Here is a 56,516-nt window from a genome sequence, read left to right as displayed (position 1 = left end):
AGCGCATTCTTACGCGCGTTCAGCGCTTCCTGCACCGCCTGCTTTGCCTGGTTGATCACCGCTCCGGCCGCCGGGCGATCTTCTGCCGGCACGTCACGCAGCGATTGCATCTGTAAGGTAAAATGGCCTTTCTTGCCTAAATATTCGACGCGTACCAAATCTAACGCGGCAACATCCTGGGCATCTTCTACGGCTGCCTTGGCATTGGCAACCAGCTCTGCGAGATGTGGCATTGCTTTCCTCTTCCTCTGGCCGGTATGGCCCTAAGTAATGACTGATAATTTATGTTATCTGGCCTGACTCATACCCACAGAATTTCAAGCTACAGCAGGCGGCAAGTGAGTGAGTCCCCGGGAGCTTAGATAACTAAGTGACCGGGATGAACACACGCGGCCAACACCGCTGTAGTTTGAAAGGCAAAGGGTATGACTGAAAACAAAAAAGCCTCCACAGGGGAGGCTTAGGCGCTACTTTTCGTTTCTTCTCTTACGCGCAAAGCCTCCTGAAATCAGGCGCTAAAGTAAAAAAAGAAACGAAAAATAACAGAATTCATGATTGCGTTACCTTGTCGGTGATTGTCCACCAGAGATATGGCGCTGGTCAATAAAAGTCAGTATTTGTAGCTGAAAAACAAAGATTAAAGAGGGAGCAAGCTCCCTCTTTAATAACTGACTTACGCCAGTGCTGCTTTCGCTTTCTCGACCAGTGCGCCAAAGGCCACTTTGTCGAAGACTGCGATGTCAGCCAGAATCTTACGGTCAATTTCAATAGAAGCTTTTTTCAAGCCGTTAATGAATTTGCTGTAAGACAGACCGTTCACACGAGCAGCTGCGTTGATACGTGCAATCCACAGCTGACGGAACTGACGCTTACGTTGGCGACGGTCACGGTAAGCATACTGACCTGCTTTGATTACTGCCTGGAAGGCAACACGGTAAACGCGCGAACGGGCACCGTAGTAACCTTTCGCTTGTTTTAAAATTTTCTTGTGACGTGCGCGTGCAATTACACCACGTTTTACGCGAGCCATATGCTCTCTCCTAAAGTCTTATTCTAGATTCAAAAAAAATGGCTTATGCGTACGGCAGGCACGCGGTAACCAGGACCAGATCGTTTTTAGACACCATGCCTTTCGGACGCAGGTGACGTTTACGCTTGGTTGCTTTTTTGGTCAGAATATGACGCAGGTTAGCGTGCTTGCGCTTAAAACCACCGCTGCCGGTTTTTTTGAAGCGCTTGGCTGCACCACGTACAGTTTTAATCTTTGGCATTTTAATTAAATCCACTTCGCATTGTTAAACAACGAATCAGTTAGGCGAATAAAACCCACACCACGCAAGCGCTGCGTGAGTTTTATTACTTGGAGGCCTTACTGCCTCTTCTTCGGTGCGAGCACCATGATCATCTGACGGCCTTCGATCCTCGTAGGGAAGGATTCGACAATGGCCAAATCAGAATCTTCACACAGGTCTTTACGGACGCGGTTAAGCACTTCCATACCGATCTGTTGGTGCGCCATCTCACGCCCACGGAAACGCAGGGTGATTTTGGCTTTATCGCCATCTTCAAGAAAGCGAATCAGGTTGCGTAGTTTTACCTGATAGTCGCCATCATCGGTACCAGGACGGAATTTGATTTCCTTGACCTGAATAACTTTTTGCTTCTTCTTCTGTTCTTTTGTCGACTTGCTCTTCTCGTAGAGGAATTTGCCGTAATCCATGATTCGACAAACTGGCGGTTCGGCATTTGGGCTGATTTCTACTAAATCAACGCCCGCTTCCTCAGCTTTTTCAAGAGCTTCATTCAGACTGACTATACCAATCTGCTCGCCATCGACGCCGGTTAGGCGAACTTCTTGCGCGCGAATTTCTCTGTTAATGCGATTAGGACGCGCCGGTTGAACTCGTTTTCCGCCTTTAATACTTTATTCCTCCAGTTGATGAAGACTACGGCTGCGAATCTCTTTTAGCAGCTTGTCTACGACTTCATTTACGTCCAGGCTTCCCAGGTCTTTGCCACGGCGGGTACGAACGGCAACTTTGCCTGATTCGACCTCTTTATCACCGCACACCAACATGTAAGGAACCCGTCGTAAAGTATGTTCGCGAATTTTAAAGCCAATCTTCTCATTTCTCAAGTCTGCTTTAACGCGAATACCTGCGTCCTGCAATTTTTTGGTCAATTGCTGGACATAATCAGACTGGCTGTCGGTGATATTCATCACCACCACCTGTACCGGAGCAATCCAGGTTGGGTAGAACCCTGCGTATTCTTCGGTAAGGATACCGATGAAACGCTCCATGGAGCCCAAAATAGCACGGTGAATCATTACCGGGACCACGCGATCGTTGTTTTCGCCAACATACGATGCGCCTAAACGGCCCGGTAAGAAGAAATCGAGCTGCACGGTACCACATTGCCATGCACGATCCAAACAATCATGCAGAGTAAATTCAATTTTAGGTCCGTAGAAGGCACCCTCACCCGGCTGATATTCAAACGGAATCCCGTTTTCAGTCAGCGCAGCGGCCAGATCCTCTTCCGCACGGGTCCACATATCGTCAGTACCAATGCGCTTCTCAGGACGGGTAGAAAGTTTTACCGCAATCTTCTCGAAGCCAAAAGTACCGTACACATCATAGACCATTCTGATGCATTCGTTCACCTCGGCACGCACCTGCTCTTCAGTACAGAAGATATGGGCGTCATCCTGGGTGAACCCGCGTACGCGCATCAGGCCATGCAGAGAACCCGAAGGCTCGTTACGATGGCAACTGCCGAACTCCCCCATACGCAGCGGCAAATCACGGTAGGATTTCAGGCCCTGGTTGAAGATCTGCACGTGACCCGGGCAGTTCATCGGCTTGATGCAATACTCGCGGTTTTCCGACGAGGTGGTGAACATGGCGTCTTTATAGTTTTCCCAGTGGCCGGTTTTTTCCCACAGCACACGGTCCATCATAAATGGCCCTTTCACTTCCTGATACTGGTACTCCTTGAGCTTCATGCGCACAAAGGCTTCCAGCTCGCGGAAAATTGTCCAGCCATCGTTGTGCCAGAACACCATACCCGGCGCTTCTTCCTGCATATGGTACAGGTCAAGCTGCTTGCCGATCTTGCGGTGGTCACGTTTGGCGGCTTCTTCCAGACGCTGCAGATAGGCATTCAGCTGTTTCTTGTCTGCCCATGCGGTGCCGTAGATACGCTGCAGCATTTTATTTTTGCTGTCGCCACGCCAGTAGGCGCCAGACGTTTTCTGCAGTTTAAAGTGATGGCAGAAACGCATGTTCGGCACGTGCGGACCGCGGCACATGTCGACATATTCTTCGTGGTGATACAGGCCAGGACGGTCGTCATGGCTGATGTTCTCATCCAGAATCGCCACTTTGTAGTTTTCACCACGCGCGGCAAAGGTGTCACGGGCTTCTTGCCAGCTAACCTTCTTCTTGATGACGTCATAATCTTTGTCGGCCAACTCATGCATCCGCTTTTCCAGCAGATCCAGGTCTTCCTGCGTCAGGGTACGGTCGATATCAACGTCATAATAGAAACCGTTGTCGATCACTGGGCCGATCGCCATTTTGGTGTCTGGCCACAGCTGCTTGATGGCATGACCCAACAGGTGCGCGCAGGAGTGGCGCATGATTTCCAGGCCTTCGGCATCCTTGATGGTGATGATAGCCAACTGCGCGTCTGATTCGATCAGATCGCCGGCATCAACCAGTTCACCGTTCACACGACCGGCAATACAGGCTTTCGCCAGGCCAGGACCGATATCAAGGGCAACATCCAGGGGGGAAACAGGGTTTGCAAAATGACGCTGACTGCCGTCAGGAAGAGTAATAACAGGCATTAATAATTCCTTATCTACAGTGGTGACCCACACGACAGATCACTTGCAGTACGAAAATTGGGTTGGGTTTTAGTCAGTTAGGTTTCAGATCTCGCCCACAATTGCCAGATTGATACCTAACCGGGTACACAGAATGGAAAGCATACCTTCACAGCCATATTTGGCTAAGTGGATACTATCACTAAAATTGTTTCGGATAAATAAACTGCAATTCAGATCCAGTCAGCGAATAGCTGCAGTTCGCGGCGATAAATAGCCTTTCAGGTAACTCAGGGTGGCAATCAGGCACAGGGAATACCCCAGGACTTCACAGCCCTCTTCTACCATATTCTTCACCACCCGGTTGTAACCATCGAGCATCAATGTCTGCCACAGTGAACTTATGCCGAACAGCCGTGAAAACACCAAGATACACAGCAGGCCAGCACACATCATGCCGTAGCTCGGATGCGTCACAAAATGCACCAGCCCCTGCAATGTGGCTGCAATATGACGAGACGCATACCCCAAACAAATCAGTGCAACCGCCAGAGCAAACCAGAACCAGGATCCATGCAAAAGCATATCAAAGGCAAAATCCATCTCTCGAATCAGCATGCACAGAAAGAAACCACCGATCAGCATCCACGCTGGCCGATAAACAGCATCCCTGCATGCCGCAATGAAAAAACAGGATGCTATGGCGGCAAGAATCAACTCCTGAGCTATTTCAGTTAGCGAGGTTTCATAAACAAAATTATGCAACCAATGCACGTCGATAAAAATCAGGCCCACCAAGCCAGCCAGTAGCAGGCTGCAAAGCAGAAAATGGCATACTTTCCCCAGTAAAATTTGCAGATCATGTCTCATAGTCACTCTCGTTATTATTTAAAGCACGCCTATAGTATTAGTCTGTAGCTGGGGATCGTGGCAATTAATGCGAAATAGAACCAACTCGGGACCAACTCGCGGTGAAATGGCCATAAAAAACAAAAACAACCAACAAAACACCCTATGACAGGCAGAGTTGAGACAGCATCCCGCATCATGAACCGATTATTGAAGTTACTCGTTGGCGTTTGCATCATGCTGGTGGCTATTTTTGCGGTATTACACCTGGGGGCAGACCGCCACCCGAGAGCCATTGCGGTTAACGAACCGCCCATCGAGTGTGAAGATGCGCAGGAGATAACCAGTGCTTGTGTGAATGACGATGACGCCGACACTGACGCGCTTCCTGAGCTAACCCCCTCCAGCACTCAGGGATAATGAGCTGCAAACGCGATTCCTCTATATTTAGAGGTCGCTTCCCTATTGTTGCCGCTGAACACGCGGCAACAATAGGGTAGGACTTTTAAACTGCGTCACAACATTTACTGAAAACAGGAAGTCTGCCCCATGACGAGTATTCTGTAGTTATTCCAGGCCATTGACTGGGTTTGGTGCTACTGCTGCCGCTGGCCAACCCACTCACCACAGTCGCACTGTTGCTCGGGCTTTCGGCAATATGACGCGCGAAGAGCGCAACCAGCAATCGCTGATGGCCTCGGTCTATGTGTTCTTTATCATGACGGTAGCGTTCTATGCCGGCCAGTTGGTCATGAACACCTTCGGTATCTCTATTCCCGGCTTGCGGATCGCCGGTGGGCTGATTGTGGCGTTTATTGGCTTTCGCATGTTGTTCCCGCAGCAAAGTACGGATGAAGCTCCAGAGGTTGAAAGCAAAAGCAATGAGCTGCGCAAAAAAACCTCGGCCAATATCGCCTTTGTGCCATTGGCGATGCCCAGCACCGCCGGTCCGGGAACCATTGCGATGATTATCAGTTCCGCATCGAGCGTCAAAGAGAACACTCTGGGATTTGCGCACTGGGTGCTGCTAGTCGCGCCAGTGGCCATCTTTCTGACGGTGGCCCTGATTTTATGGGCTTGCCTGCGCAGCTCTGGCGCTATCATGCGACTGGTTGGGCAAAGTGGCATTGAGGCGATCTCACGCCTGATGGGTTTCCTGCTGGTGTGTATGGGCGTGCAATTTATTATCAACGGCATTTTGGAGCTCATCGCCACCTATACCCCAGCCGTTGCCTGAGCCATAAATACGGGCGCTAAGCGCCCGTCAGACTGATGACAAACCTCATTCCTGCCCAGAGCGAGTAGAGGCCGATAAATAAAAATCAGGAAAATCAATTTATTGATTTTCGGCTGCTCACCACAAAGCAGGAAAAACCACGCTTTTCCCTGCTTTGTCAGCAACCTAACGGGCGCAAACCGCGCCCGTTTCACTTACTTACCTGCAGGTGCCTGCGCGCCTAAAATACCCTGACCTTCCGGCACTTCAGTAAAACGACTGAGGATCTCGCTGTAGGTTTTCGCCGGATCCAAATCCTGGAACTGGTTCGGATAGATAAACTTCGCCAAATACTCCAGCCCAACGATATTGTACGGGTGGTTATAGAAATTGTGATAAATGCCATAGAAGCGGCCCTCTTTTACCGCCGAAAGCTGGGCAAAGCCTGGGCGCTGTTTCATTGCGTTGAACGCAGCATCCACCTGCGGTTGCGTCACACCATAGCCAAAAGGTACCGCAGCGTTGGTTTTACTGGCCCACTGGGAACCGGAGATAATATACGCATCTGGCTTCATGCTGATCACTTTCTCAAGCGATACGTCGCCCGTCGCGCCCGGTAACAGTTCCGAACCCACATTGCGCGCGCCTACCGCCTCAATCATCCCACCCCATCCGACATGAGCATGGGTGAAACAGCAAGACTCCAGCCCGTTCAGGCCGGCTTTGGCCTCAATAAACACCAGCGGCTTTGGCTCTACCTTTTTGGTTTTATCGAGGATGCTCTGATAGTGCTGCTGATAAAAGTCCGTGTACTGTTTCGCTTCACTTTCACGGTTTAGAGTTTCCCCCAGCAAGGTAATGCTTTTCGGGGTGTTCTCCATCGGTTTCAGCATGGTATCGATAAACAACACCGGAATATTCAGCGCTTGCAGCTTGTCGAGTACGCCAGTCTGGCTCAGAGAAGGTTTCGAGCGTAGCTGCGCCACCATCAGATCAGGGTCTTTGGCGATAACGCTTTCCAGGTTAATCTCTCCCTTGTCGCTAAACCCCATATCGATAATGTTCTTGGCTTCTGGCCACTTGCTTTGCAGAATTTTCCAGGTTTCACCATCGCTCTTCTTCAGCAGGTTGTTCCACGCCACCAGCCGGGTAAAGGGATCGGCACGGTCCAGCAAGGCCAGCGTCAGAATATCGCGCCCATCCTGCACCACAATGCGTTTCGGCTCTTGTTTAATCGTCAGGGTTTGACCGGCGGTATCGGTCAGGGTGAGCGGATAAGTGGTCGCCATCACCTGAGTAGAAAAGGCGCAGGCGAAAGCCAGCAGGGTCATTCGACGGTACACGTAACACTCCTTAGCGTGAGAAGTTAATCCAGAAATAATAATGAGAATTGCTCACATTATCAAAGAGAACGCCGGGCGAGTTTTCGATTAATTGAAAAGAGATGTGAACCGCAACAAGGTGGTGCGCCGGAACCGGCGCACCAGTCAGGTTAAATCAGGCCGTAAATCAGCGCCGACAGCGCAATCAGCCCCATCACCAGCACAAATACATTGCTCAGCGCGCGGTAACGACGCATAGCGGGTACCGTACGCACCGCATACATCGGCAAAATAAACAGGATCGCCGCGATCAGCGGTCCGCTGATGGTTTCAATAATGTGCAACGCACTCGGGTTCCAAACCGTCGCCGCCCAGGTCAACAGGAACAGCAACACGGCAGAAATACGGTGCGTAATACGCGAGCTTAGCGGTTTTCCGACTGCACGCGTCAGGCCGTCAATCAGACTGGTCGCCCCTTCGGTCACCCCCAGTGAGGTACCCAGATAGGACTTGGCCATCGCCAGCATCGCCATCATCGGCCCCAAATAGGCGATCAACGGGTTGGAGAATTTGTTCGCCAGCGTGGTCAGCACGGTAATGTTTTGATCTTTCGCCTGCTGCATATCCTCGTGGGACAGACTCAGCACGCAGCTGAAGACAAAGAACAACACGGTGACGCAGATCAGCACGTAGCTGTAGCGCATGATCCGCGCGCAACGGCGTTCAGCCAGTTCGCCATACAGGCTCTTTTGGGTCGAGGCAAAGGACGAAATAATCGGCGCATGGCTGAATGAAAACACCATGACCGGCACCGCCAGCCACAGCGAATGCCACAAATCTGGGCTACTGAACTGAGTGTTCGCCAGGCCACTGACAAAGTTGGCGGTTTGCCAGGTCGGCATCAGGTACAGCGAAATACCCATCAAAAATACCAGTAATGGAAATACCAGTATGCCCATCGCCGATACGATGCCGTCTTTACCGCGCAGCAGCACCAGATTCAGCACCACTACCACCGCCAGGCTCAGCCAGATACGGGGTGGCGACGTTAGGTGAAACTGATGAGTCAGGAAGCTGTCCAGCGCGTTGGTGATCGAAATGCTGTACACCAGCACTATCGGGAAGAACGCCATCAGGTACAGCACCATGATGATTTTACCGGCCAGCACGCCAAAGTGCTCGACCACCACATCATGAATATTGCCGTTACGGCTAGAGCCGGAAAGCACAAAGCGGCTCAGTGCGCGATGCGGTAAATAAGTCAGTGGGAAGGCAAACACGGCCATCAGCAACAGCACCAGTGGACCGTTTAAGCCAGCGTTGATCGGCAGAAACAACGTACCTGCCCCCACCGCAGTGGCGTAGAGGCCAAACATCCAGACGGTGTCCGTCTTGTTCCATTTGCCCGGCTGGGCGGGAGCCAGCGTGCCGGAATCGGGAGAAATCGTACTCATAGGAAAGCTTACCTTAATCTGCAGCGACAACGGTTGCGCCTAACGGGATATCCTTCTCCGCGAATTTTTTAATAGTAATCAGTTAATTAACTCAGAATTTCATTCTTATGCCTAGTAAAAGGACGGCAAAGGATAATTAAAAACCTTGTCCAGGTCTATCTTTCACAGGTTGAGTGGCTATTTCGCGAACAATCATCGCTGTAAAAATCGGCTGCGGAGCACAAAAAACTAGGGCCTCGAATGAGGCCCTGGAGGATGACTTACTTGTTGGCGTCCGGATGTTCCGGTACGGCGGCGCTGCCCATATCCTTCTGGTCTTTACGTACGCTGGCCACGTCTGAGGCGCTAACCGGCTTGGCGCTGTTACCCCAGCTTGAGCGAATGAAGTTAACCACTTCCGCTACCTGCAGGTCGTTCAACCGCCAGCCAAACGGTGGCATGGTGATGTTGGATACCGCCCCTTTCACCGCCGGCGTGGTGTTACCGGTCAGCACGATGTGGATCAACGAGGTCGCATCTTCGGTCTGCACCACCGGGTTGCCCTTCAGCGCCGGGAAAGCACGTTTGTAACCCACGCCATCGGTACGGTGGCAGGCAGCACAGTTATCGACGTACAACGCCGCTCCGGGCTTGCTGTCGTCACCGCGCCACAGATCCTTGGCTACGCTGTCTTCTACCGGTGTGGCCTGCTGCTTGCCGTCTTTCGGCGGCAGCGTTTTCAGGTAACGCGAAATTGCCGTCAGATCCTCATCGCTGAGATACTGCAGGCTATGCTCAACCACGTCGCTCATACCGCCAAACACGATGGACTTATCGTTACGGCCGGTTTTCAGGAACTCGGTCAGTTCGGCCTCGCTCCAGGTTCCCAGCCCATCCTTGTTATCACCGCGCAGGCTGGATGCCACCCAACCGTCGATCGGCGCATTGCTGCCGGACAGGTAGTTGTCACCGTCATTATTGCTCAGCGCTTTTTCCTGCATGGTAATGCTGCGTGGCGTATGGCAGGCACCGCAGTGGCCCAACCCTTCCACCAGATAACGACCCCGCTCAATCACCGGATCGGCCTTGGTGTCCACCACAAAGTCCGCCGGTGATGGCGCAAACATGCCGCGCCAGATACTCAGCGGCCAGCGCATTGACAGCGGCCAGGGGATATCGGAATCCTTGTTGGCCTGTTCCACCGCCGGTACGCCGTGCATGAAGTAGGCATACATGGCGCGCATGTCATCCTCTTTCACCAGCGCAAACGACGGATACGGCATCGCCGGGTACAGGGTGCTGCCGTTTTTGGCGACGCCCTTGCGTACCGCGTTGTCGAAGTCTTCGAAGCTGTAATCACCGATGCCGGTTTTCTTGTCCGGTGAGATATTGGTGGAGTAAATGGTGCCGATCGGCGTTTCCATCGCCAGCCCCCCGGCAAACTCTTTACCGCTTTTGCCGTTGGTGTGGCAGGCCACGCAGTCACCGGCACGCGCCAGATACTCACCGCGCTTGATCAACTCGCTGCTGACCGTGGCGTCCTGCGCCCAGACAGAGAAACTCAGTGCACTGAGAACCAGTGCGGGAACAAATGCTTTCATCAGTCGCCGTCCTTATGCCTGCACCAAAGGGCCTGGGTTTTTCAGATACTGCTCGCGAATAGCGCGTGCAGACCAGTAAGCCAACGCGGCCACGGTGCCGGTCGGGTTGTAACCCAGACCCTGCGGGAAAGCTGACGCGCCGATCGAGAACACGTTATGGACGTCCCAGCTTTGCAAATAGCGGTTCACCGCACTGGTCTTCGGATCTTCGCCCATCACCGCACCGCCGTTCATATGAGTGGTTTGGTAGCTGGTGGTATCGAAATGACTGTTGGCGTTTTTCGGGCTGCCAGAAATCAGTTTCGGGTTCATGGCCTTGGCGATAGGGGCCATTTTGTCGTACATAAATTGCGCCATCTTGATGTCGTTTTCCTGCCAGTCGAACGTCATGCGCAGCAGAGGCTGGCCGAACACGTTTTTGTAGGTAGGGTCGAGATCCAGATAGTTGCTGCGATACGACTGGTGCGCACCGTGGGCATCCATCGAGACATGATGGGTATAGGCATCGGCCACCGCCGCTTTCCACTTACTGCCCCAGGCCGGGGTGCCCGGAGGGGTTGGCAAGCCGGAGATCGGTTTGGTGCCCGCCTGGTTGACCCAGAACGGCGAACCGCCAACGAAGCCTGCTTCGGCATGGTCAAAGTTGTCGGCGTTGAAGTCGTCCACACCCACACCATTACCACCAGCGCCGATGAACGGGTTGGTAAACACGTCCTTGTCGAAAAACGCCTTGATAGTGGTCAGGTTTTGGTAAGCGAAGTTACGCCCAACCACACCTTCGCCGGTCACCGGATCGTAAGGTTTGCCGATACCGGACAGCAGCATCAGGTGAACGTTGTGGAACTGGAAAGCACCCAGGATCACCAGCTCGGCCGGCTGTTCGACTTCACGGCCTTGCGCGTCGATATAATTGACACCGGTTGCGCGAGATTTATCGTCGGTCAGGTTCACCTTCAACACATTGGCGTTGGTGCGCAGTTCGAAGCGTTTCTCCATGCGCAATGCCGGCAAAATATTGACGTTCGGTGAAGCCTTGGAATACATATAACAGGCGTAACCACTGCAGAAACCACAGAAGTTGCACGGCCCCATCTGCGCGCCATACGGATTGGTGTAGGAATCCGAAGTGTTGGCAGAAGGCAGGTTATAAGGGTGATAGCCCACGTCTCGCGCCGCTTTCTCGAACATTTGCGCAGAGAAAGTATTCTTCTGCGCCGGCAACGGGAAGTTGTCGGAACGGTCAGCCGCGAAGGGGTTACCGCCCTTCGGTGCCATTTTTTGGCCCTTGACGGTCCAGGCGGTGCCGGAGGTGCCGAACACTTTCTCCGCTTTGTCGAAGAAGGGCTCCAGCTCGTCATAGGTGACACCGAAGTCCTGGATGGTCATGTCTTTCGGGATGAAGTTTTTGCCATAACGTTCTTCGTAGTGGCTACGCATGCGCAGCTCGATAGGATCGATGCGGAAATGTACGCCAGACCAGTGCAGGCCTGCGCCACCCACGCCGGTACCCGGCAGGAACGCCGCTAACTGACGGTAAGGCACTGCCGTCTGGCTGGTATTGTGACGAATGGTCACGGTGCTTTTTGACAAATCCTGGAACAGCTTGCGGCGAATGTTATAGGTCAGTTCGTCGATCACCTGCGGGTAGGAACCGTCCGGATAGGTATCGCGCATCGGGCCGCGTTCCAGCGCCACCACGTTGAGGCCAGCCTCGGTGAGTTCTTTGGCCATAATGGCGCCCACCCAACCGAAGCCGACGATCACCGCGTCTACTTTTTTCATTACCGTTGCCATTGTTACCCTCTCTCCCCACGAATTGATACCGGGGGTAAGGGATAACGTTCCCCTCGTTCAACCCAGTCCATAAAGTCGGCGCGCGCGCCAGGAAAATTAATCAGCTTCCAACCGACCATGTCTTTATTGCCACCATGGATTGGATCGCTAAAGAAACCTTCGCGGGTGTTTTGCAACAAGTAGGAGAAGAACAGTTTGGCAGGCAACTGCGAAAACTCAGCGTCGCCGGACTCAAATTTCTGCAACAACGCGTCCTGCTGTGCGGCGTCCAGGTCGGCAAAAACTTTACCGGCGGTTTTCTTGCTGTAGGCATCGGCATCAGCGATACCCAGGTTGTAGATCTGTTTCGGCACCAGCGGCAGTTGATAACCCATTTCCTTCGGAACATCCGGGTTAAACGGCCCCTGCATATACCAGATGGATCCGGTCGCGTACGGGGTATTCATCTGACGATCGATAAATTCCGGCACGCCAGCTTCCAGCGCCCCAGGACCACGATCGTCGGCCGGGATCAGACGTGCCACAGCCGCCTTGACGAAGGCCCACTCTTCCGGGGTAAAGAAGGTAGGCTGATAGTCGCTTGTTTTTGGGGTGTCTGTTGCCGCGACCGCCGGTATTGAGGCTGTCAGCGCACTAACGCCACTGCCGCCAATCACCGCTGCGGGGATTAAAGTCATCGATTTCAGCAAGAAATCGCGCCGTGAATTGTTAGTTTTATCGTCCGACATATCACATTCCATCCAAAGATAATCACAACTATTTAACCTCAACCTTGCGGTCGATGCGGGTTTCAAACATAAATTGTTACTTATTTGTATATTTATTGAAGGCCACAATGTGGCCAAACGCCAAAATGTTACCGGTAACTTATTGAATGAACGTAAAGATTTGCTGGTTAATGTAAAATTAACTATTCGTGCGGTTTTTCAGGTAACAGGATGGGAAATAACGAAAAATGAGAAGTGCATCGCGATTTTACCGCGCGCCAATAAAAAATCCGGCCCCAGTAAGAGGCCGGTTTAGCAAAGAAATTTGAACTAGGGCGACATTGCCTGGTAGGCGGTGGTCACCTTCCATAAATAGCGCGGCGCCTGCGGGGCCGGATGCTTTTTCTGGATATGCTGATAAAACTCATCCGGGCTCATCTGATTGATACGATTTACCGCGACGCGCTTGTCTGATGAGAAGGTCCGCAACATGGCACCCGCCCCATTCACATAAGACACAATGGTGGCGTAACGTAACGTCTGTGGATCGTTGATCCCGGCTAGCTGCTGGCTTTGAAGAATATTGATATAGGCCGTTCCCAGATCAATATTAACCGCCGGATCCTTCAACTCACGCGAGCTTGGCTGCCCGCTTCTTCCTTTCAGACGATAGGCGTCACGCCCGGCGGTTGAAGGTTTCAGCTGCATTAATCCCACGGCGTTCGAGGTACTGACTGCATTCGGGTTAAACCCGGATTCCACCTGAATAATCGCTTTAATCAGCGTTTCGTCAACGCCATAGCTGTTAGCGGCCTGACGAATGTAATCGTTATAGGCTATCGGTGTCCCTGTTCGGTTAACCGGAGCCTGTGGAGGGGTCTTTAACCAACCGCCACGTAATGTGCCACTGCCTGAAATATTGGTTGCTGTTTGCGGGTCTTTGGCACAACCCGACAAAAGCAAAATTGCCGTCAGGCAACCTATTTTTGTTTTCACAGAATCCCTCACTCCTTTCAATGAGTTGCGTAGCATATACAACTTGTAAGGACGCCTGTACGCTTTTTTTGGTCTAATCTCAAGCTACTCGTATACCAAGAGGTGATTTATGAGTCAATCTGCAACAACGTGTTTTGTGGTGACTTTTCGCTATCAGGAAGAAGGATTAGCTGATTTGGCCAAGCTGACAGGACAATTAACCCTTCATGGATTTGTCACGTCGGTGGCAGACGAAAATGGCATTCCGCATGAGCTGGGCAGCAACAGTTTTGCGTTGATAACCCCACTGGATCAACAGGATGTGCAGCTACTAGCACAGAAACTTGGGCAGGTGGCGTTGGGTAAGGTCCCTGATGTCGATATTGTCACCTACGATGGCTATATTAAGCGGTTACATACTGATACATAAAATGCTATAACTCACTGGGCGGTATTATTTTTCCAATTGAGTAAATAACCGGCAATCAGCCGGCAGGTGATGCTTGACTTTGCCTCAATTGATATTGACAATCATTTTCATTTGAGACAGGAGATGTCACCATGTTTATGAAACAACGCGCTTTTCCCCGCCTATTCATGACTAAACCCAGTGGCTTTTCCCGCCCTATCGCCCTGCTGTGCCTGTTATTGACTGCCAGCCTCGCCAGCCAGGCCGCATTGGCAGAGAAAAAACTGCGGGTGGTAACCACCTTTACCATCATTCAGGATATCGCCCAGAATGTGGCCGGTGATGCCGCCGTGGTGGAGTCAATCACCAAACCGGGCGCGGAAATCCATGATTATCAGCCAACACCGCGCGATATTGTTAAGGCGCAGCACGCCGACCTGATCCTGTGGAACGGTATGAATCTGGAACGCTGGTTCCAGCGTTTTTTTGAGAACATCAAACAGGTGCCTGCCGCGGTAGTCACCGAAGGCATCACCCCACTGCCGATCCGTGAAGGACCCTATAACGGTAACCCGAATCCGCACGCCTGGATGTCCGCCAGCAACGCACTGGTGTATATCGAAAACATCCGTAAGGCACTGGTACAACACGACCCGGGCAATGCCGAAACCTATAACCGCAATGCCAAAACCTATGCCGCCAAAATTGCCGCGTTGGACGCACCGCTGCGCGAACGCCTGGCACGCATCCCTGCAGCTCAGCGTTGGTTAGTGACCAGTGAAGGTGCCTTCAGCTATTTGGCGAAAGACTATCAGTTGAAAGAAGTGTATCTGTGGCCAATCAACGCCGATGAGCAAGGCTCGCCGCAGCAGGTTCGCCGGGTGATTGACGCCGTGCGCGCCAACCACATCCCGGTGGTATTTAGCGAAAGTACCATTTCCGACAAACCTGCCAAACAGGTCGCCAAAGAGACAGGCGCAAAATACGGCGGCGTACTCTATGTCGATTCACTGTCTGCTCAGGGTGGCCCGGTGCCGACTTATATCGACCTGCTCAATGCCACCGTACAAACCATTGCCAAAGGATTTGATCAATGACCACCGAGGTTTTTGTCCGCCCTGAATTGAGCGTGGACGACGTTACCGTGACCTACAACAACGGCCATACCGCGATCCACAACGCCAGTTTCACCCTGAGTGGCGGCGCCATTTGCGCGCTGGTTGGCGTCAACGGCAGCGGTAAATCGACCCTGTTCAAAAGTATTATGGGGCTGGTCCGGCCCACCAGCGGCCGCGTACAACTCAACGAGCAACCAGTCGCGCAGGCGCTGAAGAAAAACGTGATTGCCTACGTCCCGCAAACCGAAGAGGTTGACTGGAATTTCCCGGTATTGGTAGAAGACGTGGTGATGATGGGCCGCTATGGCAAGATGAACTTCCTGCGCATCCCTTCAAAGGAGGACAGATTGCGGGTCGATAAGGCGCTGGAGCGCGTTGGCCTGAGCGAACTGCGCACCCGCCAGATCGGCGAACTTTCCGGCGGGCAAAAAAAACGCGTCTTTCTGGCGCGGGCGCTGGCTCAACAAGGGACGGTTCTGCTACTGGACGAGCCCTTTACCGGCGTCGACGTCAAAACCGAGAATGCCATTATTGATCTGCTGCGCGCGTTGCGCGATGAAGGCCACCTAATCCTGGTTTCCACCCATAACCTGGGAAGCGTGCCGGAGTTTTGCGATCGGGTGATCCTGATTAATCGTACGGTGCTGGCCGCAGGGCCGACTGAAACCACCTTTACCCAGAACAACCTGGAACAGGCATTTGGCGGCGTACTGCGGCATATCAACCTGTCCGGCCCGGACCTGCACGACGACAACGATCCGCGCACCCTGACGGTGCTGACCGATGACGAGCGCCCGGCGGTGTTCTACGGCCATAGCAAAAGTGACCCGCCGGCGCAAAGCCAGCCAAAGGAGAAACAACCCTGATGCTGGAACTTCTGCTGCAACCCTTCAGTTACAACTATATGGTCAAAGCCATCTGGGTCAGCGCCATCGTCGGTGCCGCCTGCGCGTTCCTGTCGGCCTACCTGATGCTGAAAGGCTGGTCGCTGATGGGTGATGCCCTGTCGCACTCGGTGGTGCCTGGTGTCGCGGGTGCCTATGCGCTGGGCCTGCCCTACGCCGCAGGTGCCTTCTTTACCGGCATGCTGGCCGCACTGGCCATGACGCTGGTGCGCCACATCACTCGCCTGCGTGAAGACGCGATTATCGGCTTTATCTTTTCCACCTTCTTCGCCGTCGGCCTGCTGATCGTTTCGCTCAACCCCACCTCGGTAAATGTGCAGTCGATTATCTTCGGCAATATTCTCGGAATTGCCGATGAAGACGTGTTGCAGGTCGAGATTATCATCGGCGTATCGCTGCTGATCCTGTGTCTGGTGTGGAAAGATCTGCTGGCGGTGTTCTTTGACGAAAACCACGCGGTGTCGATTGGCCTGTCGCCGCTGCGGCTGAAGATCCTGTTCTTCACCCTGCTCAGCGCCTGCACCGTGGCGGCATTACAAACCGTCGGCGCGATTTTGGTGATAGCCATGGTCATCACGCCAGGCGCCACTGCCTATCTGCTGACCGACCGTTTCAGTCGGCTGGTGATCATCGCCATCGTGATCGGCGCATTGACCAGCGGCTTCGGGGCTTACCTGAGCTTCTTCCTCGACGGCGCGACCGGTGGGGTGATCGTGACCCTGCAGACGCTGGTGTTCCTGGCCGCCTTTTTCTTTGCCCCCAAGCACGGCCTGCTGGCATCCAAACACCGCGTAGCGCGTGAACAGACCGGAGGCCACTGATGGAAACCTTGTATCAACTGCTCAGCGAGCCGTTCGCCTATCCGTTTATGCAGCGGGCGATCCTGGCCGCTATCGTCACCGGCGTAGTCTGTGCGGTGCTGTCCTGTTATCTGGTGCTCAAGGGCTGGTCACTGATGGGCGATGCCATTTCGCATGCGGTGCTGCCCGGCATCGTGCTGGCATTTGTGCTCGGCATCCCGGTGGTGATCGGTGCGTTTTTCTCCGGTATTTTCTGCGCAGTCGCCACCGGTTACCTGAAAGAAAACAGCCGGGTGAAAGAGGATACGGTGATGGGCATCGTGTTCTCTGGCATGTTCGCCTTTGGGCTGGTGTTGTTTTCACGCGTCGATACCGATCAGCATCTGAGCCACATTCTGTTCGGCAACATGCTGGGTATTACCGATGTCGAACTGAAACAGACGCTGCTGATGGCCGGTATTACCCTGTTGGTGGTGTTGCTCAAACGCAAGGATCTGATGCTTTACTGTTTCGATCCCAACCATGCCAGGGTGATTGGCCTGCCGGTGAAGCTGTTGCACTACGGGTTACTGTGCCTGCTGGCGCTGACCATTGTCGCTTCGCTGCAGGCGGTGGGGGTGATTCTGGTGATTGCGATGTTAATCGCACCTGGGATTATTGCCTTTATGCTGTGCCGCAGCTTCGATCGCATGTTGATGGTCGCCACGGTAGTTTCGGTGTTCTCCTGCGTGCTCGGCACCTTGATCAGTTTTCACATTGACGGGGCCACCGGCCCCTGCATTGTGATCGTTCAGGCGATTCTGTTTGTGGTCGCTCTGCTCTACAGCAAGTTCAGACCGTTACAACGTCACGAAGAAAGCTTAATCAACGTCAAACCTTGAAACAGGCGGCGGTGCCCAATCGCACCGCCGCCTGATGTTACTCCTGCTGGTAGATATCCGGCCGGACAATCTGCCAGACAAAATCCTCACGATTCACCGCTTCATAACCCGCTTTCTGGTACAGCCACGGCGCAGTACCTGTCACCAGCATAATTCGTCGCAGCCGTTGCAGCACAGGGTGTTTCAACGTGCAATCCATCAACCAACGCGCTAACCCCTGCCCCTGATAATCCGGAGAGACAAACACATCGCACAGCTAACCGAAAGTGGCGTAATCCGTAACCAGACGGGCAAAGCCAATCTGTTGTTGCTGATGATACAAACCAAAACACAGGCTGTTGTCGATGGACAACTGCACCGTCGCCAGCGAAATGCCACTCGCCCAGGTCGAGGTGGTCAAAAAAGCGTGGATAAAGGCGATATTTAATTCACTCTTATCACTGTTAATCCGGTATTCACCGCTCTGCCACTGCTGGTTTTGCTCCATTAATTTCTCATCTCATTGATAGTAAAGGCCATCTTAAGATTCTACTGTCGCGACATGTGCAATCAGCCTGATAAACATCGCTCTCACGCCGGCAAGTTGCAACATGCGCCGTACTTAAATTAATCAATAGCGTATATACTTTGAGCAAACGCGAGTGGCGAGAAAATCGCCTGTTGTTGGTGCCAGCTGTGCGCCAGGTCGTGTTTTCTTCAGGCTAAAGACGCTAACCTAATGAATTCGCAGGCAACACAGAGGGGGTGTACCATGTGGCAAGCCGTTAGCCGTCTGTTAAGTGAACATCTTGGCAGCGCAGAAATCCGCGCAAAAACCGAACTGCCAGGGGGCGATATTCACCCGGCATGGTGTGTTAGTTACGGTGACCACCAGGTGTTTGTCAAATGCGATGCCCGGGAACTGTTGCCCATCTTTACCGCCGAGGCCGACCAGTTGGAGTTACTTGCACGCAGTAAAACGGTGCGGGTCCCGCAGGTATACGGCGTCGGCAGCGATCGCGACTACAGTTTCCTGCTGCTGGAGTATCACCCCCTGAAACCCTTTGATGCCCACGGCGCCTACTGTCTTGGCCAACAACTGGCTCATCTGCACAAATGGAGCGAACAGCCGCAGTTCGGTCTCGACTTCGACAACGATTTGTCTACCACTCCGCAACCCAATGCCTGGCAGCGCCGCTGGTCAGAGTTTTTTGCCGAGCAGCGTATTGGCTGGCAGTTGCAAATGGCGGCAGAGAAAGGCATGACCTTCGGGGATATTGATGAGATTGTTGACGCGGTGTATCTCCGCCTGCAGCACCATCAGCCGCAGCCTTCACTGTTGCATGGCGATTTATGGCCTGCCAACTGCGCTTTAACTGCCAACGGCCCCTTGCTGTTTGATCCAGCCTGCTATTGGGGCGACAGAGAGTGCGATTTGGCGATGCTGCCACTGTATCCGGAGCTGCCGCCGCAGATTTATGACGGTTACCAAAGCATCTGGCCTTTGGAGAATGGATTTATCGAACGTCAGCCGTTGTATCAGCTGTATTACCTGCTCAACCGCAGCAATCTGTTTGGTGGCCAGCATCTGGTCAAGGCCCAGCGTGCGGTGGAAACACTGCTGCATTCCTAGCCGCGATAAAAATCAAGGCGCTGAACCCAGCGCCTCAACTTTATCTCACCTTAAACCGCGCTGGCCAGTTGGCCGAGCAGCTTGATAACAAACCAGGCGATCACCGCAATCACCACCGGTAAAATGTACAGCGGGAAGTATTGCAGAAAAATGGTGTGGTGCGGCAGGGTAATACGTTCTTCCAACTGCGCACGGGTGTGCCCCTCGCCGCCCTTGGCCTGCTCGAGGATCATCTGGTCTTCCAGGCCTTCGCGAATAAATTTCACTTGGCGTGACATGCGCGCACCTGAAGCCTGCAGCGCCAGCCCGACAAAAATCAGAATATAAATCACGATAAACATGAAATTAGCGGCACTGAACAGGCTTTTTTCGACGTCCGGGACCGGCGAGTTATACCAGAAGATATTCAGGAACGGCGTATTGAAGCGCACCATATCGACCATCACGTGGACAAAATCCAGCATTACCGCATTGATGCCTTTAGTCTTTTCGCTGTGCTGATAAACAAACATCAACATTGAGATCAGCGTTGAAAGCAACGCCGGGATAAAAACCACCCAGCCAAGAATACGTTTGATAATGGCGATGCGCCCAGCCTGTTGATACGTCATGTGTTCCCCTTGTAAGCGACGTAACCGTAATTGACTAAGTCTACCTGTAGTTACTGAAACTCGCCCACCGTTTTCTTCACCGTTATTGTGCTACAAGCGTAGCCGGGATTATCCGAAATCAACAGCTTAACGACATCCGCGCGTTACCATTAAATAGTTATATAGTTAAATCAATCCGTTTAGACAGGGGCCACCATGATCCGGCTGATTATCTTATTGTTGGGCACACAGGCGCTGCACGGGCAGCGCCGCCTGCTGATGCTGTTCGGCTGGTTGTGGATCTGCGTGGGCATGCTGATGCTGTTCGACATTCTGCAGGATGGTCGTTCGGTGCTGGCGTTAGATGCCTTGGCAGTCATATTGGCGCTGGAGGGGCTGGTGGCGATTTCCGCCGCGTTGGTGATAGGTTCTTCCGCCAGCCGACCGGTGCTGCTGAAAGGCCTGGGCTTTATCTTTATGGCCTTTACGATTTTTGACGTACCTGCAGACGGTAACATTGTCGCCACGTTGGTATTTGGCAGTGCGCTGTTACTTGACGGCGCGGTACGTATCGCCTCCTCCACGGTGATCCAGCACAGCCGCTGGAAGCCGGTAGCGCTCGCTGGCAGCGGTGAAATTCTGCTTTCATTGATGATCTTTTTCGGCTGGCCGGCACCACACCGCATGACGGTGCCCTTTTGCCTCGGCGTAATGATCCTGCTTTCCGGTTGGGCGCTGCTGCGCATTGCACGCCGGCTGGAAAGCTTTTCTCTGAATCAAAATCAGGATCAGTCGGGACTACAATGGGCGCATGACTCCAGCCTACTCAACCTGTACGTCTGGACGCCAATAGGTTCGGCAAAAGACGCTCGCCGACGTTACATCGTCGACCGCTACATAGCCGCAGTAGACGGCGACGGTAACATCTCCACCGGGCATGCTGCCGTGGCACTCGATCCGGATCTGTATATTAGCCACTATCCGCTTAACAATATCAGCCACTCCGCACAGGATTTCCGCCAGTTGCTACATTCCGGCGAGCAAAACAACGTCGACGGGCGTTTTCTGCCGAGCCTGCAGCAAGAGGTGGCGGCCTGGTGCCCACCGGATAAAAAAATCCAGTTTCATCGCTATAACCCGACGGCGCTGCGCGCTTTTTGGCAACGCTATCGGCAGGACACCACCTACAATCTGACCCGTCGCAACTGTTCCACCACAGTGATTCGGGCACTCGACAGCGCGCTGGAAGGCGTACTGGGCGATAAGCATCTGTGGCGACGTTTTCTGTTGCTGGTGCTCGATCCCAACCTGTGGATGCTGGCGGTGCTGCGCAGCCGTGGCGAAAGCATGACCTGGACGCCAGGATTGGTGCTGGACTATGCGCGCATGCTACAGCAGGTCACCGAGCGCCAACATCAGCGCTGGTGGTTAAAGCTGCGGGAAGTGTGGCGTATCCTGCGCTTTGGCCGGGGTCAGCCCGGTAGGCAAAAGTTTTAGTCTCGCCGTCAGCGATGATAAAGTGTTTGCCACATTCATCGGCGCCGGCAAGGAGTTAACCGTTAATGACCTATTCGCAACGCATTGAAACCGCTATTTTTGATATGGATGGTTTATTGATCGATTCAGAACCCCTGTGGCTACAGGCGGAACTGGATATCTTTGGCGCACTGGGGCTGGATTTGTCCGACCGCCACAAGCTACCGGATACCCTGGGTCTGCGCATCGATCTGGTGGTGAAAATGTGGTACCAAGTCATGCCGTGGCAAGGGGTTTCGCAAGAGGAAGTTTCAGCGCGGATCATCGAACGCGCCATAGAACTGGTACGTGAAAAACAACCGCTGTTGCCAGGCGTGCAGCAGGCGCTGGAACTGTGCCGCAGTCTGGATCTGAATATCGGCCTGGCTTCCGCTTCGCCGTTGCACATGCAACAGCAGGTGCTGCAGATGTTTGGCCTTGAAGGCTACTTTGACCAATTGGTTTCCGCCGAGTATCTGCCATATAGCAAGCCGCACCCCGAAGTGTATCTGATCGCCGCCGAGCGCCTCGGCAGTGATCCACTGCGCTGCATCACTCTGGAAGACTCATTCAACGGCATGATTGCCACCAAGGCCGCCAGAATGCGTTCGATTGTTATCCCGGCGCACGAATATCGCGACGATCCGCGCTGGGCATTGGCCGACCATAAGCTCGAAACGCTGGAACAGCTGACACCGGATCACCTAGCGTAATTTTCGCGGCATCGGTCTGATCCCGGTGCCATGACTATCCCCTTCAAGCCCCATCAGCGCTTAATTTCAAAATAGCGCATTGTGTCATAAAATAAACAATTGGTTACAGGGTAACTGCTTCCACTACTGGGAATTTTCCCATATACTGGATAAATTAACAGTTTATCAGCTGGAACGGCAGTATGACCGCGGAAGGACATCTTATTTTCTCTGTCGCTTGCGCGATTTTCGCCAAAAAGGCCGAGGTGACACCATCGCTTGCTACCGGCGACTGGTGGCATATTATCCCCGCTGCTCTGCTGACTTCGTTGCTGCCCGATATCGATCACCCAAAATCGGTGTTAGGCCAGCGTCTGCGCTGGATCGCCATTCCAATCTCTCGTGCCTTCGGCCATCGTGGTTTTACTCATAGCCTGCTGGCGATCGCCGGTGGCATGGCACTGTTCCAGCTTGACGCCCCACGCAGTTGGCCGATCCCGCCGGATGTGCTGCATGCGATGATTATCGGTTACTTCAGTCACCTGTTGGCAGATATGCTCACCCCCGCCGGCGTGCCCTTGCTTTGGCCTTGCCGCTGGCGTTTTCGCCTGCCGCTGCTAAATTCTCAGAAAGGCAACCAACTCGAGCGCGCTCTGTGCCTGTGTCTGGTCGCTTTCGCTGTCTACTGGCAAGGCGGTTGCACCATTCCTGTGCAGTCCTATTTCGAACAAATAAAAAATATCAGACTGTGATCACAAAAAAACGGCCATTTAATATCCGAAAAGATTATTAATCAAACAAATTCACCCACAAAGTTATATCAAATTCCATTTGGATATAAGTGAGCCGTTACGCAAACTGTTACGATATTTAGTATCGCTACGCCTTGGTGCATAGCCATTTTTATATAAGAAAAAATAATTGGAGACATTGGGGATGAATCTTCCGCTGGTTATTAACGTGGTGATTTTTGTCGCCCTCCTTTTGCTGTTGGCGCAAACCCGCCATAAGCAATGGAGCCTGGCGAAAAAGGTATTGGTCGGCCTGGTAATGGGCGTGGTGTTCGGTCTGGCACTGCAACTGGTTTACGGTTCCGATAACCCGGTACTGAAAGAATCCATCAGTTGGTTCAACATTGTCGGCAACGGCTATGTGCAACTGCTACAAATGATTGTTATGCCATTGGTGTTCGCCTCAATTTTGAGCGCGGTCGCCAAGCTGCATAACGCCTCTTCATTGGGAAAAATCAGCTTCCTGACGATTGGCACCCTGCTGTTCACCACGCTGATCGCCGCACTGGTGGGCGTGCTGGTCACCAACCTGTTCGGTTTGACCGCAGAAGGCCTGGTGCAGGGCACGCAGGAAAGCGCGCGCATGGCGGCTATTCAGAGCAACTACGTCGGTAAAGTAGCCGACCTGACCGTACCGCAACTGGTGCTGTCGTTCGTGCCGAAAAATCCGTTTGCCGATCTGACCGGTGCCAGCCCAACCTCGATCATTAGCGTGGTGATCTTCGCCGCCTTCCTGGGTGTGGCTTCGCTGCAGTTGCTGAAAGACGATAAAGAGAAAGGCCAACGCGTACTGGCCGCTATCGACACCCTGCAAGCCTGGGTCATGAAGCTGGTGCGTCTGGTCATGAAACTGACCCCGTACGGCGTCCTGGCGTTAATGACCAAAGTGGTGGCCGGTTCCAACATCCACGACATCGTCAAACTCGGCAGCTTCGTGGTGGCCTCTTACCTCGGTCTGGCCATCATGTTTGGCGTGCATGCGGTGCTGCTGGCCTTCACCGGCGTTAACCCGGCAAAGTTTTTCCGCAAAGTCTGGCCGGTGATCACCTTTGCCTTCACCAGCCGCTCCAGCGCCGCCAGCATTCCGCTGAATGTGGAAGCACAAACCCGTCGCCTGGGTATACCTGAATCGATTGCCAGTTTCTCGGCGTCGTTCGGCGCGACTATCGGCCAGAACGGTTGTGCCGGTCTCTACCCGGCCATGCTGGCGGTGATGGTTGCCCCTACCGTCGGTATCAACCCGCTTGATCCGCTGTGGATCGCCACGCTGGTGGGTATCGTCACCATCAGCTCCGCCGGTGTTGCCGGTGTGGGTGGCGGCGCAACCTTCGCCGCGCTGATTGTGCTGCCTGCACTGGGCCTGCCGGTCACGCTGGTCGCCCTACTGATTTCGGTTGAACCACTGATCGACATGGGCCGTACCGCGCTGAACGTTAGCGGTTCCATGACCGCCGGTACCGTCACCAGCCAACTGATGAAACAGACTGACAAGTCCATTATGGACAGCGAAGACGAAGTGGAACTGGCTCACCAGTAAATTTCATCGAAATTAAAAAACCGGGGCTGAAGCAGGTCCCGGTTTTTTTACGTCTGAAAACCGCTAAATCTAAAATAAAAAAAGCGTTGCCAGTGAATGGGACGCCTTGATGGTAACCGGCGGAATTAGAATGGGTAGTCGTGGTAGCCCATTTGCTCGGAAATGTTGCGGGCGGCGCTATGCAGCCGTTTGACGTAATCGGCTTTGGCCTCTTCCGAGTAACGAATGGACGGGAACGAGATGCTCAAGCCGGCGGTGACCACACCAAAACGGTCAAACACCGGCACCGCAATGCAGCGCAACCCTTCTTCCTGTTCTTCGATGTCTTCACCCACCCCCTGCTCACGCACCTGATCCAGCTGTGACATCAAGACCGCGGCATCGGTCAGGGTGTTCGGGGTGCTGCGGGTAAACTCAATTTTTGACAGGATTTGCGCCACTTCAGCCCGGTCACGCCAGGCCAACAGCACTTTACCGATCGCCGTGCTGTGCAGCGGGTTGCGACGACCAATACGTGAATACATACGCAGGTTATACATGGCGTCGATTTTATGGATATAGACAATACTGTCCTCATCCAGCGCCCCGAGGTGAATAGCTTCACGGGTGTGGTTCGACAGTTCGCGCATCTGGATATCGGCGCTGCGGATCAGATCGACACTTTGTAGCGACTTGGCTCCCAGTTCAAACAGCTTGAGCGTGAGCGCGTATTTTTCCGACTCCCCCTCCTGCGAAACATAGCCCAATGACTTCATGGTCTGCAGAAAACGGTAGACGGTGCTCTTGGACATCATCACCCGCTGGGAAAGCTCGGTTATGCCAATCTCACGTTCTTCGCCCAGCGCCTGCAAGATACCAAATACCTTCAGCACGGATGAAACCGCATCCGGTTGTTTATCTGAGTCTGCGTTAACCATAGTCAATATCAATATCCTACCCGGCATTTTCTGTTTTAAGAAATTTGAACACGAGTTTCAGTATATGCGGTACCGTGGAAAGCACGCAATCTGCCCTGGGGATAAATGCCTGAGAAGGAACGAATTGAGCGCTCAACTCTCATCGGTTATTACAATTGAGCGGGAATCTGTGGATGCAATCGCAGACTAATATGATTAGCATGGTAATACTCCCCCGAATTAATACCTTCGAGATCAACATGCGTTCTTGTACTGACGGCCTGCCCGTCCCACAACGCTATGGGGCTATTCTCGCCATTGCCCTGGGCATCACCGTCTCGGTGCTCGATGGCGCGATTGCCAACGTGGCACTGCCGACCATCGCGCGCGATCTGAATGCCAGCCCGGCCAGCTCCATCTGGGTGGTTAACGCCTACCAGTTGGCGATCACCATTTCGCTACTGTCGCTGGCCTCGCTCGGTGACCTGATCGGTTATCGTCGCATCTATCAGGCCGGTCTGTTGGTATTCAGCATTACCTCGCTGTTCTGCGCCCTGTCCGACTCGCTGACGACGCTGACCATTGCTCGTGTGCTGCAAGGCTTTGGCGCCGCCGCTATCATGAGTGTCAACACCGCGTTAATACGCATTATCTATCCACAGCGGTTTCTCGGCCGCGGTATGGGTATCAATTCACTGATTGTCGCCTTTTCCTCAGCAGCCGGGCCGACGGTAGCGGCGGCTATCCTGTCGCTGGCCTCCTGGCAATGGCTGTTCGCGATTAACCTGCCGATTGGTATCGTCGCGTTGTTGCTGGGGATGAAGTACCTGCCCGGCAACAGCCAAAAAAGCACGAATCAGCGTTTTGATCCGGCCAGTGCGGTGATGAACGCCCTGACCTTCGGGTTGCTGATCACCGCCATCAGCGGCTTTGCCCAGGGCCAAAGCCTGGCGCTGATATTCAGCGAAATCGCCGCGCTGCTGGTGATTGGCTTCTTCTTTGTTCGCCGCCAGCTGCGTCAGCAATTCCCACTGCTCCCGGTGGACTTGCTGCGCATTCCGATTTTCGCGCTGTCGATGGGTACTTCGATTTGTTCCTTCGCCGCCCAGATGCTGGCGATGGTCTCGTTGCCGTTCTTCCTGCAAAGCACGCTGGGCCGCGACGAGGTCGCCACCGGGTTGCTGCTGACACCCTGGCCTTTGGCGATTATCGTCATGGCACCGCTTGCAGGACGTCTGGTTGAGCGCATTCATGCTGGGTTGTTAGGCTGTATCGGTCTCGCGGTGTTTGCTCTGGGTTTGTTCTTGTTGGCGCTGCTGCCGCAAAACCCTTCAGACCTGGATATCATCTGGCGCATGGTGCTATGCGGTGCCGGTTTTGGGTTGTTTCAGTCACCGAATAACCACACCATTATTTCCGCCGCCCCACGCAACCGCAGTGGGGGTGCCAGCGGCATGCTGGGCACCGCCCGGCTGTTGGGACAGACCTCGGGAGCCGCGCTGGTGGCGTTAATGTTCAACCTGTTCCCCACCTCCGGCACTCATGCCTCGTTGATCCTGGCCGGAACTTTTGCCACATTGGCGGCGGCGGTCAGCAGCCTGCGCATTACCCAGCCGCGCTCACAAGCGGAGCCAAGCAGTCAGCAAGCCAAATAACGAACATAAAAAAACCCCGGCGAGCCGGGGTTTTAAGTTGCTGACAAAGCAGGAAAAAGCGTGGTTTTTCCTGCTTTGTGGTGAGCAGCCGAAAATCAATAAATTGATTTTCCTGATTTTTATTTATCGGCCTCTACTCGATCTGGGCTGGAATGAGGTTTGTCATCAGTCTGAAACCCCGGCGAGCCGGGGTTTTTTACTTTCTGAAAGTTACTTCAGATACTGACCTGAACGCAGTGCTTCGATACGTTTATCGAGCGGCGGGTGCGACATGAACAGTTCGCTGAACGACTTGGACTTGCCGTTGATGCAGAACGCCATCATATTGCCCGCTTCCTGTGGCTCATAGCTGGTTTTAAGCCGTTGCAGTGCGGCGATCATCTTCTCGCGGCCCACCAGTTTGGCGGAGCCTGCGTCGGCATAGAACTCACGATGACGTGAGAACCACATGGTGATAATGCTGGCCAGGATGCCGAATACCAGCTCCAGAACCATCGACACGCCGAAATAGATCATCGGGTTGCCGTTGCCTTCCCCTTCGCCGTCACGGTTGCCCAGGAAGCCGGCGGCGGCCTGTGCGATCAGACGAGAGATGAAGATCACGAAGGTGTTCACGATACCCTGAATCAGCGTCATGGTGACCATATCGCCATTGGCAACGTGGCTGATTTCGTGGGCAATAACCGCTTCTGCTTCATCACGGCTCATGCTTTGCAGCAGGCCGGTGCTGACGGCAACCAGTGACGCATTACGGCGCGCACCGGTGGCGAAGGCGTTGATGTCTGGTGCGTGATAAATAGCCACCTGCGGCATGGCAATGCCTGCCTGCTGCGACTGACGCCGTACCGTTTCCAGCAGCCAGTTTTCGGTCTCGTTACGCGGTTGTTCAATCACTTCCCCGCCGACGGAGCGCAACGCCATCCATTTGGACATCAGCAGTGAGACAAACGAGCCGCCGAAACCAAACAGACCGGCCATGATCATCAGGCCCTGAACGCTACTGGATTGGATTCCTGTCAGGCTGAGCACCAGCCCGAAAACCAACATCACCGCCAGGTTGGTGAGCAGGAACAGAGCTATACGCATCATAAAATGTTTACTTCCTCATAAATGTTAACAAAACGCTGCCTCGGTTACCCTAGATGGTATGGGCATTCGTCACAGTTTCAAGAGTTGCACGCCATTAACCTACTAAAAATACGAAACTTTACAAAATCGGCGTTCCAGCATGGCTTTTCAAATTGTAAACGATTGTTGCGTAATGCGGTGGTTTTTCTGCGGCAAATCAGCGGTGTTTGTTGTTCAAACGCCCAAGGTGGGTATAGGCAAAACCTTGGGTATATTTCAATCCGTAGCCCAAGGTGCGGTCAAAGCCGATGTGGGCACACCAAATCAGCGCCGTCATCAGCCAGAACGGCTGCGAGAAAAGAAAAAACAGTAACGCGCATCGGGGGAGTTAGCTCGCTCATCAATGTCTCACAAGATGTTTGACGCCTCGATGCGCTTTCAGCGGCCTTAACAAAAAACGCATATAAAGATGTCGTTAAATGGTTACTAGTTTATTGAAATACATGCATTTATTTATCCCAGCATCTATCAATTAACCACACCGACAATTAAAACCCCGTCACAGGTTTTCCTATATGATAGGTATTCATACAGAAACGGGAAGAGGCGTCACTTCACGAAACACAATTTGCGGTGGATGCATTAGTTTGTGATGCGGGTCTTTTGCTTAACTCAGCGCTCACCTCGTATATAGGCCAGTCCGAGTGTCAGTAAATACCCCAATACCAGAGAAGCTACAAAACCTGCAACTTTCATCCATCCGCTATCTGGGATAATGAGGCACAAGAAGGCTAGGATGGATGCCACACCCGTAATGATTGCCGACATAGCATGCAATACCCCCTTACCTAAAATCTTACCAATTTTTTCCAATGACGATTTTATTGAGCTCATTGTCAATTCTCTTGCATTGCGCTGGGGTGCTATTAATATATTTGATATACGGCTCTAAATAATTTCCGAGTGACTTAATCAAACGAAGGAATCTTTCCGTTTCAACCTGGTTTCTGTATTTCAGTTTGTCACCTGACAATCCGCTCCCTTCCCATGTCTTCACTACACCGAGATACATTCCATGTGGTATTGAGGAGATACCATCAGCAATACCTCTTGCGATATGCTTTACGTCCATATATCACATCCGCATAAGTTGAGTTTTTCTTAGGTAAAATTCCATTGTTAAGCCGACGCTACCATAACACAGAATCAGAAAACAAAATCCAACCAGAGGGTGATCTCCGCCCTGAAAACCGTGCCAGTCTAAACTGAAGTATCCGGTCTTTCTTTCATCTCACAGAGAGGCACATCAGCCATGAAAAAGACCCGTTATACCGAAGGGCATATCAACTTGCGGCTTCGGAGAATAAAAGATAAGACAACTACGCTAGTTGATGGCAAGTTCGTCAGAAGAAATCAATTGATAGACAAGCATCAGCGTAGCAGCATCTTCTCTAGTTAAAATGCGTTTACTGTGACGGACATTATGCCAAAGAGCGCGTCGTAGAAATTCATAACCCCATTACTTTGAGGCACGAAACAGTGAGTATGGGTAAATCATGGACATACAAAATAAAAATAAAACAAAATCCATATGTTTATCGAAAAAAAACGCACCCGAAGGTGCGCTTTTCATTTACTGGTACTCGGCTGCGTTATTTCGCTGCCGCCGGCTGCGCCTGATCAAGGTGCGCCAGAGCCAGTGCGATATGCACTGTTTCGTCCAGATATGGGTCAGGTTCCTGGTAATCCTTCGGCAAGTCTTCCAGGGCCTTCAGCGGCTTTTTACCGGCACGCTGCAGGCGATCATTAACACGTTGCAGACGGGTAGCGTCATCATCGTGGTTCTCTTTCTCGCGCTGAGCCAGGTTGAGTGAGACGATGTTACGTTTGTCCTTCAACGCCTTGTAATGAGCGATATCCTGCGCGATGTACTGGAACTCAGGATCCTTGGCGATACGCTGCTCATGATCCTTCAGCAGTTCAGGCTCAAACGGCTTCATATCACCGGTTTTGGTGTAGGTCGCCGCATTGATGCTGTCCCACGGCATGGCGTTATCTTCAAACGCTTCACCGGTTTCCGCCGGATCGACGCCGCTTGGCATCAGGATATCCGGGGTAACACCCTTACGTTGGGTACTGCCGCCGTTAACGCGGTAGAACTTCTGAATGGTGTATTGCACCGAACCTAATGCCGGCCATTCCGGACGCAGCATCTGATCGTAAATGCGGTTCAGCGAGCGATACTGTTGCACGGTACCTTTACCGAAGGTCGGTTCACCGACAATCAGCGCGCGACCGTAATCCTGCATTGCCGCGGCAAAGATCTCGGAAGCCGAGGCGCTGAAACGGTCAACCAGTACCACCAGCGGCCCCTTATAATAGGTCACGCCGTCGGTGTCCGCGTCTTCACGCACTTTACCGTTATTGTCACGCACCTGGACTACCGGGCCGCTCGGAATGAACAGACCGGACAGCGATACCGCTTCGGTCAGTGCGCCGCCGCCGTTGGTGCGCAGGTCGATGATCAGGCTCTTGACGTTCTGCTTGGCCATCTTCTGCAACTGAACTTTCACATCATCGGTCAGGCCCACGTAAAAGCCCGGGATATCCATCACCGCGACTTTCTCTTTACCGACGGTCTTGATGGTCATTTTCACCGCGCGGTCTTCCAGACGGATACGCTCACGGGTCAAGGTGACCACTCGGGTTTTGGTACCCTTGCCGGCCGGCAGGATCTCCAGGCGTACCTTGCTGCCCTTCGGCCCTTTAATCAGGGAAACCACGTCGTCCAGACGCCAGCCGATCACATCGACCATAGGTTTGCCCGACTGGCCAACGCCGACAATACGGTCACCCACGGTGATCGCCTTGCTCTTCGCCGCCGGGCCACCCGGTACCATAGAGTTGATCAGGGTGTAATCGTCATCCATCTGCAACACCGCACCGATACCTTCAAGGGACAGGCTCATCTCGGTGTTGAACTGTTCGGTATTACGTGGGGAGAGATAGTTGGTATGCGGGTCGATTTCATGCGCAAAGGCATTCATCGCCAGTTGGAAAACGTCTTCGCTGTTGCTTTGCGTCAGGCGCTTGATGGCAAACTGATAGCGCTTGGCCAGCGTTTCACGAATTTCCTTGTCGGTCTTGCCGGTCAGTTTGAGGTTCAGCTCGTCATATTTGACTTTCGCATTCCACAGGCTGTCCAGTTCGGCCTTGTCTTTCGGCCACGGCGCTTTGCTGCGGTCGAGATCAATAGTGTCGTTGCCGGTGAAGCTCATTGGCTTTTCCAGCAGCGACAATGCATAGGTGTAACGCTCAAAACGGCGTTTCTGCGCCAGATTGTACAGCGCGTATGGCGTATCCAGCTTACCGCTTTTCAGTTCTTCGCCCAGTTGATTACGCTTGCTGGCGAATTGCGCCACGTCGGAGGCCAGCAACACGTTATGGCTGTAGTCCAGCATATTCAGGTAACGATCGAAGATCTTGCCTGAAAAGTCAGCGTCGAGGGTAAACTGACGGTAATGAGAGCGAGTGAAGCGCGAAGTTACGCGCTCACTCACCGTTGCATGTTGCGGCTCCTGCTGCAGCTGAGGCAGTTGATCGATGCGGATGTTGGCTGGTTCCGCTCCGTAACTGACACCCGCCCACAACAGACCCGCGACTGCTGTTAATCTGACAAATTTGTTCATGCCTTGGTTGGCCTCCGTATCAGAACTGCAAGTGTTCTGCGCGCACAATCATCGCCAGACCGGAAGAGAGCTGCACACGTACGCCATCTTTGGCGATTTCAAGCACGGTTGCATCCATCGCACTCTGGCCTGCTCTGACTTTGATTTCCTGGCCAATTTGCAGTTTAGAGATATCCGTGACTGGCACACGACGCTGCTGGCTTTCCTCTTTGACTACACGAGGTTGGCGAGCGGGCTGTGGGCGAGTTTGTGGGCGCGGCTTGCGGTTCTCCGGAGCGGCTCCGCCTTCGCGACGCGCAGCAGGTTTTTTACCAGCTGGACGTGGACGACGAGGTTCCGCAGCGGCTGATTCACCGGCAGCTTCACGTTTTTTGGCGTTTTGCTCGGTACGCTGTGCCTGAACTCGCGCTTTTGCTTCTTCAAGCTGTTGACGGGCATGATCGACATGCTGCTGTTCCAGCTCACCGCACGGGTTGCCGTCCAAATCAACGCGCTGAGCGCCAACTTTGACGCCATACAGGTAACGCCAGCTTGAGGTGTACAGGCGCAGTGCAGAACGCAATTGCGTTTTGCTTAGGTTTTCTTCCCCCTGAACACGCTCGACCAGATCCTGAAAAATACCGATTTTCAACGGGCGAGCTTCGCCCTCGGCGCTAAAGCAGAGCGGAAAACGCTCGGCAAGAAAAGCAATGACTTCTTTACTAGAGTTCAACTTAGGTTGATTTTCCATGAAATTTCCTGATTACAACGGGTTTGCCAACCAGCGCAGGCATGAACAGGCGTCATTATAATGACGCCATCGGTAAATGCCACGTTAACCGTAGATCAACTTGCCGTTACAGTGACATATTTCGCACTATCACACTGTTCCAACTGCGCGCAAAGCCCCGCCACCACTGATTCCAGGCCCCTTTCGTCCTGTTCGTCGAAACGTTGATAAACTGTGCTGTCGATATCGAGAACGCCGATAATCTGACCGCAAACGTTGAGCGGCAGCACAATTTCTGCATTACTGGCTGCGTCACAGGCGATATGACCAGGGAATTCATGAACATCGCCAACGCGCTGCACGCGATTTTCCGCCACTGCGCTGCCACACACACCTTTGCCAACCGGAATACGCACACAGGCTATTTTCCCCTGGAATGGCCCCAGCACCAGTTGAGCGCTGTCCATCAGGTAAAAGCCGACCCAGTTAACGTCGTCAAGGCGCTCGTTGATCAGCGCACTGGCGTTGGACAACGCGGCGATAAAGTGGGTTTCCCCGTCGAGCAGAGCGCCCAAATCACGTTTTAATTCCGCGTAGAATTGTTCTTTTGTCATGTGTTAACCATTAATACAGTGAAGAAGGCCACTAGCCCAAGTCTTAAGCCCTATAAAATAAGCATTAAATGCGTATAGCCACAAGGTTAATCATCTGTTGCTTCACAAAACCCTACCGGGCAAGGTATGTTTGCCGCTCAGAAACCCTGTTTTGCCGCCCGGTGCTTGGCCCTATAAGGCACGGACAGATTTATTTTTCAGCTACGCTAACTGATACGGCGAGCTCTGGGGCAGTTTTTTGTCATGATGAAAATACACGCGATCACCGGCCCGCTATCCAAAGCACGCCACCAGCGCTGTTGCGAATGCGACCTGCTGTTTGTGTTACCGCCACTAAGCAACAAACAGGCGGCCTACTGCCCGCGCTGCGATGCCAAGGTGGTCAGTGGCCGTGACTGGTCGATGACCCGGCTGACCGCCATTGCGGTCACTATGCTGCTGTTGATGCCCTTCGCTTTCAGCCAGCCGCTGATCAGCATCCGCCTGCTGGGGGTGCGCATTGACGCCAGCCTGCTCGAAGGCATCTGGCAGATGAGCCACCAGGGGGATCCTCTCACCGCTAGCATGGTAGCGTTTTGCACTATTGGCGCCCCACTGACGCTGGCGTTGTCGCTGCTGTATCTGCGTTTCGGCCACGCACTGGGCATGAACCTGCGCCCGGTGCTGCTAATGCTCGATCGCTTGAAAGAGTGGGTGATGCTCGATATTTACCTGATCGGCATGGCGGTGGCGACCATCAAAGTGAAAGAATATGCCGATATCCAGGCCGGCAGTGCGCTGATCGCTTACCTAGTGCTCACCCTGCTCAGCATCCTGACGCTGATCCACGTCAACCTGGAGCAGCTATGGGAACGCTATTATCCGCAGGAACAACCGAAAGGCCTGCCAACGGCACTGCATATCTGTCTGTCCTGCCATTTCACCGGCTATCCAAACCAACGTGGGCGTTGTCCGCGCTGCCATATTCCGATGTGTCACCGGCAGCCCTATAGTCTGCAAAAAACCTGGGCGGCACTGATTGCGGCGATGATTTTACTGATCCCCGCCAACCTGATGCCGATCTCCATCATTTATGCCAATGGCGCACGAATGGAAGACACCATCTTCTCCGGAGTGGTTTCGTTGGCAACTTCCGGCAATGTGCCGATCGCCGCCATCGTGTTCATTGCCAGCGTACTGGTGCCCTTTACCAAGGTCATTGTGCTGATCACCTTGCTGCTGAGTATTCATTTCAAGACCTCGCACAGCCTAAGAACGCGTATTCGCCTGCTGCGCCTGGTCACCTGGATCGGCCGTTGGTCAATGCTCGATCTGTTTGTTATTTCGTTAATGATGTCGCTGGTGAATCGCGACCAATTGTTATCTTTTACTATGGGGCCGGCAGCCTTTTATTTTGGGTCTGCGGTTATTTTAACTATTCTTGCCGTAGAGTGGCTGGATAGCCGATTGATTTGGGATGCACATGCAACAGGAAACGCCGAATACACCGACTGAAGCGCGGGTCAAAAACAAGCGCCGTATTTCGCCATTCTGGTTACTGCCGTTTATCGCCCTGCTGATCGCGGGGTGGCTGGTTTATAACAATCTCCAGGAACGCGGTACCACGGTGACCATTGATTTCCAGTCCGCGGCGGGCATTGTCGCCGGGCGTACCCCGGTACGTTATCAAGGGGTGGAAGTGGGCACCGTACAGAGCATCAGCCTGAGCAAAGACCTACGCAGCATTGTGGTCGAAGTCAGCATCAAGAGCGACCTGGAAGACTCCCTGCGCGACGGCACCCAGTTTTGGCTGGTCACGCCCAAGGCCTCGCTGGCAGGCGTGTCTGGCCTGGATGCGCTGGTGGGCGGCAACTATATCGGCATGATGCCGGGCAGCGGGCAGCCGAAGACCCACTTCACCGCACTCGATACCCAACCCAAGTATCGGCTGAACACCGGTGAACTGATGATTCATCTGCACGCTGACGATCTCGGCTCGCTCAACACCGGTTCGCTGGTGTATTACCGCAAGATCCCCGTTGGCAAGGTGTATGACTACACCATCGCCGAAGGCAATAAAGGCGTCACTATCGACGTACTGATTGACCGCCGCTTTGCCAATCTGGTGAAGGGCAGCAGCCGTTTTTGGAACGTCTCGGGCTTCAAGGGTGATTTCAGCCTGGGGGGTGCCTCGGTGCAGATGGAAAGCCTGGCCGCTCTGGTCAACGGCGCCATTGCCTTTGACTCACCGCCTGACGGCCAGCAGGCCAAGGCTGACCAAAGCTATACCCTGTATCCGGATCTTGCACACAGCCAGCGCGGCGTGAACATTACTCTGGACCTGCCGAGCGGCAATAACCTGAGTGAAAACCGCACACCGCTGATTTATCAGGGATTACAGGTGGGTACCCTGACCAAGCTGACCCTGCAACAGGACAGTAAGGTCACCGGTGAACTGACCATCGACCCGTCGGTGGTGGATTTAATGCGCAGCGGCACGAGGATTGTAATGCGCAGCCCACGCCTGAGCCTTAACGACGCCAAATTCAGCCAGTTGCTGACCGGCAATACGCTGGAACTGGTACCGGGCGAGGGCGAACCGCAACAGCATTTCAACGTGCTGGACAGCAGTGAAACCCTGCTGCAACAACCGGGCGTGCTGACCGTAACGCTGAACGCACCGCAAAGCTACGGAATCGACGTTGGCCAACCACTGGTGGTGCATGGCGTTAAGGTCGGTCAGGTGATGAGTCGCGCCCTGACGGACAACGGCGTGGTATTTACGGCTGCCGTCGACGCCCAATATCGCCGCCTGCTGCACAAAGACAGCAAGTTCGTGGTCAACAGCCGCGTCGACGTCAAACTGGGCCTGGACGGCATGGAAGTGCTGGGGGCCAGCGCACAAGAATGGCTGGACGGCGGCGTGCGTATCATCCCCGGCAGCAAGGGCGAGCCTGTCGGGCAGTATCCGCTGTATGGCAATAGTGAAAAGGCCGAGGCCGGTATCATCGGCAACAGCCCTGCGCCAACCCTGACGCTGACCGCCGTCAGCCTGCCGGACGTACAGGCCGGATCGGTAGTGCTGTACCGTAAATTCCAGGTGGGCGAGATTGTTAACGTGCGTCCAAAGGCCAACGAATTTGAAGTTGATGTTTATATCAGCCCGGAATACCGCAAGCTGCTGACCAGTGAAAGCATCTTCTGGGCCGAAGGCGGTGCCAAGGTACAACTGAACGGTAGCGGTCTGACCGTGCAGGCTTCACCACTCAACCGTGCGCTGAAAGGGGCTATCAGTTTCGATAATCTGCAAGGCGTTACGCTGAGCAAAGGTGCCAAACGCCTGCTGTACGCCACAGAAACCGCCGCCCGCGCTGTGGGCAGCCAGATTATCCTGAAGACCTATGACGCCAGCAAGCTGTCGCCAGGCATGCCACTGCGTTACCTCGGCATCGATATCGGCCAGGTAGATTCGCTAAAATTGGCACCAGAGCGTAATGAAGTCCTGGTCAAGGCAGTGCTGTATCCAGAATACGTGCAGACCTTCGCCCGTTTTGGCAGCCGGTTCTCCATAGTATCGCCGGAGATTTCTGCCGCTGGGGTCAGCAATCTCGACACCCTGTTGCAGCCCTACATTAACGTGGAGCCAGGCCGTGGGCGCGAGCTGCGCAGCTTTGAACTGCAAGAGGCTACGATTACCGACTCGCGCTACCAGGACGGCCTGAGCGTGATCCTCGACGCAGCCGAAACCGGCTCGTTGCAAATTGGGACTCCGGTTCTGTTCCGTGGAGTCGAAGTGGGCATCGTGACAGGCTTCTATCTGGGTGCCATGTCCGATCGTATCCACGTCGCGCTGCGCATCAGCAAGAAGTACCAATATCTGGTGCGTAACAACAGCGTGTTCTGGCTGGCCTCCGGCTACAACCTGCAGTTCGGTCTGACCGGTGGGGTAATCAAGAGCGGAACCTTCCAGCAGTTTATTCGCGGTGGCATTGCTTTTGCCACTCCACCGAGTATTCCGTTGGCACCGAAAGCGACGCCACACAAGCACTTTATGCTGAATGCGGAAGAGCCCAAAGACTGGCGTGAATGGGGTACCGCCATCCCTAAAGAGTAAATTCCTCACTCTCTAAGGGGCCCGGCAATGCCGGGCCCCTGCTGTTGATGACAAACACCCGAAAAACGTGGTTTTCGGATGTTTGGGAAAAATCAGAAGACATCATCCTTTGTTTTATTCCCCCCCGGTCAAAGCTTTTAACCGTAAAGGTCTATGTCAGCAATCTGAGGGGCCCGCAATGCTTGGCCCCTACTGTTTCCAGCTTTGTGGTAAACTCTCGCCCTTATTTTGATTGCTGCCAGAGAGCTCACCCCGTGGCCAAACCTACCTGCGTTTTTTTACCGCCCGCCTTTCTCGAAGCGACGCGCGCCATCATGCCCGCCAATCTGTCGATGGACGATTTCATTGCCGCCTGCCAACGCCCACTGCGCCGCAGCCTGCGGGTTAATACCCTGAAGATCAGCGTTGCCGATTTTCAAACGCTGGTGCAGGACTATGACTGGCAGCTGGAGCCCATTCCCTGGTGTGCGGAAGGCTTTTGGATCGAACGCAAGGACGAAGAGCTGCGGCTGGGCAGCGCGGCGGAACACCTGAGCGGCCTGTTTTATATTCAGGAAGCCAGTTCAATGCTGCCGGTCAGTGCGCTGTTCGCCGGCGGCGACGCGCCACGCCGGGTGCTGGACGTTGCCGCAGCACCGGGTTCCAAAACCACCCAGATTGCGGCATTGATGAACAACCGGGGAGGGATTGTCGCCAATGAATACTCCGCCAGTCGGGTCAAGGTGTTGCACGCCAACATCAGCCGCTGCGGCGTGAAGAATGTGGCCCTGACCCACTTTGACGGCCGGGTATTCGGTGCGGCGTTGCCGGAAAGCTTCGACGCCATTTTGCTCGATGCCCCCTGCTCCGGTGAAGGCGTGGTACGTAAAGATCCGGACGCCATGAGCAACTGGTCGCCGACAAGCGTTACCGCCATCGCCGACACCCAGCGTGAACTGATCGACAGTGCCTTCCATGCTCTGGCTCCAGGCGGCGTATTGGTCTACTCCACCTGCACGCTCAATGCACAGGAAAACCAGCAAATCGTCAACGAACTGCTGGCAACCTACGGCGATGCGGTCAGCATTGAACCGCTGGGTGACCTGTTCCCCGGCGCTAAACAGGCGTTAACGGCCGAAGGCTTTTTGCACGTGTTCCCGCAAATCTACGACAGCGAAGGCTTCTTCGTGGCACGCTTGCGCAAGCACCATTCCGTCACCCCACTGGCGAAACCGAACTATAAGCTGGGCAAATTCCCGTTCACCCCGCTATCCGGCAAGGACTCGGCTGAGATAACTCAGGCCGCAGCGGCTTCCGGCCTGGCCTGGGATGAAACCAGCCGTCTGTGGGCTCGTGATAAAGAAATCTGGCTGTTCCCTGCCGAACTGGAAGCGCTGGCTAATAAAATTCGCTTCTCCCGTATCGGGCTGAAACTGGCCGAGCGTTTCACCAAAGGCTACCGCTGGCAGCACGAGGCGGTTATCGCACTGGCAGTCGCCGATGGCAAACAGCGTTTTGAACTGGATGCCACGCTGGCGCAAGAGTGGTTCCACGGCCGGGATTTGTACCCGGAGCCGCCACCGCAAACCGATGAATGTATTGTCACTTACCAGCAACAACCGCTGGGCATCGCCAAACGCATCGGTAACCGGATCAAAAACAACCTGCCGCGCGAATTGGTTCGTGACGGCGCGTTGGATTTCCATCAGTAATCTCCTGTCACTGGCCGGAACATCCCGGCCAGTTAATACCGCTAATAATATTCCGACAGGAGAATATTATTATTCTAATCATTTTCCCCTCAGGGTATTCTCGTCATTTCCATTGAGAAGATAACGACACCTTTCAAAATAAAGAAATTTTTCAGCCTTTCACCAAGACAATTCCGAATTCTTATTCTATTAATTAAACTGTAAATAAATTAATGCGTTTATCCTTTTCTGGATGGCGTCTTTTGGGGCTCATCTTTAACACGGCAAGGAAAAAGACATGAAAAAAATACTGATGGCATTGACCTCGGCAGCCACCTTGCTGTGCGCAAGTGGCGCAGCCAACGCAGCGGGCACTATTCAGGGTAACCTCGGGGTAACCTTAACCATCGGCGCCGGTTGCGTGGTCGGTGGCGGGAACAGTGCGGGGAGCGCCAACGACTTTGGCGCCATTAGCTTCGGTACCTATTCTTCCCTGTCCAACATTATCGACGCCAGCGCAACCGGTTCCGGCGGTGCAGGTACCCTGTCACTGACCTGTACCACAGGTACCGCCTACACCGTGGCATTAAACGACGGTTTGCATGTAGGTGCCGGTAACCAGCGCCAAATGGCCAGTACGGCGGGTGCCTTGATCAAGTACAACCTCTACCAGGATCAGGCCCGCTCTACCGCCTGGGCCAGCGGTGCCAACGCCCTGACCGGCACTGGCACCGGCGCAGCGGTTCCATTGATTGTCTACGGACGTGTCCCGGCAGCGGCCACCACGCCCGACCCTGATACCTACAACGATACGGTGACCATGACGGTAACTTGGTAACAGTGCGGCAGGTTGTTTTGGGCTGTGGATTGCTGGCGTTAAGCCTGGCGGTAAATGCCGATAGCAAAACCGCCACTATTGGCGTCAGCGCCACCTTGTTGAAGGCATGCGAAGCCGGCAGCAGTTCGGGCGGCAATGTCAGCTTTGGCTCACTGGACTTCGGTACGGTCTATTTCCTCACGACCAGTGTCAGCGTGGCTGGCCAGCAAAACGCCGGGGCCATTCGCGTCAAATGCAATAACGGCACCAGCTACAATGTCCTGCTTAACGGTGGCCAAAGCGGCAACACCGCTGCCCGCTATCTGAAAAGTGCCGCTGGCCAGCAAGTGAACTACAACCTGTATACCAACAGTTCGCACAGCATCATCTGGGATAACCTGACCGGGGTGTCGCAAACCGCCAACGGTCAGGATAACTGGTTACCGGTGTACGGCATGATCCCGGTGCAATCCACTCCGCGGATCGGCAGCTACACCGATACCGTGCAGGTCACCATCAATTGGTAATGGCTATGCGTATTTTAAGCGCTGGTTTGCTGCTCTGGATGATAACGCCGCCAGTCATGGGCGACACCGGCGTCAACGATCAGCAAAAGACCCAGGCAATGACCGTCAATGCGACGGTGGTTAAAGGCTGCATCCTGGGTAACAGCAGCAGCGACGTCACCACTTTCGGCAACCTCAGTTTTGGTCAGGTCTCTTCGTTAGCCAACAACATCAGCATTGTTTCCAGCTACGGGGCCGGTTCCGTGCTATTTCGCTGTAATCCTGGTCTGAGCGTCACGCTGGCGCTTGGTATCGGCAACAACGTTACCGGCTCCATCTCAGCCGGACGCAAATTAAAAAACACCCTGACCCCAGAAACCCTGATGTATCAACTCTATCAGGACAGTAACTATTCCACCATTTGGGGTGATGGTACCAACGGCGGCAGCTCTGAGATTGTTGCTGCGACCGGTAGCACCCAGGAAATAAAAGTTTATGCCCGTTTGTTCTCGACCAGTACCCTGCCCAGCAGTGGCACTTACAGCGATACGGTCTTACTGACGGTCACTTATTAGCATTTTAAAATAAGGATTTAGCCATGCGTATACCCTTCCGACTGCCATTGACGGCAGCGCTGCTGATTGTAGGCCAACAACAGGCGCTTGCCGCCGCCTCGATTCTGATTTGGCCCATTGACCCGGTAATTGAAGATCAACAGCCCGCAACGGCGCTGTGGCTGGAAAACCGCGACACTAAACCCGTCTACATGCAAGTTCGCGTACTCGGCTGGAAACAAACCGCCGGCAAAGATGATTACAGCAACCAGAGCGAAGTGATCGCCAGCCCGCCCGTTGCCTCTATTGCCCCAGGCAAACGCCAATTGATTCGGCTGGTTAAGCAAACCCCGCCGCCTGCCGGCCAGGAACATGCCTACCGTATTCTGATTGATGAAGTCCCGGTGAAAGATCCAGGTAACCCATCCGCACCAGATGGCGCACAAATGGGATTGAAATTCCAGATGCGCTATTCGGTACCGCTGTTTGTCAGCGGCAAGGGTGTCTGGACCAAGCAGGATTCAGAGAAGCCGCGCGATTATGCCACCGCCAGCCAACCGCAACTCAGCTATCGGCTGTTGCAGCAAAGCAGCCAGCGCTGGCTGGAGGTACGTAACCAAGGCACGGTACACGCGCGCATATCCAAAGTATCGATGCAGGGGAAAACGCTCAATGCCGGCCTGATGGGTTACGTGTTGCCCGGTTCGCAGATGCGTTTTGCCGTACCGGCCTCTGGCAGCTTCAGCAGCGGTCAACTGCGAGCCACGGTCAACGACAATAAACAGCCAATAGCCCTGCCTGCTTACTGAGTGTCAGGTGCAAACCAGGATACCGTCACCCAGGCGTAACGGGTTCGGGCTCAAACCGTTAGCCTTCGCCGTACTCTGCGCAGTGGCCACGCCGTGGTCACCGTACGCCTGCGCCGATGATTTACCGCCCCCACCTAGCGCCATCAGCATGCCGGATACCACCTTGTATCTGGAGCCGGTGGTTAATGGTCGCCAGACCGGAAAAGTGGTACCGGTCAACTACCGAGGCGGCCACTATTACCTTACGCCGCAGCAATTGCTCGATGCCGGCCTGCCGGTGGTGGATAAACAGGCGAAAGAAATTGCGGTCGACCAATTGGAAAAAGTTGACGTCACCTACAGCGGCGACACCCAGCAGTTGATGATCAACGTCCCCAACGACTGGTTACCCAATCAGAAATTCAACGCTCAAAACCCGCTGGATCGTCTGCCGGCACAAAGCAGCCTCGGTCTGCTGTTCAATTATGATATTTATGCCAGCCAAAGCAGCGCCAACGGCCAGCCAGGCTATCTTTCTGCCTGGAGTGAGCAGCGGCTGTTCGACGGCTTTGGGGTGGTGTCCAACACCGGTATTTTCCGCGGCAGCTTTAACAACGGTGCCAACAACAGTGACCCGGGCAACCGCTATATCCGCTACGACAGCCAGTGGCGCTATAACGATGATGAACGCCTGCTCAGCTATACCGCCGGCGATCTCGCCACCGGCGCCCTGACCTGGGGCAGCTCGGTGCGCATCGGTGGCGTCCAGTTGGCACGTAACTTTGCCTCGCGCCCGGATCTTATCACCTATCCGCTACCGCAGTTTTCCGGCCAGGCGGCGCTGCCCAGCAGCGTCGATCTGTATATCAACAGCTATAAAAACAGCAGCACCAGCGTTAACCCCGGCCCTTTCACACTCAATACCGTGCCCTACATTAACGGCGCCGGACAGGCCACGGTGGTGACTACCGACGCGTTGGGCCGCCAGGTCAGCACCGTGGTGCCGTTTTATGTTGCCAGTAATCTGTTGCAGGCCGGCATGAGCGATTTCAGCCTTTCCAGTGGGGCATTACGGCGAAACTATGGTATTAATTCAGCCGATTATGGGCAGTGGGTGGCCAGTGGTAGTGGGCGTTACGGTGTCACTGACTGGTTAACCCTGGAAGGCCGAGCCGAAGGAGCCGCAGAGTTGGCAGTAGGCGGCGCAGGTGCCAATATTCGTGTTGGCCAGTGGGGCGTATTCAATGCTTCTTACAGCTACAGTCAGGCCGGCGACAATGCTTTTAACGATTATCAACCTTCGCAACAACGCAACGACTACGATCCGCTGACGGGTCAACCCATCCCTCAGCCCGACACGCAGCCGGTCTATCAATACAGCACCAACCATGGCGATCAGAGCAGCATCGGTTACACCTACAGCAATCGCTATTACAGCCTGAATGCCCAGCGCATTCTGCGCAGTGCGGGCTTTGGCGATATTTCGGTGTATAAAAGCGACTATCGCCTGAGCCGCCGTACCGATCAACTGACCGGCAGTATTGGTCTGAACCGATTTGGTAGCATCGGTGCCGGCTATTTCGATGTACGCGATGCCATTGGCCTGCGCACTCGACTGGTTAACTTCTCTTACAGCATTTCACTGTGGCGCAATACCAGCCTGTATGCGTCAGTAAACCGTGAAATCGGCAGCAGCGGCTACAGCGCCCAACTGCAACTGTCTATCCCTTTTGACAGTTGGGGTACCGCCAGCGTCAGCGCCTCACGTGACAATGAAAACCGCTGGAGCCAGCGCGTCAGCTACAGCCGCGCCGCACCGACCGACGGCGGTTTGGGCTGGAACCTGGCCTATGCCGACGGGCAAAGCAGCGAAAGCTATACCCAGGCCGATATCACCTGGCGCACCCACCTGCTCGAAGCCCGCGGCGGGATGTATGGCAACAGCGATGATTACACCCGTTGGGGCGAAGTGAGTGGTTCGCTGGTGGCGATGCAAGGCGATCTGTACGCCACCAACACCATCAACGATGCCTTTGCTCTGATCTCTACCGACGGCTACCCGGACATTCCGGTGCGCTATGAAAATCAGTTAATCGGCGTGACCAACGCCAAAGGCTATCTGCTGGTGCCGACCGTCACCTCCTATTACCACGCCAAATTCCAAATCGATCCGCTCAATCTGCCGGCAGACGTGGCGGTTCCCAGCGTGGAAAAAACCGTGGCAATTCGCGATCACAGCGGTTTCCTGGTCGATTTTCCGGTCCAGCAGATCTCCGCCGCCGACGTCAAATTGGTGGATGCGCAGGGGAAACCGCTGGCCAACGGCAGCGAAGTCGCAGTTATCGGTAGCAAGCAGCAAAGCTATGTCGGCTGGGATGGCATGGTCTATGTGGACCCGGTACAACGGCAAAACCGTCTGAGCGTCATTCCGGCCAACGGCAGCGCCCCCTGCCAGGCGCAATTTGGCCTGACCAAAACCCAGGGGATCCAAAGCATCGGCCCCATTGTCTGCCAGTAATTCATGATGGAGAAAAATATGATTAGTGGATCCAAAGCGTTATTACTGGCGCTGCTGCTCATCGGCCAACAAGCGCTGGCCGACTGCGTTACCACCAACGGCAGCGTCACCTTGCCAGGCAGCAGTACTTTTGCGGTTTATAATGGCTCGCTCAGCGCACAGGGCACTGCCGGACTCAACTGCAGCGGTCTTGGCCTGTCATTGCTGACGCAAAATACCGTGACGGTAAAAATAAACTCCACCACACACAATATGGCGCTGGCAAATACCGACGGTTCCGGCGATACCATTCCCTACCTGATTTACCCCGATGCGAATTACCAATATCCCTATAGCGTCGGGCAAACCATCGATTACAGTTCGTTGAACCTGCTGACGCTGATCCTTATCTCCCCAAACGTCAACTTTCCGCTGTATATCAAGACCACCGCCGGGGCCAACGTCCGTTCCGGCACCTATACCGATACCGTCAATCTGGTATGGAACTACCATATTTGCGGCCTGGGTCTAATTGGGTTGTGTATTTGGTGGGATGGCACCAATAAACCCAGTACCGTAACAATTAGCCTGACGCTCACCAAAGACTGTCTGTTTGGCACCGCGCAAAACGTCAACTTTGGCAGCATGGCGCTGGTCGGGCAGTATAACCCGGTGAACCAGAGCATCACCCTCACCTGCACCAAAACTGAGGGCTACAACACTTACTTTACCGACGGCAATAACCCGGTGACCGGCTGGCGACGCATGAAAAGCGGCACCAGCAACTATATGCAGTACCAAATTTACCTGCCCAACAGCACCACGGTATGGAACAGCACCAACAAACAAGCCGGGGCGGGTACCGGGCTTGCACAAAGCATTCCTTACCTGGCGCGAATCAACCCGGCGCAAACCGAAGTCCCGGTAGGTACCTATCAGGACAACATCAGTTTTGTGGTGGAGTATTAAGCGCAGCCGCTAGCCACGGCTCGCCAATGTTGCCAGTTTGTATTTTTTATGTGGCATTTTTTGCTCATTTGACTATGCTGATGATGACGGCCTCAACTGGTCACACCTCATACCAGAAGATCATGCAAGGAGTTCCAATGGGCAAAACCGTGGTAAAAATAGGCAGTTTCGAGGTTGATGATGCGCATTTGTCCTCCTCGCCCGAGCAGGACAGCACGCTAGCGATCCCTTGCAAGTCAGATCCCGATCTGTGCATGCAGCTGGACGGTTGGGATGAGCACACCAGCATCCCGGCCATACTCGATGGCAAACAGTCGCTGCTGTATAAGCAACATTACGATCGGCAAAGCGATGCCTGGGTGATGCGTTTAGAATGAAAGATGAAAAACTGAAGAACGCGCTGTGCCCCCTCAGGAACACGGCGCGTTTTTTTATGTGATAGCAATACCACGGCCGGCGAAGAAACGACCAAAGCTGCTCAGCGGCAAAGTCACCTGTTGGCGTGTACCCGGGCTGTCACCGGAAGGATTGTGGAAGGTCACACCATCCCCCTCAGCCGCGGTGACCAACACCAGATGGCCGCCCCGTTGCGGTGGCGTCTGCTCGGGCCGGCGAATGCCGGGATGTACCGAGGCGATAAAATAACGCCGCTGTGCCAGTAACTGCGGCAACGTTGCTACTTCGATACCGACCCGTACCTCGGCCTCCAGCAAAAACTGCTCACGCACATAGTCGACAAATGGGGCGTAGATCAGCCCTTTGATACGCTCACCTTCACGCACGTAAGCGCCGTACGGCAGACTGCGGCGTGCCAGTTCAAGCAGCGACGGCGCATCTCCGTCTCGATGGGTCAGCACCATTTTCAGGCAGGCCATACCACAGACGTGATTGGCCCACTCGATATATTCCGCCCGATCGCGTGCGCCACTGAGCGCCCAGTTGGCATCGTCCGCCAACGTCGCTCGACCAGCAATCAACGCAGTCGCCAGTTCGGGCGTCGCCCATTGACAGACGTAAGGGACAGGGGAGGTCAAATCAGAAAGTCTCTGCCACTTTGAAATTCATCAGCACCAGCGTCATATCCGGTGAGAACAGCTCATATTCTTCGAAGAAGCTCTGCAGTTCTTTGCGCCAGTAGGCCAGGGAACGATCACCCTCACCTTCAGCAAAAGCATGGGCTTCATCGACCTGATCGTAGGTTTTCATTTCTACCGACGTCAGCTCTACCGCACACACCGGGTTGCCTTTACCATCAACCACCACAAACACATCACCGGCCAGCGGGATGCCTTCACCGTCAAGATTGGCACAGGTGGCCGTTTTGGTACCGTTGAGGATCAGCTTGACTACCTCATCGGCCTGTTGCTCGGTGTTGCCAAACGCCCAACGTTCGGTATTTTCGTATTTCTTCGGAATTTCGTTCGCCATTGCCATACCTTATTGAATGAATCATTGTGCAGACAGAATAGTACAACGTATTCCCCGCTGCCTGCACCTGCCGAATTCACCCTCAATCTTCTATTCCAACAGCTTTACAGGCTATTTACTGTAAATTCCTGTGCCTATGTCGGGACAACAGGCATACTGTGAACGCAATTCACTCCATAGCTATCAGCCAGGCGGCAAAATGAAGCATGACGACCAAAATTCCGATGACACTTTCAGCGCCTTGTTAAAGGTGCTGGCAGTGGTGGTGATTGCTATCTTTATTATTGCCGTCTGGTATTTCAGCTGATCGGCAAAACAGGAGGTCACATTGGCAACCAAACGCATGCGTACCAAGCACTGGAAAATGTTTTTGATACTGTTGCTGATCTGTCTCGCCCTGCTGTTATTGCGCTGGGCGGCGATAGTCTTTGGCTAATGGCAGGCAGCAAAACAGATGGCAAAACGAAACGGCAACGGGGTACAGATCGCCTTACTGCTACTGGCGCTGGTTTTTTTGGTCTGCGGTATATTGATGCTCACCACTGAGTTGGGTCATCAGGTACTCGAAGATATCGAAGATATTCTCGAGTAATGTCAGTCCGGCCGGACACTGACTCCCCCCTTATCCCCGTTCCCGCTCTGCGGGTTGTTTGGTTTCCGGCTCCAGCAGCTCACGCAAATAGGCAATCCGCGCCTCCCCTTGCGGCAACCACAGACGACACAGCCAATGTGGCACTTCTGCCGGCTGGCTACGGCGATGGTACTTAGCCAGTTGTTCAATCAGTTTCATCATTCACCCTCCACAGTTTCGACACTGTCAGTATTGGGTGAAAAAACCAGAAGAAATACTGATGGGTTGTTTTTTATGCTTCCTGTTTTAATATTGTGCGATCGGTGCGGTGGCGAACACCTGGCTCAACTGCTACATTGACCAAAAATCAGCCAGCCGAGGTAAGCGATGATGTTCTCGGAGCAGGAGATAAAACCGGTGTGGGATGAAGTGGCACGCTTGATTGGCGACAGCGTGATGCAGTTACGCCATCGTGGCGAGGTTTTATCGGTAGAAACGTTAGCAAAACACCTGGCCCAGCAACTGGCCGACTGTCACGATATTGAACGCCGGATCCTGATTGGTGCCGCGATCAACATGCTGAAAGATGGAAAATGAATCGCCAACCGAAAAGGTTGGCGATTCTGCAGAAGCCCGAGGTATGCAAGCCCGGCCTTCTGTGAGCAATTATGTCAGGCTAACATGACGGAATTAATAGGAATTGTCGGGTTTTTCCTCATAATACCGATTTTTTATTGCCATCTGACCTCAGGCCAGCACGAAATCACTGGTTCCCAGCGGCTGCCCCACCACTTTTACCAGAAAATCGCTAGCGTCAAACCCGCCGCCCATATTGATGGCTAAATCGCTGACGTGCGCCTGCGCGTCGTAGCTCAGCATTGCCTCACCAGCCTTGCCGCTGAACTGACTGACAAATTCGATACCATTATTGCTGCCGGTGTTAAACAGCGACAGATCAATTTTATCCTCACCACTGACAAAATCGACGATCCAGTCCGGCGCATCAACGCGTGACTCGTTGGCAGCGAAATAAACGAAAGTATCTTTGCCCCCATTACCAAACAGATGATCCGACTCGCCACCACCGTACAGAATGTCGTCCCCGGCACCGCCCAGCAAAATGTTATTGGTGTGATTACCGATCAGCACATCGTTTCCGGCACCGCCAAAAGCGTTTTCGATAGTCACGCCGGCAACAATAGAAACGTTCCCCTTCAGCCCCCCCACGTCGGAGAAAGATTGCTCGTTAAGGTTAATACGCTGATTTTGGCTAAAGCCGGAGAAATCGAAGGTATCGGTGCCACCGGCATCCCAGGCGCTAAACACGATTTTATCCTTAGCGCCTGTGGCAGTGAGGAAATCGCGATCGGTGTTGGAGTTAAAACCGTAGGTCGTATCCCCGCTGCGGGTGGTCATGTTGGCACCATAGAAATGCTGGATGGCGGTAATGTCATTTAACAAGGGTGCGGAAGAGTATGCGCCCTGGAAATCCTGGCCCGTGCTGCTTTCGCTGAAATAGCTCATCACACTGTGGGCGCGACTGTCTTCAAAGTAGGTCGCGTCCTTGTTGTAAGTGATACTCACCCCTGGAGCGGCATTGTAATCCCCAGGGTGCTGCACCCCCAGCGCGTGGCCAATTTCATGGGTTAACGTCTGACGGCCATATTCATTTTCGTTAATCAGGTTATTGGCGAATACATTATTTTTGGCGTTATACCAAGTCTGCCCCGCCACCGAGGCAGAAGTATCCGGATTATAAGCGAAAGCATAAGAATCGCGCGAGCTAACATCGAACAGGCCAAATTTAATATTGGCGCTTTGGGTATCGCTGGTTTCGGTAAAGGTGATATTGGCAACATCTGACCAGGATTGCAGTGAGAGTTTCGCCTGCTCGCGCTGCTGCTGATTAAAGCTTCTGAACCCACTAATCGCCATGCTCGACATATTGCCCGGTGCCTGTTCCCAAAAGCTGTAACTCAGGTTAACCGCGGTGTCGGTCACGCCTTTGTCGTGCCAGCTCCGGTCACCGCGGATCAGTTCCAGCCCGGCATTCTCAAAGCTTTTTGAGGGATGAATCACCTTCAGCAACGGATCGCTATCGGGTTTATAAGCGCCCTGCAGGACCAAGACGCTGATAGCTTCAGCGGAGGCGTTAGCCGATTGATTATTTGATGACATACCTGTATCTCCATATTTGTCATTTCAGTGTGCCGAAGGCGTCACTGACGGATGGCCTTAATGGCCGTGGTCCGGTGCTGGATAAATACGGGGATCTCGGTAATGCGGCTGGTGCTCTCCATGAGCACTCTTAATGAGCACGATAATCCCTTAAATAAAAGAATAGCCACTTTTTATTAAAATACAGAATTATCTGATAAAAATAATCTCGTCGATTTCAAACCTTTTTGAGTACTTATTATTAGTCAGTAGCAAAATAAAAAACCGGGGTACTTCACCCCGGCATTCATAATTTAATCCGGCCTCAGATTAACCAACCCAACAATAGCGTGGCGCCAATCACGGTCGACGCGCCGCCGATGCGCGTGGCTATTTGCGCGAACGGCATTAACCCCATACGGTTGGACGCGGAAAGGATCGCCACGTCACCGGTCCCACCTAACCCACTGTGGCAGCAGGTAACGATGGCCGCTTCAACCGGGTACATTTTCAGGTAAGGCGCAATCAGGAAGCTCACCAGCCCCATCGACAGCACCACCGAACCGCAGACCACCACATAGCCTACCGAGAACACCGCCACCACGCTTTCCAACGGTACGTACAGCATGCCCAGGCCAATCATCAGCGGCCACACCAGCGCGGTTGAAACAAACTTATAAAAACTGTGCGCACCGGTTTCCATTGAAGTTGGGATCACCCGGCAATATTTGCACAGTACCGCAAACAGAATCATCAGCACCGGGCCGGGAATATGGACGATGTGTTCGAACAACCCACCAACGATAAAGAACGCGCAAATCACCAGCAGCCCGCCGCCCATCAGCTGAAAATCAACGTTGCCACTGCTTTCCTTGATAGCAAACACCGCGTTATCCTGCGCCGAACGGATCAGCATGCCGTCACCGCTCAGCGCCTTGCGCTTCATCCCCAGGCGGGCCAATACGCCAGCTGCCACAATGGCGAAGATATTGCCCAATACCGCCGCCGGTGCCAGTTGGGCCACGTACACATCCGGCGTCGATCCAAGAATCGCTGAGTATGCCAGCGACAACGGCAATATGCCCTCGCCGATACCGCCACCGATAATTGGCACAATGATAAAGAAGAAGGTGTGATAGAAGGTAAAACCAAACAGCTTGCCCACCAGCAACCCGGTCACCACCGCCGTCACCGTGCCGACCACCAAAGGCACGAACATACGGATCATGCCCTGGATCAGGATCACCCGATTCATGCCGAGAATGCTGCCAACCACCAGGCTGGCGATAACAAAATACAGTAGGTTGGCGTCTTTCATCAGCAGATGGACAGTACCCATCACGTTCGGCTGGAAGAAATTAAAATAGACCAGTACCGAAGGCACCATCAGACACAGGATGGCCGGGCCACCGATATCACGCAGCACCGGAATGCTTTTGCCTAAATGCGCCAATGCGAAACCCAGCGTCATAATTACCGCCAGGCCACCGATCATATTCTTGGGTAAAAAATTGGCATAGGCCGACATAGTGACAATGGCACAAATGGTGATAAACAACGCCACCGGCACGGCGCCAATATTCATTTGTCGGATTTGGTTAATCAACCCTGATGAATCAGGCGGCAACGCCTCTTTCTCACAGGCCATTTCTGCATTTATCTGTTTCATCGTTCACCCTGCTGACAAGTGTTCAGTACGGAGCGGATCGCCCAACGTTTTATGAAAAAATTTAAACGGTTAAAAAGCTTTTCCATCATAAACACGCTGAGATATTTTATTATTTATAATGAATGAAAATAGTAGACAGCCATGACGATATGATAAAAAATAAAAACACAAAACTAAATTCCGCCTGATTAATCCAATATTGTGAGCTTACACAAATGTTGGTTTTAATTAATTATCGTCAGCGTTTTGTAATTAAAATAATCAGGTTTGAATTCGCTGCTATGCTATAGGTGGAAGTAAAAATCTGTACGTTTATTAATGAGAACCGGAGCGGTAATTAGCTGAATCCGGTCAGCTGTACCCGAACCTGCTTCTACACGCGGCACCGTGCAGAAAACAGGCAATAATATATGCCCCATGGCTTTCAGATTGTCGCCACCAGGGCGACAGGCCGAAGCCTGCAGGCATAGAACTAATAAGGAAGTAGGATATGTCTTCAATCGCGATTACCCCACAAGCACTGGCCCGTTACGGCATCCATCAGGCTACCGAAATCGTCCATAATCCAAGCTACGAGCAACTGTTTACCGAAGAAACCTGTGCCGACCTGCCGGTACTGGAACGCGGTACGCTGACCCAGCTGGGTGCGGTCAACGTCGATACCGGTGAATTCACCGGCCGTTCACCGAAAGATAAATACATCGTACGTGACGACACCACGCGCGATACCGTCTGGTGGTCCGATAGCGGCACCGGCAAAAACGATAACCAACCGCTGTCGCCAGAAGTCTGGCAGCATCTGAAAAAGCTGGTGGGTAACCAGCTTTCCGGCAAGCGTCTGTTTGTGGTGGACGCCTTCTGCGGCGCCAATGCCGACACTCGCCTGAAGGTTCGCTTCATTACCGAAGTGGCCTGGCAGGCGCACTTTGTCAAAAACATGTTTATCCGCCCAACAGATGAAGAACTGCAGAATTTCGAACCGGACTTCGTGGTGATGAACGGGGCCAAATGCACCAACCCGGACTGGCAACAGCAGGGGCTGCATTCAGAAAACTTCGTTGCCTTTAACCTGACCGAGCGTATCCAACTGATCGGCGGCACCTGGTACGGCGGCGAGATGAAGAAAGGCCTGTTCTCGATCATGAACTACCTGCTGCCGTTGCAGGGTATTGCCTCGATGCACTGCTCGGCTAACGTCGGCGAGCAAGGCGACGTGGCGGTGTTCTTCGGCCTGTCCGGCACCGGCAAAACCACCCTCTCCACCGATCCGAAGCGCCAGCTGATCGGCGATGACGAGCACGGCTGGGACGACGACGGCGTGTTCAATTTTGAAGGTGGCTGCTACGCCAAGACCATCAAGCTGTCGCCGCAGGCGGAGCCGGAAATCTATCAGGCGATCCGCCGCGATGCGCTGCTGGAAAACGTTACCGTGCTGGCCGACGGCTGCATCGACTTCGACGACGCCAGCAAAACCGAGAACACCCGCGTCTCCTATCCGATTTATCACATTGAGAACATCGTCAAACCGGTGTCCAAAGCCGGCCATGCGCGCAAGATCATCTTCCTGACCGCCGACGCCTTCGGCGTACTGCCGCCGGTCTCACGCCTAACGCCTGAGCAGACCCAGTACCACTTCCTGTCCGGCTTCACCGCCAAGCTGGCCGGCACCGAGCGCGGCATCACCGCCCCGACGCCGACCTTCTCCGCCTGCTTCGGCGCCGCGTTCCTGACGCTTCACCCGACGCAGTACGCCGAAGTGCTGGTGAAACGCATGAAAGCGGCCGGAGCGCAGGCCTATCTGGTGAATACCGGTTGGAACGGCAGCGGCAAACGTATCTCGATCAAAGATACGCGCGGCATCATCGACGCCATTTTAAACGGTGAGATTGAACATGCCGAAACTTTTACCCTGCCGATCTTTGGCCTGGAAATCCCGACCGCGCTGCCGGGGGTTGCTCCGTCGATTCTCGATCCGCGCAAAACCTATGCCGACGAATCTCTGTGGCAAGAGAAAGCGCAGGATCTGGCGCAGCGCTTTATCGATAACTTTGCCAAATACACCGTGACGCCGGCGGGTGAAAAGCTGGTCAGCGCCGGTCCCAAACTCTAAGACTGAAAGGGGGGAGTTAAGACCGGAGCAACCCCGGTAAAACCAGGTCCAATGCCGCCGTAATGCGATTATCGATATCGCTGCCCGGCGGCAGCAATCCCAGCGCCATTTGACGTAAAGGTTCGGCCATCACCATCGCCAACAACAGATCGCTGGTCTGCGCGCAATCGAGCTCGCGCAGCCAGCGCATCGCGGTTGTCGGCAAATCGATACAGGGTTTTCTTGGCCGTTCCGGCTCGCTTCGCCACCGAATCCACGGTGCTACCTGGGTGCCAGCATCAACGCGGTAGAATGGCTGGCGGAGCTGCCGCCGGTGCCTGCTCGACTCAAGTTTCATGCAGCAGAAGACTTCTTCGCCGCACAACCGTTGCAACAGGGCCCGCGAAGATCAGGCATTGTCTGCCGCGATATGTGTCCGCATCGGCTTTGGCGAGCAGGTGGCGCTGGATGACAATGGCGATCCACGTGACGGCGAAATGCTGCACCTGGCACGCGATACCCCATACGGTTGCGTACTGCGCAGCCGCTTCCTGTTGGGGAAATCCTGTGTCAATGCTCATGAAGAACTGCCCGATAAGGTGGACTTCAACCTGATGCGCCACTGCTACAACGAATTCAGTTATTTGTCGCAATTCCTGCCCTCGCTGTAATACGCCGAAAACGGCCATGAACCGGCCCCCTTACCCTGGTGATCCCCCTTCACAGTTCCCGCTGAAAATAATTGATTGTTTTGTCATAAGAATTTAGAACTGACTGACAATAATTCAAACACAGGGGAATGGGGATGGACACACAAGAGAGGGTGATTAACGCACGTCAGTCACGGCAGGCATTACTGGCCGGATCGGTCGGTAACTTTATCGAGTGGTATGAATTCGGCGTTTACGGTTTTCTCGCCACCGTAATCGCCACCAACTTTTTCAGCCTGCAGGGCGAAAGCGAAATCACCAGCCTGATCCTGACCTACGCCGCCTTTGCACTGGCTTTCTTCTGTCGCCCGCTCGGCGCGGTGATTTTCGGTCGCATCGGCGATCGCATTGGTCGCCGACCGACTCTGATCGCGGTATTGCTGCTGATGACGGTTGCCACGGCGCTGATCGGCGTGATGCCCACCTATGCCTCTATTGGCGTTGCCGCCCCGCTGCTGCTGACCCTGTTGCGCATGTTCCAGGGGCTGTTTGCCGGCGGGGAGTTCGGCGGCGCGGTGTCGCTGATGACCGAGTTCGCGCCCAAGGGCAAGCGCGGCCTGTTCGGCGCCTGGCAATCACTGACCGTCGCGTTCGGGCTGCTGGCCGGTGCCGGGTTGGTGGCGTTATTGGCCGCGTTATTGACGCCGGAACAGCTGCACGATTGGGGCTGGCGCATTCCCTTCCTGCTGGCACTGCCGATGGGTGCGGTGGCATTGTGGCTGCGGTTGAAACTGCAGGAAACGCCGACCTTTACCCAGGCACAGCAAACCCGTAACTCGACGTCGCAGCCACCGGCGGTAAAACTGAGCGGCGTAGCAAAAACCATTGCTCTGGGCATTGGCCGCATGATGGGCTGGTCCGCCGCCGGTTACACCTTTTTGGTCGTCATGCCCTCCTACCTGCAAACCTCGCTGCACGCCACCTTCCAGCAGGCGCTGGTTGCCACTGTTCTGGCCAATGTCGGTTTCGCTCTGACCATTTTGCCCGCCGGTATCCTCAGCGATAAATTGGGGCGCAAAACGGTAATGCTGACGGCAGTGGTGGCGGTTATTCTGTTTACCTTCCCACTGCTGCACCTGTTGCAGGACCCGCAAAGTTCATTGCTGACCAAAGGTATCGCGGTGATGATTGCCGGTGCAGTGGTCGGCTTGCTGGCCGGTCCCGGCCCGGCCATGTTGGCAGAAATGTTCCCCACCCAGGTGCGTTATACCGGTCTGGGGCTGGCCTACTCACTGTCCAATGCGGTGTTCTCAGGTTCCGCCGGGTTAATCATCACCGGGCTTATCAAGCAGACCGGCAACCTCGATATCCCGGCCTACTACGTGGTGGCCACCTCAGTAGTTAGCCTGTTCGCGCTGATGACCCTGCGACGCGACGATCATCTGCGTTCGCTTAACGAACGTTAAACCCTGTCGGGCGCCCTGAGCGCCCTGTTTTCCCTACACCGCACTCTCATCGGCAAACAAGTTGACTACAAAGCTGTTCCAGCTGTGTTCACGTGCGGTTTTCTCAATCGACAGGATCATGTCCACCGAGAAAGGGGGGGGGAGCGGTATCCAGCACCAGCACACCGAGGGTTTGCACCCGGCTGCTGTCGCCGCGAATACGTCGCGCCGCGAGATCGGGCACGTAATCGAGTTGGTCAATTGCCAGCTTAACGCGTTGATAGGTGTCCGGCCGCAGCTTGTTGGGCTCGTTGATAGCGCGGGATAGCGCGGGATAGCGTCATTAACGATACCCCGGCAAGTTTGGCAACGTCTTTCAGCGAGGCCATGCGCCCTTCTCTGTGTCGGATAGAAAACCAGATAATCCCACAACTTAGGCCGGACTCTAGCCCGCTTTAGACAGGTGTGATGTCGGCCCACAGAATAACGCTATCCTCCGTCAGCGGCGTCAGCGAGCCGCAGTGCTCATCCGCCGCCCACCAACCGCCTTCGCGCACCACCAAAGTGACACCGTCACTAAGTACCCAACTGCCCTGCAACACGTACAACACGCCCGCATGTTGTTCCGGCAGCGTGGTCGCCGCCGTCACCCGCTGCACTCTGGCCGCCCAACGTCCGCGCCGGGTCATAATATTGAAATCCTGGCTGCAGCCCCCCAGTAAGGTCGCCTGCAGTGCCACATCGCCGGAGAAAGCGAACGGCTCACCGATCTGTGACAGGTGATGTTCAATCTGCCCTTCGCTGAACAGGAGGACACCGTCACCTTCCAACAGCGTGATAGAGCGATCTATACCGCTGAACGCCGAAAACGGACCGTCCTGCGCAATGGTGGCAATGCTGGCGCGCCAGTCAAAATCCTGAGCCCCCGGCGGCCAGCAGGCAATCTCGCGGGTTTCCCCGCCGCCATTGCGCCACGGCGTGACCGGCAGCGCAGCAAAATCAAAACGCGTCAGGCTCATCATGCCTCCTGCTGGAAGGTTTTCAGCACCTGCAAGAACTCGGTGCTGCTCTGTTGTTGTAACGCGTGACGCCCTTGGTCGATCACCTGACGACCGCCAACAAACACATCGCGAATTTGTTCTTTACCTCCTGCAAACAACCAGCGATTGAGAATGGAGGCATCCGGCGCGGCGGCCAGGTAAGGATCGTCACCGTCCAGCACCAGCCAGTCGGCTCGGTAGCCGCTTTGCAAACGACCGATCGGGGCGCCACAGGCCTGCGCCCCACCCTGCAAAGCTTGCTGGTAAAGCACGTCAGCCACCGCAGGCTGCTCCGGCGTGGTCAGGCGGTTACGACGCTGGTCACGCAGACGCTGACCGTATTCGAACCAGCGCAGCTCCTCT

The 56,516-nt window shown here is 54.1% G+C and carries 57 protein-coding genes, 4 pseudogenes and 1 other annotated feature (2 of these 62 cut by a window edge); of the genes and pseudogenes, 30 read left to right on the top strand and 31 right to left on the bottom strand.

Annotated elements, in window-relative coordinates:
- The 7 genes from pheS to ACUTSU_RS00760 form a co-directional block, all read right to left on the bottom strand.
- Positions 1–233 carry the 5' portion of a phenylalanine--tRNA ligase subunit alpha gene (pheS, locus tag ACUTSU_RS00790; RefSeq protein WP_012144881.1) on the bottom strand. Its footprint begins 751 nt before the window's first position, so 233 of the gene's 984 nt are visible here — the first part of the coding sequence; its start codon is at positions 231–233; the stop codon falls past the left edge of the window.
- A gap of 201 nt (positions 234–434) precedes the next feature.
- Positions 435–557: a sequence feature (Phe leader region), on the bottom strand.
- A complete protein-coding gene (pheM, locus tag ACUTSU_RS00785; protein ID WP_197724622.1) occupies positions 509–553 on the bottom strand; it encodes a pheST operon leader peptide PheM in 45 nt (14 codons plus the stop codon). (Overlaps the previous feature by 45 nt.)
- Before the next feature lie 116 nt (positions 558–673).
- Entirely contained in the window at positions 674–1,030 is a 357-nt protein-coding gene (gene rplT / locus ACUTSU_RS00780) for a 50S ribosomal protein L20 (protein WP_004943595.1), read from the bottom strand.
- 43 nt (positions 1,031–1,073) lie between these two features.
- The gene (gene rpmI / locus ACUTSU_RS00775; RefSeq protein WP_004931418.1) at positions 1,074–1,271 is read right to left on the bottom strand and encodes a 50S ribosomal protein L35; all 198 of its coding nucleotides are present in this window, start codon (positions 1,269–1,271) and stop codon (positions 1,074–1,076) included.
- Positions 1,272–1,369: 98 nt separating this feature from the next.
- Positions 1,370–1,921, bottom strand: a complete 552-nt coding sequence (infC, locus tag ACUTSU_RS00770) for a translation initiation factor IF-3 (RefSeq protein WP_013812633.1) — start codon at positions 1,919–1,921, stop codon at positions 1,370–1,372.
- A 3-nt stretch (positions 1,922–1,924) separates the two neighbouring features.
- A complete protein-coding gene (gene thrS, locus ACUTSU_RS00765) occupies positions 1,925–3,853 on the bottom strand; it encodes a threonine--tRNA ligase (protein WP_445651050.1) in 1,929 nt (642 codons plus the stop codon).
- 222 nt (positions 3,854–4,075) lie between these two features.
- Positions 4,076–4,702: a hypothetical protein gene (locus ACUTSU_RS00760; RefSeq protein WP_445651049.1), complete on the bottom strand. Its 627-nt coding sequence runs from the start codon at positions 4,700–4,702 to the stop codon at positions 4,076–4,078.
- Positions 4,703–4,879: 177 nt separating this feature from the next.
- Between ACUTSU_RS00760 and ACUTSU_RS00755 the strand changes: the two genes are divergently transcribed.
- Both ACUTSU_RS00755 and ACUTSU_RS00750 read left to right on the top strand, forming a co-directional pair.
- Complete coding sequence (locus ACUTSU_RS00755) at positions 4,880–5,101, top strand: hypothetical protein (RefSeq protein WP_445653636.1); 222 nt, start codon at positions 4,880–4,882, stop codon at positions 5,099–5,101.
- 164 nt (positions 5,102–5,265) lie between these two features.
- A pseudogene (locus tag ACUTSU_RS00750) lies at positions 5,266–5,918 on the top strand (MarC family NAAT transporter).
- Between the two features lie 194 nt (positions 5,919–6,112).
- On the opposite strand, the gene ACUTSU_RS00745 reads toward ACUTSU_RS00750, so the two are convergent.
- The 5 genes from ACUTSU_RS00745 to ACUTSU_RS00725 all read right to left on the bottom strand — a co-directional run bounded on the left by ACUTSU_RS00745 (position 6,113) and on the right by ACUTSU_RS00725 (position 12,775).
- Positions 6,113–7,240, bottom strand: coding sequence for an ABC transporter substrate-binding protein (locus tag ACUTSU_RS00745; protein ID WP_445653635.1), 1,128 nt, complete (start codon positions 7,238–7,240; stop codon positions 6,113–6,115).
- Positions 7,241–7,389: 149 nt separating this feature from the next.
- Complete coding sequence (locus ACUTSU_RS00740; RefSeq protein WP_445651046.1) at positions 7,390–8,673, bottom strand: HAAAP family serine/threonine permease; 1,284 nt, start codon at positions 8,671–8,673, stop codon at positions 7,390–7,392.
- 260 nt (positions 8,674–8,933) lie between these two features.
- A complete protein-coding gene (locus ACUTSU_RS00735) occupies positions 8,934–10,253 on the bottom strand; it encodes a c-type cytochrome (RefSeq protein ID WP_445651018.1) in 1,320 nt (439 codons plus the stop codon).
- 12 nt (positions 10,254–10,265) lie between these two features.
- Positions 10,266–12,047, bottom strand: coding sequence for a GMC family oxidoreductase (locus ACUTSU_RS00730; protein ID WP_445651017.1), 1,782 nt, complete (start codon positions 12,045–12,047; stop codon positions 10,266–10,268).
- Positions 12,048–12,049: 2 nt separating this feature from the next.
- The gene (locus ACUTSU_RS00725; RefSeq protein ID WP_445651016.1) at positions 12,050–12,775 is read right to left on the bottom strand and encodes a gluconate 2-dehydrogenase subunit 3 family protein; all 726 of its coding nucleotides are present in this window, start codon (positions 12,773–12,775) and stop codon (positions 12,050–12,052) included.
- A 109-nt stretch (positions 12,776–12,884) separates the two neighbouring features.
- On the opposite strand from ACUTSU_RS00725, the gene ACUTSU_RS00720 reads away from it, so the two are divergent.
- On the top strand, positions 12,885–13,070 hold the full coding sequence (locus ACUTSU_RS00720; protein WP_445651015.1) for a hypothetical protein: 186 nt from the start codon (positions 12,885–12,887) through the stop codon (positions 13,068–13,070).
- Positions 13,071–13,084: 14 nt separating this feature from the next.
- Here ACUTSU_RS00720 and ACUTSU_RS00715 read toward each other — a convergent pair whose 3' ends face one another.
- Entirely contained in the window at positions 13,085–13,750 is a 666-nt protein-coding gene (locus ACUTSU_RS00715; RefSeq protein ID WP_445651014.1) for a transglycosylase SLT domain-containing protein, read from the bottom strand.
- Between the two features lie 109 nt (positions 13,751–13,859).
- Between ACUTSU_RS00715 and ghoS the strand changes: the two genes are divergently transcribed.
- The 5 genes from ghoS (at position 13,860) to ACUTSU_RS00690 (ending at position 17,842) form a co-directional block, all read left to right on the top strand.
- Positions 13,860–14,159 carry a type V toxin-antitoxin system endoribonuclease antitoxin GhoS gene (ghoS, locus tag ACUTSU_RS00710; protein WP_445651013.1) on the top strand — a complete coding sequence of 100 codons (300 nt, stop codon included), beginning with the start codon at positions 13,860–13,862 and terminating at the stop codon, positions 14,157–14,159.
- Positions 14,160–14,290: 131 nt separating this feature from the next.
- On the top strand, positions 14,291–15,235 hold the full coding sequence (locus ACUTSU_RS00705) for a metal ABC transporter substrate-binding protein (protein WP_445651012.1): 945 nt from the start codon (positions 14,291–14,293) through the stop codon (positions 15,233–15,235).
- A complete protein-coding gene (locus ACUTSU_RS00700) occupies positions 15,232–16,122 on the top strand; it encodes a manganese/iron ABC transporter ATP-binding protein (RefSeq protein WP_445651011.1) in 891 nt (296 codons plus the stop codon). The genes ACUTSU_RS00705 and ACUTSU_RS00700 overlap by 4 nt, the downstream gene beginning before the upstream one ends.
- Complete coding sequence (gene yfeC, locus ACUTSU_RS00695) at positions 16,122–16,982, top strand: iron/manganese ABC transporter permease subunit YfeC (protein ID WP_445651010.1); 861 nt, start codon at positions 16,122–16,124, stop codon at positions 16,980–16,982. Before ACUTSU_RS00700 ends, yfeC begins: the two co-directional genes overlap by 1 nt.
- Entirely contained in the window at positions 16,982–17,842 is an 861-nt protein-coding gene (locus tag ACUTSU_RS00690; RefSeq protein ID WP_445651009.1) for a metal ABC transporter permease, read from the top strand. Before yfeC ends, ACUTSU_RS00690 begins: the two co-directional genes overlap by 1 nt.
- Before the next feature lie 37 nt (positions 17,843–17,879).
- Here ACUTSU_RS00690 and ACUTSU_RS00685 read toward each other — a convergent pair.
- Positions 17,880–18,329 (bottom strand): annotated as a pseudogene (locus ACUTSU_RS00685) (GNAT family N-acetyltransferase).
- A 264-nt stretch (positions 18,330–18,593) separates the two neighbouring features.
- On the opposite strand from ACUTSU_RS00685, the gene ACUTSU_RS00680 reads away from it, so the two are divergent.
- Positions 18,594–19,454 carry a fructosamine kinase family protein gene (locus tag ACUTSU_RS00680; protein WP_445653634.1) on the top strand — a complete coding sequence of 287 codons (861 nt, stop codon included), beginning with the start codon at positions 18,594–18,596 and terminating at the stop codon, positions 19,452–19,454.
- A 50-nt stretch (positions 19,455–19,504) separates the two neighbouring features.
- Here the strand turns inward: ACUTSU_RS00680 and ACUTSU_RS00675 are convergent, their stop codons facing one another.
- Positions 19,505–20,065 carry a YniB family protein gene (locus ACUTSU_RS00675; RefSeq protein ID WP_445653633.1) on the bottom strand — a complete coding sequence of 187 codons (561 nt, stop codon included), beginning with the start codon at positions 20,063–20,065 and terminating at the stop codon, positions 19,505–19,507.
- A gap of 195 nt (positions 20,066–20,260) precedes the next feature.
- Between ACUTSU_RS00675 and ACUTSU_RS00670 the strand changes: the two genes are divergently transcribed.
- From ACUTSU_RS00670 to ACUTSU_RS00655, 4 genes are all read left to right on the top strand, one after another.
- Positions 20,261–21,541 carry an HdeD family acid-resistance protein gene (locus ACUTSU_RS00670; protein ID WP_445653632.1) on the top strand — a complete coding sequence of 427 codons (1,281 nt, stop codon included), beginning with the start codon at positions 20,261–20,263 and terminating at the stop codon, positions 21,539–21,541.
- Between the two features lie 65 nt (positions 21,542–21,606).
- Positions 21,607–22,272, top strand: a complete 666-nt coding sequence (hxpB, locus tag ACUTSU_RS00665; protein WP_445653631.1) for a hexitol phosphatase HxpB — start codon at positions 21,607–21,609, stop codon at positions 22,270–22,272.
- Between the two features lie 182 nt (positions 22,273–22,454).
- Positions 22,455–23,003 (top strand): metal-dependent hydrolase, encoded by a 549-nt coding sequence (locus tag ACUTSU_RS00660; RefSeq protein WP_445653630.1) that lies wholly within the window; start codon positions 22,455–22,457, stop codon positions 23,001–23,003.
- Positions 23,004–23,187: 184 nt separating this feature from the next.
- On the top strand, positions 23,188–24,579 hold the full coding sequence (locus ACUTSU_RS00655; RefSeq protein ID WP_445653629.1) for an L-cystine transporter: 1,392 nt from the start codon (positions 23,188–23,190) through the stop codon (positions 24,577–24,579).
- A gap of 125 nt (positions 24,580–24,704) precedes the next feature.
- On the opposite strand, the gene kdgR is transcribed toward ACUTSU_RS00655, so the two are convergent.
- The gene (gene kdgR, locus ACUTSU_RS00650) at positions 24,705–25,496 is read right to left on the bottom strand and encodes a DNA-binding transcriptional regulator KdgR (RefSeq protein WP_445653769.1); all 792 of its coding nucleotides are present in this window, start codon (positions 25,494–25,496) and stop codon (positions 24,705–24,707) included.
- A 239-nt stretch (positions 25,497–25,735) separates the two neighbouring features.
- Here kdgR and ACUTSU_RS00645 point away from each other — a divergent pair, with 239 nt between their 5' ends.
- Complete coding sequence (locus ACUTSU_RS00645; RefSeq protein ID WP_445651002.1) at positions 25,736–27,130, top strand: MFS transporter; 1,395 nt, start codon at positions 25,736–25,738, stop codon at positions 27,128–27,130.
- 210 nt (positions 27,131–27,340) lie between these two features.
- Here the strand turns inward: ACUTSU_RS00645 and htpX are convergent, their stop codons facing one another.
- The 5 genes from htpX to ACUTSU_RS00620 form a co-directional block, all read right to left on the bottom strand.
- Entirely contained in the window at positions 27,341–28,219 is an 879-nt protein-coding gene (gene htpX / locus ACUTSU_RS00640; RefSeq protein ID WP_012144856.1) for a protease HtpX, read from the bottom strand.
- Positions 28,220–28,415: 196 nt separating this feature from the next.
- The gene (locus tag ACUTSU_RS00635; protein ID WP_445651001.1) at positions 28,416–28,535 is read right to left on the bottom strand and encodes a DUF4260 family protein; all 120 of its coding nucleotides are present in this window, start codon (positions 28,533–28,535) and stop codon (positions 28,416–28,418) included.
- A gap of 1,315 nt (positions 28,536–29,850) precedes the next feature.
- Positions 29,851–31,887: a carboxy terminal-processing peptidase gene (gene prc / locus ACUTSU_RS00630; protein ID WP_445653628.1), complete on the bottom strand. Its 2,037-nt coding sequence runs from the start codon at positions 31,885–31,887 to the stop codon at positions 29,851–29,853.
- Between the two features lie 19 nt (positions 31,888–31,906).
- The gene (gene proQ, locus ACUTSU_RS00625; protein ID WP_445650998.1) at positions 31,907–32,617 is read right to left on the bottom strand and encodes an RNA chaperone ProQ; all 711 of its coding nucleotides are present in this window, start codon (positions 32,615–32,617) and stop codon (positions 31,907–31,909) included.
- 95 nt (positions 32,618–32,712) lie between these two features.
- Positions 32,713–33,210 (bottom strand): GAF domain-containing protein, encoded by a 498-nt coding sequence (locus ACUTSU_RS00620; RefSeq protein ID WP_445650997.1) that lies wholly within the window; start codon positions 33,208–33,210, stop codon positions 32,713–32,715.
- A 246-nt stretch (positions 33,211–33,456) separates the two neighbouring features.
- On the opposite strand from ACUTSU_RS00620, the gene yebS reads away from it, so the two are divergent.
- From yebS to ACUTSU_RS00585, 7 genes are all read left to right on the top strand, one after another.
- On the top strand, positions 33,457–34,704 hold the full coding sequence (yebS, locus tag ACUTSU_RS00615; protein WP_445651149.1) for a membrane integrity lipid transport subunit YebS: 1,248 nt from the start codon (positions 33,457–33,459) through the stop codon (positions 34,702–34,704).
- On the top strand, positions 34,673–37,303 hold the full coding sequence (locus tag ACUTSU_RS00610; protein WP_445650996.1) for an MlaD family protein: 2,631 nt from the start codon (positions 34,673–34,675) through the stop codon (positions 37,301–37,303). The genes yebS and ACUTSU_RS00610 overlap by 32 nt, the downstream gene beginning before the upstream one ends.
- A 254-nt stretch (positions 37,304–37,557) precedes the next feature.
- Positions 37,558–38,994 (top strand): 16S rRNA (cytosine(1407)-C(5))-methyltransferase RsmF, encoded by a 1,437-nt coding sequence (rsmF, locus tag ACUTSU_RS00605; protein ID WP_445650995.1) that lies wholly within the window; start codon positions 37,558–37,560, stop codon positions 38,992–38,994.
- A 277-nt stretch (positions 38,995–39,271) separates the two neighbouring features.
- A complete protein-coding gene (locus ACUTSU_RS00600; protein WP_445650994.1) occupies positions 39,272–39,811 on the top strand; it encodes a Csu type fimbrial protein in 540 nt (179 codons plus the stop codon).
- A 2-nt stretch (positions 39,812–39,813) separates the two neighbouring features.
- Positions 39,814–40,317 carry a Csu type fimbrial protein gene (locus tag ACUTSU_RS00595; protein WP_445653627.1) on the top strand — a complete coding sequence of 168 codons (504 nt, stop codon included), beginning with the start codon at positions 39,814–39,816 and terminating at the stop codon, positions 40,315–40,317.
- Positions 40,318–40,322: 5 nt separating this feature from the next.
- Positions 40,323–40,871 (top strand): Csu type fimbrial protein, encoded by a 549-nt coding sequence (locus tag ACUTSU_RS00590; RefSeq protein ID WP_445653626.1) that lies wholly within the window; start codon positions 40,323–40,325, stop codon positions 40,869–40,871.
- A gap of 23 nt (positions 40,872–40,894) precedes the next feature.
- A complete protein-coding gene (locus ACUTSU_RS00585; protein ID WP_445653625.1) occupies positions 40,895–41,659 on the top strand; it encodes a fimbrial biogenesis chaperone in 765 nt (254 codons plus the stop codon).
- 3 nt (positions 41,660–41,662) lie between these two features.
- On the opposite strand, the gene ACUTSU_RS00580 is transcribed toward ACUTSU_RS00585, so the two are convergent.
- Entirely contained in the window at positions 41,663–41,809 is a 147-nt protein-coding gene (locus ACUTSU_RS00580) for a hypothetical protein (RefSeq protein WP_167796638.1), read from the bottom strand.
- Here ACUTSU_RS00580 and ACUTSU_RS00575 point away from each other — a divergent pair.
- The 3 genes from ACUTSU_RS00575 to ACUTSU_RS00565 all read left to right on the top strand — a co-directional run bounded on the left by ACUTSU_RS00575 (position 41,808) and on the right by ACUTSU_RS00565 (position 45,481).
- The gene (locus ACUTSU_RS00575) at positions 41,808–44,156 is read left to right on the top strand and encodes a fimbria/pilus outer membrane usher protein (RefSeq protein ID WP_445653624.1); all 2,349 of its coding nucleotides are present in this window, start codon (positions 41,808–41,810) and stop codon (positions 44,154–44,156) included. The two genes, ACUTSU_RS00580 and ACUTSU_RS00575, sit on opposite strands and share 2 nt — an antisense overlap.
- Positions 44,157–44,174: 18 nt before the next feature.
- Complete coding sequence (locus tag ACUTSU_RS00570; protein ID WP_445650990.1) at positions 44,175–45,104, top strand: Csu type fimbrial protein; 930 nt, start codon at positions 44,175–44,177, stop codon at positions 45,102–45,104.
- Positions 45,105–45,241: 137 nt separating this feature from the next.
- Positions 45,242–45,481, top strand: coding sequence for a YebV family protein (locus ACUTSU_RS00565; protein WP_445650989.1), 240 nt, complete (start codon positions 45,242–45,244; stop codon positions 45,479–45,481).
- A 54-nt stretch (positions 45,482–45,535) separates the two neighbouring features.
- Here the strand turns inward: ACUTSU_RS00565 and ACUTSU_RS00560 are convergent, their stop codons facing one another.
- A complete protein-coding gene (locus ACUTSU_RS00560; RefSeq protein WP_445650988.1) occupies positions 45,536–46,138 on the bottom strand; it encodes a C39 family peptidase in 603 nt (200 codons plus the stop codon).
- Position 46,139: 1 nt separating this feature from the next.
- Positions 46,140–46,532, bottom strand: a complete 393-nt coding sequence (locus ACUTSU_RS00555) for an ASCH domain-containing protein (protein WP_012144842.1) — start codon at positions 46,530–46,532, stop codon at positions 46,140–46,142.
- 328 nt (positions 46,533–46,860) lie between these two features.
- On the opposite strand from ACUTSU_RS00555, the gene yniD reads away from it, so the two are divergent.
- Both yniD and ACUTSU_RS00545 read left to right on the top strand, forming a co-directional pair.
- Complete coding sequence (gene yniD, locus ACUTSU_RS00550; protein WP_012144841.1) at positions 46,861–46,968, top strand: small membrane protein YniD; 108 nt, start codon at positions 46,861–46,863, stop codon at positions 46,966–46,968.
- An 18-nt stretch (positions 46,969–46,986) separates the two neighbouring features.
- A complete protein-coding gene (locus ACUTSU_RS00545; protein WP_445653623.1) occupies positions 46,987–47,124 on the top strand; it encodes a hypothetical protein in 138 nt (45 codons plus the stop codon).
- Between the two features lie 30 nt (positions 47,125–47,154).
- Here the strand turns inward: ACUTSU_RS00545 and ACUTSU_RS00540 are convergent, their stop codons facing one another.
- Positions 47,155–47,325: a hypothetical protein gene (locus tag ACUTSU_RS00540; RefSeq protein WP_445651157.1), complete on the bottom strand. Its 171-nt coding sequence runs from the start codon at positions 47,323–47,325 to the stop codon at positions 47,155–47,157.
- A 165-nt stretch (positions 47,326–47,490) separates the two neighbouring features.
- Between ACUTSU_RS00540 and ACUTSU_RS00535 the strand changes: the two genes are divergently transcribed.
- The gene (locus tag ACUTSU_RS00535; RefSeq protein ID WP_085116409.1) at positions 47,491–47,700 is read left to right on the top strand and encodes a hypothetical protein; all 210 of its coding nucleotides are present in this window, start codon (positions 47,491–47,493) and stop codon (positions 47,698–47,700) included.
- A 150-nt stretch (positions 47,701–47,850) separates the two neighbouring features.
- On the opposite strand, the gene ACUTSU_RS00530 is transcribed toward ACUTSU_RS00535, so the two are convergent.
- Together ACUTSU_RS00530 and ACUTSU_RS00525 are read right to left on the bottom strand one after the other, a co-directional pair.
- On the bottom strand, positions 47,851–49,281 hold the full coding sequence (locus ACUTSU_RS00530) for a serralysin family metalloprotease (protein WP_445653622.1): 1,431 nt from the start codon (positions 49,279–49,281) through the stop codon (positions 47,851–47,853).
- 304 nt (positions 49,282–49,585) lie between these two features.
- Positions 49,586–50,929: a 2-hydroxycarboxylate transporter family protein gene (locus ACUTSU_RS00525; protein ID WP_445650983.1), complete on the bottom strand. Its 1,344-nt coding sequence runs from the start codon at positions 50,927–50,929 to the stop codon at positions 49,586–49,588.
- Between the two features lie 490 nt (positions 50,930–51,419).
- Between ACUTSU_RS00525 and pckA the strand changes: the two genes are divergently transcribed.
- Positions 51,420–53,039, top strand: coding sequence for a phosphoenolpyruvate carboxykinase (ATP) (pckA, locus tag ACUTSU_RS00520; protein WP_445653621.1), 1,620 nt, complete (start codon positions 51,420–51,422; stop codon positions 53,037–53,039).
- Between the two features lie 16 nt (positions 53,040–53,055).
- Here pckA and ACUTSU_RS00515 read toward each other — a convergent pair.
- Positions 53,056–53,223: pseudogene (locus ACUTSU_RS00515) on the bottom strand (TetR/AcrR family transcriptional regulator); the annotation flags it as partial.
- Between the two features lie 151 nt (positions 53,224–53,374).
- Here ACUTSU_RS00515 and ACUTSU_RS00510 point away from each other — a divergent pair.
- Both ACUTSU_RS00510 and ACUTSU_RS00505 read left to right on the top strand, forming a co-directional pair.
- Positions 53,375–53,689 carry a DAPG hydrolase family protein gene (locus tag ACUTSU_RS00510; protein ID WP_445650981.1) on the top strand — a complete coding sequence of 105 codons (315 nt, stop codon included), beginning with the start codon at positions 53,375–53,377 and terminating at the stop codon, positions 53,687–53,689.
- Positions 53,690–53,823: 134 nt separating this feature from the next.
- Positions 53,824–55,134: an MFS transporter gene (locus tag ACUTSU_RS00505; protein ID WP_445650980.1), complete on the top strand. Its 1,311-nt coding sequence runs from the start codon at positions 53,824–53,826 to the stop codon at positions 55,132–55,134.
- Between the two features lie 39 nt (positions 55,135–55,173).
- On the opposite strand, the pseudogene ACUTSU_RS00500 reads toward ACUTSU_RS00505, so the two are convergent.
- The 3 genes and pseudogenes from ACUTSU_RS00500 to ACUTSU_RS00490 all read right to left on the bottom strand — a co-directional run.
- Positions 55,174–55,502 (bottom strand): annotated as a pseudogene (locus tag ACUTSU_RS00500) (LacI family DNA-binding transcriptional regulator); the annotation flags it as partial.
- A gap of 66 nt (positions 55,503–55,568) precedes the next feature.
- Positions 55,569–56,132 (bottom strand): HutD/Ves family protein, encoded by a 564-nt coding sequence (locus tag ACUTSU_RS00495; RefSeq protein WP_445651148.1) that lies wholly within the window; start codon positions 56,130–56,132, stop codon positions 55,569–55,571.
- A protein-coding gene (locus ACUTSU_RS00490) for a formimidoylglutamate deiminase (protein ID WP_445650979.1) crosses the window boundary here: on the bottom strand, positions 56,132–56,516 show its 3' portion. 986 nt of this gene lie beyond the right edge of the window; the window shows 385 of its 1,371 coding nt (coding positions 987–1,371); its start codon lies off the right edge, out of view — the gene reads right to left on this strand; the stop codon is at positions 56,132–56,134. Before ACUTSU_RS00490 ends, ACUTSU_RS00495 begins: the two co-directional genes overlap by 1 nt.

Source organism: Serratia sp. NA_13, assembly GCF_052691735.1.
This window is presented reverse-complemented; position numbering and strand designations above follow the sequence as displayed.

Coding starts and splice junctions, on each gene's coding strand:
- ACUTSU_RS00740 (WP_445651046.1), bottom strand. CDS start 8,673: ATGAGTACGATTTCTCCCGATTCCGGCACGCTGGCTCCCGCCCAGCCG.
- ACUTSU_RS00725 (WP_445651016.1), bottom strand. CDS start 12,775: ATGTCGGACGATAAAACTAACAATTCACGGCGCGATTTCTTGCTGAAA.
- ACUTSU_RS00690 (WP_445651009.1), top strand. CDS start 16,982: ATGGAAACCTTGTATCAACTGCTCAGCGAGCCGTTCGCCTATCCGTTT.
- ACUTSU_RS00585 (WP_445653625.1), top strand. CDS start 40,895: ATGCGTATACCCTTCCGACTGCCATTGACGGCAGCGCTGCTGATTGTA.
- hxpB (WP_445653631.1), top strand. CDS start 21,607: ATGACCTATTCGCAACGCATTGAAACCGCTATTTTTGATATGGATGGT.
- ACUTSU_RS00675 (WP_445653633.1), bottom strand. CDS start 20,065: ATGACGTATCAACAGGCTGGGCGCATCGCCATTATCAAACGTATTCTT.
- ACUTSU_RS00565 (WP_445650989.1), top strand. CDS start 45,242: ATGGGCAAAACCGTGGTAAAAATAGGCAGTTTCGAGGTTGATGATGCG.
- ACUTSU_RS00635 (WP_445651001.1), bottom strand. CDS start 28,535: ATGACGGCGCTGATTTGGTGTGCCCACATCGGCTTTGACCGCACCTTG.
- rpmI (WP_004931418.1), bottom strand. CDS start 1,271: ATGCCAAAGATTAAAACTGTACGTGGTGCAGCCAAGCGCTTCAAAAAA.
- ACUTSU_RS00760 (WP_445651049.1), bottom strand. CDS start 4,702: ATGAGACATGATCTGCAAATTTTACTGGGGAAAGTATGCCATTTTCTG.
- ACUTSU_RS00510 (WP_445650981.1), top strand. CDS start 53,375: ATGCAGCAGAAGACTTCTTCGCCGCACAACCGTTGCAACAGGGCCCGC.
- ACUTSU_RS00505 (WP_445650980.1), top strand. CDS start 53,824: ATGGACACACAAGAGAGGGTGATTAACGCACGTCAGTCACGGCAGGCA.
- proQ (WP_445650998.1), bottom strand. CDS start 32,617: ATGGAAAATCAACCTAAGTTGAACTCTAGTAAAGAAGTCATTGCTTTT.
- ACUTSU_RS00495 (WP_445651148.1), bottom strand. CDS start 56,132: ATGAGCCTGACGCGTTTTGATTTTGCTGCGCTGCCGGTCACGCCGTGG.
- ACUTSU_RS00535 (WP_085116409.1), top strand. CDS start 47,491: ATGATGTTCTCGGAGCAGGAGATAAAACCGGTGTGGGATGAAGTGGCA.
- ACUTSU_RS00655 (WP_445653629.1), top strand. CDS start 23,188: ATGAATCTTCCGCTGGTTATTAACGTGGTGATTTTTGTCGCCCTCCTT.
- ghoS (WP_445651013.1), top strand. CDS start 13,860: ATGAGTCAATCTGCAACAACGTGTTTTGTGGTGACTTTTCGCTATCAG.
- rplT (WP_004943595.1), bottom strand. CDS start 1,030: ATGGCTCGCGTAAAACGTGGTGTAATTGCACGCGCACGTCACAAGAAA.
- ACUTSU_RS00590 (WP_445653626.1), top strand. CDS start 40,323: ATGCGTATTTTAAGCGCTGGTTTGCTGCTCTGGATGATAACGCCGCCA.
- ACUTSU_RS00530 (WP_445653622.1), bottom strand. CDS start 49,281: ATGTCATCAAATAATCAATCGGCTAACGCCTCCGCTGAAGCTATCAGC.
- yebS (WP_445651149.1), top strand. CDS start 33,457: ATGAAAATACACGCGATCACCGGCCCGCTATCCAAAGCACGCCACCAG.
- ACUTSU_RS00670 (WP_445653632.1), top strand. CDS start 20,261: ATGATCCGGCTGATTATCTTATTGTTGGGCACACAGGCGCTGCACGGG.
- htpX (WP_012144856.1), bottom strand. CDS start 28,219: ATGATGCGTATAGCTCTGTTCCTGCTCACCAACCTGGCGGTGATGTTG.
- ACUTSU_RS00580 (WP_167796638.1), bottom strand. CDS start 41,809: ATGCTGATGGCGCTAGGTGGGGGCGGTAAATCATCGGCGCAGGCGTAC.
- yfeC (WP_445651010.1), top strand. CDS start 16,122: ATGCTGGAACTTCTGCTGCAACCCTTCAGTTACAACTATATGGTCAAA.
- ACUTSU_RS00660 (WP_445653630.1), top strand. CDS start 22,455: ATGACCGCGGAAGGACATCTTATTTTCTCTGTCGCTTGCGCGATTTTC.
- kdgR (WP_445653769.1), bottom strand. CDS start 25,496: ATGGTTAACGCAGACTCAGATAAACAACCGGATGCGGTTTCATCCGTG.
- ACUTSU_RS00575 (WP_445653624.1), top strand. CDS start 41,808: ATGCCGGATACCACCTTGTATCTGGAGCCGGTGGTTAATGGTCGCCAG.
- ACUTSU_RS00610 (WP_445650996.1), top strand. CDS start 34,673: ATGCAACAGGAAACGCCGAATACACCGACTGAAGCGCGGGTCAAAAAC.
- thrS (WP_445651050.1), bottom strand. CDS start 3,853: ATGCCTGTTATTACTCTTCCTGACGGCAGTCAGCGTCATTTTGCAAAC.
- prc (WP_445653628.1), bottom strand. CDS start 31,887: ATGAACAAATTTGTCAGATTAACAGCAGTCGCGGGTCTGTTGTGGGCG.
- ACUTSU_RS00755 (WP_445653636.1), top strand. CDS start 4,880: ATGAACCGATTATTGAAGTTACTCGTTGGCGTTTGCATCATGCTGGTG.
- ACUTSU_RS00600 (WP_445650994.1), top strand. CDS start 39,272: ATGAAAAAAATACTGATGGCATTGACCTCGGCAGCCACCTTGCTGTGC.
- ACUTSU_RS00545 (WP_445653623.1), top strand. CDS start 46,987: ATGGCAAAACGAAACGGCAACGGGGTACAGATCGCCTTACTGCTACTG.
- pckA (WP_445653621.1), top strand. CDS start 51,420: ATGTCTTCAATCGCGATTACCCCACAAGCACTGGCCCGTTACGGCATC.
- ACUTSU_RS00700 (WP_445651011.1), top strand. CDS start 15,232: ATGACCACCGAGGTTTTTGTCCGCCCTGAATTGAGCGTGGACGACGTT.
- ACUTSU_RS00735 (WP_445651018.1), bottom strand. CDS start 10,253: ATGAAAGCATTTGTTCCCGCACTGGTTCTCAGTGCACTGAGTTTCTCT.
- ACUTSU_RS00645 (WP_445651002.1), top strand. CDS start 25,736: ATGCGTTCTTGTACTGACGGCCTGCCCGTCCCACAACGCTATGGGGCT.
- ACUTSU_RS00680 (WP_445653634.1), top strand. CDS start 18,594: ATGTGGCAAGCCGTTAGCCGTCTGTTAAGTGAACATCTTGGCAGCGCA.
- ACUTSU_RS00540 (WP_445651157.1), bottom strand. CDS start 47,325: ATGATGAAACTGATTGAACAACTGGCTAAGTACCATCGCCGTAGCCAG.
- ACUTSU_RS00555 (WP_012144842.1), bottom strand. CDS start 46,532: ATGGCGAACGAAATTCCGAAGAAATACGAAAATACCGAACGTTGGGCG.
- ACUTSU_RS00620 (WP_445650997.1), bottom strand. CDS start 33,210: ATGACAAAAGAACAATTCTACGCGGAATTAAAACGTGATTTGGGCGCT.
- ACUTSU_RS00730 (WP_445651017.1), bottom strand. CDS start 12,047: ATGGCAACGGTAATGAAAAAAGTAGACGCGGTGATCGTCGGCTTCGGT.
- ACUTSU_RS00570 (WP_445650990.1), top strand. CDS start 44,175: ATGATTAGTGGATCCAAAGCGTTATTACTGGCGCTGCTGCTCATCGGC.
- ACUTSU_RS00525 (WP_445650983.1), bottom strand. CDS start 50,929: ATGAAACAGATAAATGCAGAAATGGCCTGTGAGAAAGAGGCGTTGCCG.
- ACUTSU_RS00705 (WP_445651012.1), top strand. CDS start 14,291: ATGTTTATGAAACAACGCGCTTTTCCCCGCCTATTCATGACTAAACCC.